At 73.0% G+C, this 56,889-nt stretch carries 51 protein-coding genes and 2 tRNA genes; 34 read left to right on the top strand and 19 right to left on the bottom strand.

Annotation, left to right across the window (positions count from 1 at the left end):
* The first annotated feature begins 9 nt into the window (after nt 1-9).
* The 17 genes from G3T38_RS05305 to G3T38_RS05225 all read left to right on the top strand — a co-directional run bounded on the left by G3T38_RS05305 (nt 10) and on the right by G3T38_RS05225 (nt 18,765).
* The gene (locus G3T38_RS05305) at nt 10-699 is read left to right on the top strand and encodes a demethylmenaquinone methyltransferase (RefSeq protein WP_163771068.1); all 690 of its coding nucleotides are present in this window, start codon (nt 10-12) and stop codon (nt 697-699) included.
* Between the two features lie 778 nt (nt 700-1,477).
* A complete protein-coding gene (locus G3T38_RS05300; protein ID WP_163771067.1) occupies nt 1,478-1,837 on the top strand; it encodes an NADH-quinone oxidoreductase subunit A in 360 nt (119 codons plus the stop codon).
* Between the two features lie 118 nt (nt 1,838-1,955).
* Nucleotides 1,956-2,510, top strand: a complete 555-nt coding sequence (locus G3T38_RS05295) for a NuoB/complex I 20 kDa subunit family protein (RefSeq protein ID WP_163771066.1) — start codon at nt 1,956-1,958, stop codon at nt 2,508-2,510.
* Entirely contained in the window at nt 2,507-3,199 is a 693-nt protein-coding gene (locus G3T38_RS05290) for an NADH-quinone oxidoreductase subunit C (protein WP_163771065.1), read from the top strand. Before G3T38_RS05295 ends, G3T38_RS05290 begins: the two co-directional genes overlap by 4 nt.
* A complete protein-coding gene (locus G3T38_RS05285) occupies nt 3,199-4,572 on the top strand; it encodes an NADH-quinone oxidoreductase subunit D (protein WP_163771064.1) in 1,374 nt (457 codons plus the stop codon). The genes G3T38_RS05290 and G3T38_RS05285 overlap by 1 nt, the downstream gene beginning before the upstream one ends.
* Nucleotides 4,569-5,369 (top strand): NADH-quinone oxidoreductase subunit NuoE, encoded by an 801-nt coding sequence (gene nuoE / locus G3T38_RS05280; protein ID WP_163771063.1) that lies wholly within the window; start codon nt 4,569-4,571, stop codon nt 5,367-5,369. Before G3T38_RS05285 ends, nuoE begins: the two co-directional genes overlap by 4 nt.
* A complete protein-coding gene (nuoF, locus tag G3T38_RS05275) occupies nt 5,366-6,709 on the top strand; it encodes an NADH-quinone oxidoreductase subunit NuoF (RefSeq protein ID WP_174267670.1) in 1,344 nt (447 codons plus the stop codon). The genes nuoE and nuoF overlap by 4 nt, the downstream gene beginning before the upstream one ends.
* Nucleotides 6,706-9,192: an NADH-quinone oxidoreductase subunit G gene (locus G3T38_RS05270; RefSeq protein ID WP_163771062.1), complete on the top strand. Its 2,487-nt coding sequence runs from the start codon at nt 6,706-6,708 to the stop codon at nt 9,190-9,192. Before nuoF ends, G3T38_RS05270 begins: the two co-directional genes overlap by 4 nt.
* A 5-nt stretch (nt 9,193-9,197) precedes the next feature.
* Entirely contained in the window at nt 9,198-10,499 is a 1,302-nt protein-coding gene (gene nuoH, locus G3T38_RS05265; protein WP_174267684.1) for an NADH-quinone oxidoreductase subunit NuoH, read from the top strand.
* Nucleotides 10,496-11,044, top strand: a complete 549-nt coding sequence (gene nuoI, locus G3T38_RS05260) for an NADH-quinone oxidoreductase subunit NuoI (protein WP_163771060.1) — start codon at nt 10,496-10,498, stop codon at nt 11,042-11,044. Before nuoH ends, nuoI begins: the two co-directional genes overlap by 4 nt.
* A complete protein-coding gene (locus tag G3T38_RS05255) occupies nt 11,041-11,853 on the top strand; it encodes an NADH-quinone oxidoreductase subunit J (protein WP_163771059.1) in 813 nt (270 codons plus the stop codon). The genes nuoI and G3T38_RS05255 overlap by 4 nt, the downstream gene beginning before the upstream one ends.
* A complete protein-coding gene (nuoK, locus tag G3T38_RS05250) occupies nt 11,853-12,155 on the top strand; it encodes an NADH-quinone oxidoreductase subunit NuoK (RefSeq protein WP_174267669.1) in 303 nt (100 codons plus the stop codon). Before G3T38_RS05255 ends, nuoK begins: the two co-directional genes overlap by 1 nt.
* A 72-nt stretch (nt 12,156-12,227) precedes the next feature.
* Nucleotides 12,228-14,123, top strand: a complete 1,896-nt coding sequence (gene nuoL, locus G3T38_RS05245; RefSeq protein WP_163771303.1) for an NADH-quinone oxidoreductase subunit L — start codon at nt 12,228-12,230, stop codon at nt 14,121-14,123.
* Complete coding sequence (locus G3T38_RS05240; RefSeq protein WP_163771058.1) at nt 14,123-15,721, top strand: NADH-quinone oxidoreductase subunit M; 1,599 nt, start codon at nt 14,123-14,125, stop codon at nt 15,719-15,721. Before nuoL ends, G3T38_RS05240 begins: the two co-directional genes overlap by 1 nt.
* Nucleotides 15,721-17,364, top strand: a complete 1,644-nt coding sequence (gene nuoN / locus G3T38_RS05235) for an NADH-quinone oxidoreductase subunit NuoN (protein WP_163771057.1) — start codon at nt 15,721-15,723, stop codon at nt 17,362-17,364. The genes G3T38_RS05240 and nuoN overlap by 1 nt, the downstream gene beginning before the upstream one ends.
* The gene (locus G3T38_RS05230) at nt 17,361-18,377 is read left to right on the top strand and encodes a polyprenyl synthetase family protein (protein WP_163771056.1); all 1,017 of its coding nucleotides are present in this window, start codon (nt 17,361-17,363) and stop codon (nt 18,375-18,377) included. Before nuoN ends, G3T38_RS05230 begins: the two co-directional genes overlap by 4 nt.
* A gap of 88 nt (nt 18,378-18,465) precedes the next feature.
* Complete coding sequence (locus tag G3T38_RS05225) at nt 18,466-18,765, top strand: hypothetical protein (RefSeq protein WP_163771055.1); 300 nt, start codon at nt 18,466-18,468, stop codon at nt 18,763-18,765.
* Nucleotides 18,766-18,814: 49 nt separating this feature from the next.
* Here the strand turns inward: G3T38_RS05225 and G3T38_RS05220 are convergent, their stop codons facing one another.
* Both G3T38_RS05220 and rarD read right to left on the bottom strand, forming a co-directional pair.
* A complete protein-coding gene (locus G3T38_RS05220; protein WP_163771054.1) occupies nt 18,815-20,938 on the bottom strand; it encodes a PhoX family protein in 2,124 nt (707 codons plus the stop codon).
* A 122-nt stretch (nt 20,939-21,060) separates the two neighbouring features.
* Nucleotides 21,061-21,978, bottom strand: coding sequence for an EamA family transporter RarD (rarD, locus tag G3T38_RS05215; RefSeq protein WP_338037479.1), 918 nt, complete (start codon nt 21,976-21,978; stop codon nt 21,061-21,063).
* Between the two features lie 129 nt (nt 21,979-22,107).
* Between rarD and G3T38_RS05210 the strand changes: the two genes are divergently transcribed.
* From G3T38_RS05210 to G3T38_RS05195, 4 genes are read left to right on the top strand one after another with little or no spacing between them, the layout of a single operon-like run.
* Complete coding sequence (locus tag G3T38_RS05210) at nt 22,108-23,130, top strand: substrate-binding domain-containing protein (RefSeq protein WP_163771053.1); 1,023 nt, start codon at nt 22,108-22,110, stop codon at nt 23,128-23,130.
* 7 nt (nt 23,131-23,137) lie between these two features.
* On the top strand, nt 23,138-23,980 hold the full coding sequence (gene cysT, locus G3T38_RS05205) for a sulfate ABC transporter permease subunit CysT (RefSeq protein ID WP_163771052.1): 843 nt from the start codon (nt 23,138-23,140) through the stop codon (nt 23,978-23,980).
* The gene (locus G3T38_RS05200) at nt 23,973-24,821 is read left to right on the top strand and encodes a sulfate ABC transporter permease subunit (protein WP_163771051.1); all 849 of its coding nucleotides are present in this window, start codon (nt 23,973-23,975) and stop codon (nt 24,819-24,821) included. Before cysT ends, G3T38_RS05200 begins: the two co-directional genes overlap by 8 nt.
* The gene (locus G3T38_RS05195) at nt 24,818-25,864 is read left to right on the top strand and encodes a sulfate/molybdate ABC transporter ATP-binding protein (RefSeq protein WP_163771050.1); all 1,047 of its coding nucleotides are present in this window, start codon (nt 24,818-24,820) and stop codon (nt 25,862-25,864) included. The genes G3T38_RS05200 and G3T38_RS05195 overlap by 4 nt, the downstream gene beginning before the upstream one ends.
* Nucleotides 25,865-25,982: 118 nt before the next feature.
* On the opposite strand, the gene G3T38_RS05190 is transcribed toward G3T38_RS05195, so the two are convergent.
* The gene (locus G3T38_RS05190; RefSeq protein ID WP_163771049.1) at nt 25,983-26,276 is read right to left on the bottom strand and encodes a DUF202 domain-containing protein; all 294 of its coding nucleotides are present in this window, start codon (nt 26,274-26,276) and stop codon (nt 25,983-25,985) included.
* Nucleotides 26,277-26,283: 7 nt separating this feature from the next.
* A complete protein-coding gene (locus G3T38_RS05185; protein WP_163771048.1) occupies nt 26,284-26,643 on the bottom strand; it encodes a YidH family protein in 360 nt (119 codons plus the stop codon).
* Nucleotides 26,644-26,808: 165 nt separating this feature from the next.
* On the opposite strand from G3T38_RS05185, the gene G3T38_RS05180 reads away from it, so the two are divergent.
* Nucleotides 26,809-26,949: a hypothetical protein gene (locus G3T38_RS05180; RefSeq protein WP_163771047.1), complete on the top strand. Its 141-nt coding sequence runs from the start codon at nt 26,809-26,811 to the stop codon at nt 26,947-26,949.
* 11 nt (nt 26,950-26,960) lie between these two features.
* On the opposite strand, the gene G3T38_RS05175 is transcribed toward G3T38_RS05180, so the two are convergent.
* Nucleotides 26,961-27,620, bottom strand: a complete 660-nt coding sequence (locus G3T38_RS05175; RefSeq protein WP_163771046.1) for a DsbA family protein — start codon at nt 27,618-27,620, stop codon at nt 26,961-26,963.
* 35 nt (nt 27,621-27,655) lie between these two features.
* On the opposite strand from G3T38_RS05175, the gene G3T38_RS05170 reads away from it, so the two are divergent.
* Nucleotides 27,656-28,624 carry a bile acid:sodium symporter gene (locus G3T38_RS05170; RefSeq protein WP_338037478.1) on the top strand — a complete coding sequence of 323 codons (969 nt, stop codon included), beginning with the start codon at nt 27,656-27,658 and terminating at the stop codon, nt 28,622-28,624.
* Here the strand turns inward: G3T38_RS05170 and G3T38_RS21420 are convergent.
* Together G3T38_RS21420 and G3T38_RS22100 are read right to left on the bottom strand one after the other, a co-directional pair.
* A complete protein-coding gene (locus G3T38_RS21420; RefSeq protein WP_163771045.1) occupies nt 28,611-29,507 on the bottom strand; it encodes a peptidoglycan DD-metalloendopeptidase family protein in 897 nt (298 codons plus the stop codon). The genes G3T38_RS05170 and G3T38_RS21420 overlap by 14 nt on opposite strands.
* Nucleotides 29,508-29,566: 59 nt before the next feature.
* Entirely contained in the window at nt 29,567-30,931 is a 1,365-nt protein-coding gene (locus G3T38_RS22100; RefSeq protein WP_163771044.1) for a serine/threonine-protein kinase, read from the bottom strand.
* Between the two features lie 225 nt (nt 30,932-31,156).
* Here G3T38_RS22100 and G3T38_RS05155 point away from each other — a divergent pair, with 225 nt between their 5' ends.
* Complete coding sequence (locus G3T38_RS05155; RefSeq protein WP_163771043.1) at nt 31,157-31,825, top strand: Ltp family lipoprotein; 669 nt, start codon at nt 31,157-31,159, stop codon at nt 31,823-31,825.
* Between the two features lie 75 nt (nt 31,826-31,900).
* Here G3T38_RS05155 and G3T38_RS05150 read toward each other — a convergent pair whose 3' ends face one another.
* Complete coding sequence (locus tag G3T38_RS05150; protein WP_163771042.1) at nt 31,901-32,392, bottom strand: YajQ family cyclic di-GMP-binding protein; 492 nt, start codon at nt 32,390-32,392, stop codon at nt 31,901-31,903.
* A gap of 111 nt (nt 32,393-32,503) precedes the next feature.
* Between G3T38_RS05150 and G3T38_RS05145 the strand changes: the two genes are divergently transcribed.
* The 3 genes from G3T38_RS05145 (at nt 32,504) to G3T38_RS05135 (ending at nt 35,381) form a co-directional block, all read left to right on the top strand.
* A tRNA-Tyr gene (locus G3T38_RS05145) sits at nt 32,504-32,585 on the top strand.
* 453 nt (nt 32,586-33,038) lie between these two features.
* Nucleotides 33,039-33,929: a restriction endonuclease gene (locus tag G3T38_RS05140; RefSeq protein WP_163771041.1), complete on the top strand. Its 891-nt coding sequence runs from the start codon at nt 33,039-33,041 to the stop codon at nt 33,927-33,929.
* Nucleotides 33,930-34,200: 271 nt separating this feature from the next.
* A protein-coding gene (locus G3T38_RS05135; RefSeq protein WP_420846768.1) for an IS3 family transposase occupies nt 34,201-35,381 on the top strand; the annotation gives its coding sequence in 2 pieces (ribosomal slippage) (nt 34,201-34,458 and nt 34,461-35,381; 1,179 coding nt in all).
* A gap of 336 nt (nt 35,382-35,717) precedes the next feature.
* Here the strand turns inward: G3T38_RS05135 and G3T38_RS05130 are convergent.
* Entirely contained in the window at nt 35,718-37,373 is a 1,656-nt protein-coding gene (locus tag G3T38_RS05130) for a DUF6119 family protein (RefSeq protein WP_163771040.1), read from the bottom strand.
* Nucleotides 37,374-37,695: 322 nt separating this feature from the next.
* Complete coding sequence (locus tag G3T38_RS05125) at nt 37,696-38,241, bottom strand: hypothetical protein (protein WP_163771039.1); 546 nt, start codon at nt 38,239-38,241, stop codon at nt 37,696-37,698.
* A 167-nt stretch (nt 38,242-38,408) separates the two neighbouring features.
* Between G3T38_RS05125 and G3T38_RS05120 the strand changes: the two genes are divergently transcribed.
* Nucleotides 38,409-38,483, top strand: a tRNA-Tyr gene (locus G3T38_RS05120).
* Nucleotides 38,484-38,548: 65 nt separating this feature from the next.
* Here the strand turns inward: G3T38_RS05120 and G3T38_RS05115 are convergent.
* Nucleotides 38,549-38,938, bottom strand: a complete 390-nt coding sequence (locus G3T38_RS05115; protein WP_163771038.1) for a hypothetical protein — start codon at nt 38,936-38,938, stop codon at nt 38,549-38,551.
* A 346-nt stretch (nt 38,939-39,284) separates the two neighbouring features.
* On the opposite strand from G3T38_RS05115, the gene G3T38_RS05110 reads away from it, so the two are divergent.
* Complete coding sequence (locus G3T38_RS05110; protein WP_163771037.1) at nt 39,285-42,842, top strand: alpha/beta hydrolase family protein; 3,558 nt, start codon at nt 39,285-39,287, stop codon at nt 42,840-42,842.
* A gap of 75 nt (nt 42,843-42,917) precedes the next feature.
* On the opposite strand, the gene G3T38_RS05105 is transcribed toward G3T38_RS05110, so the two are convergent.
* Entirely contained in the window at nt 42,918-43,853 is a 936-nt protein-coding gene (locus G3T38_RS05105; RefSeq protein ID WP_163771036.1) for a WcbI family polysaccharide biosynthesis putative acetyltransferase, read from the bottom strand.
* 17 nt (nt 43,854-43,870) lie between these two features.
* Between G3T38_RS05105 and G3T38_RS05100 the strand changes: the two genes are divergently transcribed.
* Nucleotides 43,871-45,025 carry a glycosyltransferase family 1 protein gene (locus tag G3T38_RS05100; protein WP_163771035.1) on the top strand — a complete coding sequence of 385 codons (1,155 nt, stop codon included), beginning with the start codon at nt 43,871-43,873 and terminating at the stop codon, nt 45,023-45,025.
* Here G3T38_RS05100 and G3T38_RS05095 read toward each other — a convergent pair.
* The 5 genes from G3T38_RS05095 to G3T38_RS05075 are packed head-to-tail and all read right to left on the bottom strand — an operon-like array spanning nt 45,013 to nt 50,155.
* A complete protein-coding gene (locus tag G3T38_RS05095) occupies nt 45,013-46,284 on the bottom strand; it encodes a glycosyltransferase (protein WP_163771034.1) in 1,272 nt (423 codons plus the stop codon). The two genes, G3T38_RS05100 and G3T38_RS05095, sit on opposite strands and share 13 nt — an antisense overlap.
* Nucleotides 46,281-47,288 (bottom strand): hypothetical protein, encoded by a 1,008-nt coding sequence (locus G3T38_RS05090; RefSeq protein WP_163771033.1) that lies wholly within the window; start codon nt 47,286-47,288, stop codon nt 46,281-46,283. The genes G3T38_RS05095 and G3T38_RS05090 overlap by 4 nt, the downstream gene beginning before the upstream one ends.
* Nucleotides 47,281-48,102, bottom strand: a complete 822-nt coding sequence (locus tag G3T38_RS05085) for a glycosyltransferase family 2 protein (protein WP_163771032.1) — start codon at nt 48,100-48,102, stop codon at nt 47,281-47,283. The genes G3T38_RS05090 and G3T38_RS05085 overlap by 8 nt, the downstream gene beginning before the upstream one ends.
* On the bottom strand, nt 48,099-49,109 hold the full coding sequence (locus G3T38_RS22505) for a glycosyltransferase (RefSeq protein ID WP_163771031.1): 1,011 nt from the start codon (nt 49,107-49,109) through the stop codon (nt 48,099-48,101). Before G3T38_RS22505 ends, G3T38_RS05085 begins: the two co-directional genes overlap by 4 nt.
* Nucleotides 49,106-50,155: a glycosyltransferase gene (locus G3T38_RS05075; protein ID WP_206675789.1), complete on the bottom strand. Its 1,050-nt coding sequence runs from the start codon at nt 50,153-50,155 to the stop codon at nt 49,106-49,108. Before G3T38_RS05075 ends, G3T38_RS22505 begins: the two co-directional genes overlap by 4 nt.
* Before the next feature lie 130 nt (nt 50,156-50,285).
* Between G3T38_RS05075 and G3T38_RS05070 the strand changes: the two genes are divergently transcribed.
* Entirely contained in the window at nt 50,286-50,999 is a 714-nt protein-coding gene (locus G3T38_RS05070) for a transporter substrate-binding domain-containing protein (RefSeq protein WP_163771029.1), read from the top strand.
* Nucleotides 51,000-51,003: 4 nt separating this feature from the next.
* On the opposite strand, the gene G3T38_RS05065 is transcribed toward G3T38_RS05070, so the two are convergent.
* Nucleotides 51,004-51,882 carry a bile acid:sodium symporter family protein gene (locus G3T38_RS05065; protein ID WP_163771028.1) on the bottom strand — a complete coding sequence of 293 codons (879 nt, stop codon included), beginning with the start codon at nt 51,880-51,882 and terminating at the stop codon, nt 51,004-51,006.
* Nucleotides 51,883-52,015: 133 nt separating this feature from the next.
* Between G3T38_RS05065 and G3T38_RS05060 the strand changes: the two genes are divergently transcribed.
* Together G3T38_RS05060 and G3T38_RS05055 are read left to right on the top strand one after the other, a co-directional pair.
* Nucleotides 52,016-53,026 (top strand): ADP-ribosylglycohydrolase family protein, encoded by a 1,011-nt coding sequence (locus G3T38_RS05060; RefSeq protein ID WP_163771027.1) that lies wholly within the window; start codon nt 52,016-52,018, stop codon nt 53,024-53,026.
* A gap of 10 nt (nt 53,027-53,036) precedes the next feature.
* Nucleotides 53,037-53,474, top strand: a complete 438-nt coding sequence (locus G3T38_RS05055; protein WP_163771026.1) for a MarR family transcriptional regulator — start codon at nt 53,037-53,039, stop codon at nt 53,472-53,474.
* A gap of 8 nt (nt 53,475-53,482) precedes the next feature.
* On the opposite strand, the gene G3T38_RS05050 is transcribed toward G3T38_RS05055, so the two are convergent.
* The gene (locus G3T38_RS05050) at nt 53,483-54,934 is read right to left on the bottom strand and encodes an MFS transporter (protein WP_338037477.1); all 1,452 of its coding nucleotides are present in this window, start codon (nt 54,932-54,934) and stop codon (nt 53,483-53,485) included.
* Between the two features lie 178 nt (nt 54,935-55,112).
* Here G3T38_RS05050 and tyrS point away from each other — a divergent pair, with 178 nt between their 5' ends.
* A complete protein-coding gene (gene tyrS / locus G3T38_RS05045) occupies nt 55,113-56,384 on the top strand; it encodes a tyrosine--tRNA ligase (protein WP_241728537.1) in 1,272 nt (423 codons plus the stop codon).
* Nucleotides 56,385-56,889: the final 505 nt, after the last annotated feature.

The following is a 56,889-nucleotide window of genomic DNA, read 5'->3' as shown; positions in this document are numbered from 1 at the left end:
CTGCGTCCCGTGGCCCGCGCTGAGCTCGACAAGCAACCCTCCGACGTGCGGCGCATGTTCGACGCCGTCGCGAAGCGCTACGACGTCACCAACGACGTGCTGTCCCTCGGGCAGGACCGGCGCTGGCGCCGCGACGTGCACCGGGCGATCGACCCGAAGCCCGGCGACCTGGTGCTCGACCTCGCGGCCGGCACCGGCACGTCGAGCGCGCCCTTCGTCTCCGCCGGCGCCGTCGTCGTGCCCTGCGACTTCTCGCTCGGCATGCTGCAGGTCGGCAAGGCCAACCGCCCGCACCTGCCCTTCGTGGCGGGCGACGCGACGAACCTGCCGTTCGCCGACGACTCCTTCGACGCCGTCACCATCTCCTTCGGCCTGCGCAACGTGGTCGACACCGCGGCCGCGCTCGCCGAGATGCACCGGGTGACGCGTCCCGGCGGCACCCTCGTGATCTGCGAGTTCTCCCACCCGACGTGGGCGCCGTTCCGCACGGTGTACGTCGAGTACCTCATGCGCGCGCTCCCGCCCGTCGCCGAGGCGGTGTCGTCCTCGCCCGACGCCTACGTCTACCTCGCGGAGTCCATCCGCGCCTGGCCCGACCAGGCCGGGCTCGCGAAGCTCGTCACCGAGGCCGGCTGGACCGGCGTCGAGTGGCGCAACCTCTCGGGCGGCATCGTGGCGCTGCACCGCGCCACCGCCTGAGTCTGGCCCGCCTCCTCGCTGCGCCCGCGCCCGCGCCTGCCCCGCCCCGTGTAACGCGGTGTCCGGGCTACTTCACACGTAGTCGACCGCCCGGGCAGTAGCAGTAACACCGCGTTACACGAGCCGGGGCCCGCCCCTCCCCGCCGGACGTCATGCGGTCCGGTGGTGCCGGCGACCGCGGCGTACGACGTCGCGCGGCTCGCCCGGGCCGGCTCGCCCGGGCCGGGCTCGACGCTGGGTCGCCCAAAATGTGCGGTTGGTGGGCCTCGCCCGCGGTCGGGCGCGTCGCAGCCGCACAGTTCCGGACCCTCGTCGGGCTGATCCGCCTTGGCGCCGCCCTGATCCGCCGCACCTTCCCGGTCGTGGTGGGAGGCCTCCGGAAAGTGGCGGCGGGGCACCACGACCGCGGGCGGCCCCGCCCCTCCCCGCCGGACGTCATGCGTTCCGGTGGCCCCGGCGACCGCGGCGTACGACGTCCCGCGGCCGGGGTGGGTCCCGCCACGACTGGCCCCGCCCACCCCCGCCGGACGTCATGCACCCCGGCGCCCCGGGCGACCGCAACGCATGACGTCCCGAACGGGCAGGCCCCACCCCCAATTAAGCAAGCTCCTCGTGCCCTAAATCCGCAGGTCAGGGCCTGTGGGGTGGGGGTCGCATCTGTCGGACCCGGGGTCTAGGGTGTGACCCACAGCACTTTGTGATCCGTTTCACAAGTGCACGAGCGACGACCCTGCGCGGGTGCTCCGGCGTCTGCGCGGGCTGGCGGAAGGAGGGCCGCGTGGAGCTCTACACCCCGGTGCTCGCACTGATCGCGCTCGCTGGCGGCTTCGCGGTCTTCTCGGTCGCGGTCAGCACCCTGACGGGCCCGAAGCGCTACAACCGTGCGCGCCTCGACTCCTACGAGTGCGGCATCGAGCCCACCCCGCAGCCGTTCGGCGGCGGCCGGATCCCGGTGAAGTACTACACGGTCGCGATGACCTTCATCATCTTCGACGTCGAGATCATGTTCCTCGTCCCGTGGGCGGTCTACTTCGACCAGCTGTCCTGGTTCGGGCTCATCGCCGTCGTCCTCTTCCTGTTCAACATCACCCTCGCCTACGCCTACGAGTGGCGCCGCGGCGGCCTCGACTGGGACTGAGCGCCGTGATCTCCGCACCCTGCCGGCGTTGTCGGCCCTCGGCGACCAACCCCGGGTCGCCTCGGGCCTCCGCCTGGGCAGGCCACGAATCTCACGACGCTCAGCGAGAGGGAATCTGATGGGTATCGAGGAGAAGCTCCCCAGTGGGGTCCTGCTGACGACGGTGGAGGGCGTCGCGGGTTACATGCGCAAGGCCAGCTTCTGGCCGGCGACGTTCGGCCTCGCCTGCTGCGCCATCGAGATGATGACGACGGGCGGTCCGCGCTACGACCTGGCGCGCTACGGCATGGAGGTCTTCCGCGCGAGCCCGCGGCAAGCCGACCTCATGATCGTCGCCGGCCGCGTGAGCCAGAAGATGGCGCCCGTCCTGCGCCAGATCTACGACCAGATGGCCGAGCCCAAGTGGGTGCTCGCCATGGGTGTCTGCGCCAGCTCGGGCGGCATGTTCAACAACTACGCGATCGTGCAGGGCGTCGACCACGTCGTCCCGGTGGACATGTACCTCCCTGGTTGCCCGCCCCGCCCCGAGATGCTCATCGACGCCATCCTCAAGCTCCACGACCAGGTGCAGCACACCAAGTTCGGCGCCCAGCGCGACGCGCAGATCACCGAGCTCGAGACGGCCGCGCTCAACGCCGTGCCGACGGAGGAGCAGAAGGGCCTCCTGCGATGAGCGACGAGCACCTGCCCGAGCCAGCGGCCGCCGAGGCCGCCGCCCCCGGGGCGGAGGTGCGCGCGCGGCGTACCGGCATGTTCGGGGTCCGCGGCTCCGGCGACACCTCCGGCTTCGGCGGGCTGCGCCGCGACGTCGTCTTCCCGGCGCCGGCGGAGCGCCCCTTCGGGGGCTGGTACGACGCGGTCGTCGACACCCTCGAGGCCGCGGTGCCCGGCGGGGTCGCGCAGGTGGTCGTCCACCGCGGGGAGCTGACCCTCCACGTGCACCGCGAGCACCTCGCGGCCGCGGCCCGCGCCCTGCGCGACGAGCCCGACCTGCGGTTCGAGGTGTGCGCGAGCGTCAGCGGCGTCCACCACCCCGACGAGACCGGTGCCGAGCTGCACGTGGCCTACCACCTGCTCTCGATGACCCACAACCGCCGGGTGCGCGTCGAGGTGACCTGCCCCGACGCCGACCCGCACGTGCCGAGCGTCGTGGCGACCTACCCGACGGCCGACTGGCACGAGCGCGAGACGTGGGACTTCTTCGGGATCGTCTTCGACGGCCACCCGGCGCTGACCCGCATCCTCATGCCGGACGACTGGCCCGGCCACCCGCAGCGCAAGGACTACCCGCTCGGCGGGATCGGCGTGGAGTACAAGGGCGGGACGATCCCGCCGCCCGACCAGCGGAGGTCGTACACCTGATGACCACGACACAGGGCGGGCGGCCGAGCGACCCGTACGCCGCGGGGGCCGCCGGCGACACCGAGGGCGCCGACGCGGGACGCGTCTTCACGGTCACCGGCCAGGACTGGGACGAGGTCGTCTCCGGGGTCGGCGAGGGCCTCGACGCCGAGCGCATCGTCGTCAACATGGGCCCGCAGCACCCGTCGACCCACGGCGTGCTGCGGCTCGTCCTCGAGCTCGAGGGGGAGACGGTCACCGAGGCGCGGTGCGGGATCGGCTACCTGCACACGGGCATCGAGAAGAACATGGAGCACCGGACGTGGACGCAGGGCGTCACGTTCTGCACCCGCATGGACTACCTGTCGCCGTTCTTCAACGAGGCGACCTACGTGCTGGGCGTGGAGCGGCTGCTCGACATCGAGCACGACGTGCCCGAGAAGGCGCAGGTCATGCGGGTGCTGCTCATGGAGCTGAACCGCATCTCGTCCCACCTCGTCGCGATCGCGACGGGTGGCATGGAGCTCGGCGCGCTCACGGTCATGACGATCGGGTTCCGCGAGCGGGAGCAGGTGCTCGACCTGTTCGAGCTCATCACGGGCCTCCGCATGAACCACGCGTTCATCCGCCCCGGCGGTGTCGCGCAGGACCTGCCCGACGGCTCGCTGGCCGCCGTGCGCGACTTCGTCGCCCTCATGCGCAAGCGGCTCCCCGAGATCGCGGCGCTGTGCAACGCCAACCCGATCTTCCGGGGGCGGCTCGAGGGGGTCGGCTACCTCGACCTCGAGGGCTGCCTGGCGCTGGGCCTGACCGGGCCGGTGCTCCGCTCGACGGGCTACGGCTGGGACCTCCGCAAGACCCAGCCCTACTGCGGCTACGAGACCTACGACTTCGACGTGCAGACGTGGGACACGGCCGACTCCTACGGCCGGTTCCGCATCCGCATGAACGAGATGTTCGAGAGCCTGCGGATCGTCGAGCAGTGCGTGGCCCGGCTCGAGGGCCTCGAGGGCGCGCCGGTGATGGTGGCCGACAAGAAGATCGCGTGGCCGAGCCAGCTCTCCATCGGCTCCGACGGCCAGGGCAACAGCCTCGACCACATCCGCCACATCATGGGCGAGTCGATGGAGGCCCTCATCCACCACTTCAAGCTGGTCACGGAGGGCTTCCGCGTGCCGCCCGGCCAGGCCTACGTGCCGGTCGAGTCACCGCGCGGCGAGCTCGGCGCCCACGTCGTCTCCGACGGCGGCACGAAGCCGCACCGCGTGCACTTCCGCGACCCGTCCTTCACGAACCTGCAGGCGACGAGCGTGATGAGCGAGGGCGGCATGGTCGCCGACGTCATCGTGGCCGTCGCCTCCATCGACCCCGTCATGGGAGGGGTGGACCGATGACGCTGTCGGCCGAGACGCTCGACGAGCTGCGCCAGATCACCGCGCGCTACCCGCAGGCCCGCTCGGGCCTGCTCCCGATGCTCCACCTCGTGCAGTCCGCGGAGGGCCGGATCACGCCCGAGGGCATCGAGGCCTGCGCGGAGATCCTCGACATCACCCCGGCCGAGGTCAGCGGGGTCGCGACCTTCTACACGATGTACAAGCGCCGCCTCGTCGGCGACTACCACGTCGGGGTCTGCACCAACACGCTCTGCGCGGTCATGGGCGGCGACGAGATCTTCGCGGCGCTCAAGGAGCACCTGGGGATCGGCAACGACGAGACCACCGACGACGGGGTCGTCAGCCTCGAGCACGTCGAGTGCAACGCGGCCTGCGACTACGCGCCGGTGGTGATGGTGAACTGGGAGTTCGTCGACAACCAGACGCCCGAGAGCGCCCGCCGGCTCGTCGACGACCTGCGCTCCGGTGCCGAGGTGCGGTCCACCCGCGGGCCGGCCATCTGCACGTGGCGCCAGGCCGAGCGCGTGCTCGCCGGCTTCCCCGACGACCGGGCCGACGAGGGCCCCGCCGCCGGACCGGCCTCGCTGGCGGGCCTGCGCGTCGCTCGCGAGCGCGGCTGGGAGGCCCCCGCCGCCGGCGGCACCGACGCCGAGGACGAGTCCCACGGCGCCGCGACCGACACCGATCCCGACGACGCGGCCGCCGTGGCGGCCGACGAGCAGGCCGACACGTCGCGGGCGGAGTCCGAGGCGAAGCTCGACGAGGGCAAGCACGAGGCACAGGAGGACGACGCATGAGCATCCCGCCGCTGACCCCGGTGCTCACCGACAACTGGGACGCCGAGCGCTCCTGGACGCTGGACTCCTACGCCGAGCGGGGCGGGTACGACGCGCTCGACGTCGCCTTCGGCATGGCGCCCGACGAGGTCGTCGCCGCCGTGAAGGACGCCGGTCTGCGCGGCCGGGGCGGCGCGGGCTTCCCCACGGGCATGAAGTGGGGCTTCATCCCGCAGGACCCGAGCGCCCCGGGCGGCGACAAGCCGAAGTACCTCGTCGTCAACGCCGACGAGTCGGAGCCGGGCACCTGCAAGGACATCCCGCTCATGATGGCGAGCCCCCACACGCTCGTGGAGGGCGTCATCCTCGCGTCGTACGCCATCCGCGCCCACCACGCGTTCATCTACGTGCGCGGCGAGGTGCTCCACGTCGTGCGGCGCCTGCAGCGCGCCGTGCAGGAGGCCTACCTGGCGGGCCACCTGGGCCGGGACATCCACGGCTCGGGCTACGACCTCGACCTCGTCGTGCACGCCGGGGCGGGGGCGTACATCTGCGGCGAGGAGACGGCGCTGCTCGACTCGCTCGAGGGCCGCCGCGGCCAGCCCCGGCTGCGGCCCCCGTTCCCCGCGGTCGCAGGTCTCTACGCGAGCCCGACCGTCATCAACAACGTCGAGTCGATCGCGTCGGTGCCCGCGATCATCCGCAACGGCGCCGACTGGTTCGCCTCGCTCGGCACGGAGAAGTCGAAGGGCTTCGTCATCTACTCGCTCTCAGGGCACGTGCGGAACCCCGGGCAGTACGAGGCGCCCCTCGGCATCACGCTGCGCGAGCTCATCGACCTCGCCGGCGGGATCCGGGAGGGCCACCGCCTGAAGTTCTGGACCCCGGGCGGGTCGAGCACGCCGCTGCTCACCGAGGAGCACCTCGACGTGCCGCTCGACTACGAGTCGGTCGGCGGCGCGGGGTCGATGCTCGGCACGCGGGCGCTGCAGATCTTCGACGAGACGGTGTCGGTGGTCCGCTGCGTGCTGCGGTGGACGGAGTTCTACAAGCACGAGTCGTGCGGCAAGTGCACGCCCTGCCGCGAGGGCACGTGGTGGCTGGTGCAGACCCTGGCCCGCCTCGACGCCGGCCAGGGGGAGGAGGGCGACATCGAGAAGCTGCTCGACCTCTGCGACAACATCCTCGGCCGCTCCTTCTGCGCCCTCGGCGACGGCGCGACGAGCCCGATCACCTCGGCGATCCGCTACTTCCGCGACGAGTTCGAGGCGGCCATGCACACGCCGACGAGCGTCTCGTTCCCCCCGGCCGCGTCGACCGCCTGGTCCGACGCCGCCGCCACGGCGGGGGTGGGCGCGTGACGACCACCCCGGAGCGGACCCCCGCCACCCCGGGGGCCGTGGACCTCGTCACCGTCACCATCGACGGCGTCAACGTGGCGGTGCCGAAGGGCACCCTCGTGATCCGCGCCGCCGAGCAGGTCGGCATCGCGATCCCGCGGTTCTGCGACCACCCGCTGCTCGAGCCCGTCGGCGCCTGCCGCCAGTGCCTCGTCGACGTCCCCGACGCCGGCAACGGGCGCGGGCTGCCGAAGCCACAGGCCTCCTGCACCCTCGAGGTCGCCGACGGCATGGTGGTCAACACGCAGGCCACCAGCGGCGTCGCCGACAAGGCGCAGCAGGGCGTCATGGAGCTGCTGCTCATCAACCACCCGCTCGACTGCCCGGTCTGCGACAAGGGCGGCGAGTGCCCCCTGCAGAACCAGGCGATGAGCAACGGCCGCGGCGACTCCCGCTTCGAGGGCGTCAAGCGCACCTTCCCCAAGCCGATCCACCTCTCGCCGCAGGTGCTGCTCGACCGGGAGCGCTGCATCGTCTGCCAGCGCTGCACGCGGTTCGCCGAGCAGATCCCGGGCGACCCGTTCATCGCGCTCGTCGAGCGCGGCGCGCAGCAGCAGATCGGCATCGCCGAGGACGCGCCCTTCCTGTCCTACTTCGCGGGCAACACCATCCAGATCTGCCCCGTCGGCGCGCTCACCAGCGAGGCCTACCGCTTCCGCTCGCGGCCCTTCGACCTCGTCTCGGTGCCGAGCGTGGCCGAGCACGACGCGTGCGGCTCCGCGATCCGGGTCGACCACCGGCGCGGCAAGGTCATGCGTCGCCTCGCGGGCGACGACCCCGAGGTCAACGAGGAGTGGATCACCGACAAGGACCGCTTCGCGTTCACCTACGCCACGGCGCCCGACCGGCTGACCTACCCGCAGGTGCGCGACACGGACGGCTCGCTCCGGCCCGCGTCGTGGCCCGAGGCCCTCGCGGTCGCGGCCCGCGGCCTCGCCGCCGCGCGGGACAGCGCCGAGCGCCCCGGCGTCGGCGTGCTCCCCGGCGGCCGCGTCACGGCGGAGGACGCCTACGCCTACGCCACCTTCGCCCGCGTCGCCCTCGGCACCAACGACGTCGACTTCCGCGCCCGCCCGCTGAGCGCGGAGGAGACCGACTTCCTCGGCTCCCACGTCGTGCTCACCGGGCCCGGCGGGGGCGGCGTCACCCAGGCCGACCTGGAGTCGGCCCGCACCGTCGTGCTCGCGGGCCTCGAGCCCGAGGACGAGGCCGGCGCGATCTTCCTCCGCCTGCGCAAGGCGGTCCGCTCGGCGCGGAGCCGTACGACGGTGCTCACCCTCGCGCCGTACCTCACCCGCGGCTCCGCGAAGCTCCACGCCCGGCTCGTGCCCACCGCCCCCGGCGACGAGGCAGGAGCGCTGGACGGTCTCGCCGACCGCGCCGAGGAGCTCGCCGGCGCGCCCCTGGGGCCGACCGACGTGCTCCTCGTCGGCGAGCGGCTGGCGACCTCGCCCGGCGCGCTCTCCGCCGCCGTGCGGCTCGCCGAGGCGACCGGTGCGCGGCTGGCCTGGGTGCCGCGCCGCGCCGGTGACCGCGGCGCGATCGAGACCGGCTGCCTGCCCACCCTGCTGCCCGGCGGCCGTCCGGTCGCCGACGCGGCGGCGCGGGTCGACGCCGCCGCGGCCTGGGGGGTCACGACCCTGCCGGAGCGGCCCGGCCGCGACGCCGAGCAGATCGTGGCGGCCGTGGCCGCGGGCGAGCTCGCCGGCCTCGTCGTCGGTGGCGTGGACCCGGCCGACCTGCCCGACCCCGCCGCGTTCCGCGCGGCGCTGGAGCGGGCGGAGTTCGTCGTCAGCCTCGAGCTGCGGGCCACCGAGGTGACGGCCCACGCCGACGTCGTGCTGCCCGTCGCCGCGGTCGCGGAGAAGGCGGGCATGTTCGTGACGTGGGAGGGCCGCCCGCGGCCGTTCCCGACGGTCCTCGCCGGCACCAACCGCCTGCCCGACTCCCGCGTCCTCGCCGGGATCGCCGAGGAGCTCGGCCGTCCGCTCGGCTTCCGCACGGTGGCGGAGGTGCGGGACCAGATGGAGGCACTCGGCGCGTGGGACGGCGACCGCGCCGCGGCGCGTCCCGTCCCGGCGCGTCCCGTCCCGGCGGCCGCGAGCGGCGCGGCCGGCGCGGGCGGCGGGAGGTCCACCGACGGCCACCGCCTCGCCACCTGGAAGCAGCTGCTCGACCTCGGGTCCCTGCAGGACGGCGACCCCGCGCTCCGCGCCTCGATGCGCCCCGCGGTCGTGCGGGTGGGCACGGCGACGTACGAGGCCCTCGGCCGCCCCGCGCAGGTGCGGGTCACGGGGAGCCGGGGTGCGGTGGAGCTGCCGTGCGTGCACGAGCCGACGTTGGTCGACGGCACGGTCTGGGTGCCGACCCGCTCCGCGGGTCGCGGGGTGCTCGCGGACCTCGCGGCCCCGGGTGAGCGCGTGCACGTGGAGGTGGCCCCGTGAACGGTCTGGACGCCTTCGGCGGCGACACGATCTGGGTGGTGCTGCTCAAGGCAGTGCTCATCTTCGTCGTGCTCGTGCTGCTGACGCTCTTCAACATCTGGTTCGAGCGCCGCGTGGTGGCGCGGATGCAGCACCGGATCGGGCCCAACAAGAACGGTCCGTTCGGCCTGTTGCAGAGCCTCGCCGACGGCGTGAAGCTGGCGCTGAAGGAGGACATCGTCCCGAAGGCCGCCGACAAGGTGGTCTTCGTGATCGCGCCGGTCATCTGCGTCGTGCCGGCGTTCGTGACGTTCGCGGTGATCCCGTTCGGGCCGGAGGTGACGATCCCGTTCACCGACACGGTGACGCCGCTGCAGCTCACCGACATGCCCGTCGCGGTGCTGTTCGTGATGGCGATCGCCTCGATCGGCATCTACGGCATCGTGCTCGGCGGGTGGTCGAGCGGCTCGACGTACTCGCTGCTCGGCGGCCTCCGCTCGAGCGCGCAGATGATCTCCTACGAGGTCGCGATGGGCCTGGCGCTCGTCAGCGTGTTCCTCTACGCGGGCTCGGCCTCGACGTCGGAGATCGTGGAGGCCCAGGCGGACGGCTGGTGGTACGCGTTCACCATGGCGCCCGCGTTCGTCGTCTACGTGATCGCCATGGTCGGCGAGACCAACCGGGCGCCCTTCGACCTCCCCGAGGCGGAGGGCGAGCTGGTGGGCGGCTTCCACACCGAGTACAGCTCGCTGAAGTTCGCCCTGTTCTTCCTCGCGGAGTACATCAACATGGTCACCGTCTCCGCGCTCGCCACGACGCTGTTCCTCGGCGGCTGGCTCGCCCCCTTCGGCCTCGGCCACGTCTGGGAGGGCGCGAACGAGGGCTACTGGCCGGCGCTGTGGTTCTTCGGCAAGGTCTTCCTCTTCATGTTCCTGTTCGTCTGGCTGCGCGGCACGCTGCCGCGGATGCGCTACGACCAGTTCATGGACTTCGGCTGGAAGCGCCTCATCCCGGTGGCGCTCGGCTGGGTCGTGCTCGCCGCGATCGTGCGGCTCGCCATCAACGACCGGGTGGTCGACCAGGGCCCGCTGCAGATCGGTGCGGTCGCCCTGGCGGTCGGGATCATCGCGTACGTCGTGGTGGTCGTGGTCTCGACCGAGCCCGCGGAGCCCGACCCCGACGTGCCCGCCCCGCACGCCGGCACCGGCAGCTACCCGGTGCCCCCGATGCCCGCGGGCGGTGCCGTGCGCGGCGCGGCCGCCCCGCTGACGTTCACCTCCGCGCCCGGCCCCGTGCAGGCCGGCGTGGTCGAGGAGGAGGCACGATGACGCTCAAGGAGCAGCTCTGGGACCCGGTCGCCGGGTTCGGGGTCACCTTCCGCACGATGTTCCGGAAGGTGGTGACCGAGGACTACCCGACGGAGAAGAAGCCCACCGCTCCCCGCTTCCACGGCCGCCACCAGCTCAACCGGTGGCCCGACGGGCTCGAGAAGTGCGTGGGGTGCGAGCTCTGCGCGTGGGCGTGCCCCGCCGACGCGATCTACGTCGAGGGTGCCTCCAACACCGAGGACGAGCGCTACTCGCCGGGGGAGCGCTACGGCCGCGTCTACCAGATCAACTACCTGCGCTGCATCCTCTGCGGGCTCTGCATCGAGGCGTGCCCGACGCGGGCGCTGACGATGACGAACGAGTACGAGCTCGCCGACACCTCCCGCGAGGCGCTCATCTACGAGAAGTCGGACCTCCTGGCCCCGCTGCTGCCCGGCATGGAGCAGCCGCCGCACCCGATGCGGCTCGGCGAGGACGAGGGCGACTACTACCGCGGCTCCTTCAGCGAGCGGTACGCCGCGCCCGAGCCCGGGGCGGCCCGATGATCGCGTTCTGGGTGCTCGCCCCGATCATGGTCGCGGCGGCGCTCGGGGTGCTGTTCGTGCGCAAGGCGGTGCACGCGGCCCTGCTCCTCGCGGTCGTGATGATCAGCCTGGCCGTGCTCTACGCCGTGCTCGAGGCCCCGTTCCTCTTCGCGGTGCAGATCATCGTCTACACGGGCGCGATCATGATGCTGTTCCTCTTCGTGCTCATGCTGGTCGGCGTCGACGCCTCCGACTCGGTCGTGGAGACCATCCGGGGCCAGCGCGTCCTGGCCGTGGTCGTCGGCGGCACCTTCGCGCTGCTGCTCGGGCTGCTGCTGGGCCAGGCGAGCCTCGGCGCCGCCTCCGGGCTCGGCGACGCCAACGCCGGCGGCAACATCGAGGGCCTCGCCCAGGTGCTGTTCTCCCGCTACGTGCTGGCCTTCGAGGCCACCGCCGCGCTCCTCATCACCGCTGCCCTCGGCGCGATGGTGCTCGCCCACCGGGAGCGCCTGACCCCGCGGGAGAGCCAGGCCGACCGGGCCCGCGCCCGCGTGCGGGCGTACGGCGCGGAGGGCGCCCACCTCGGACCCGAGCCCGCCCCGGGCGTCTACGCCCGGCACAACGCCGTCGACACCCCGGCCCTGCTGCCCGACGGCACGCCGGCCGCGAGCTCCGTGCCCGGGATCATCGTGGCGCGGGGCACCGGGCGGCGCGCCCCGGCGTACCGCGACGTCGAGGACGTCGTCGGCACCCTCGCGGGGCCGCGGGCGGACGCGACCGAGGAGACCCACGCCGAGGACACGCCCCCGGCCGACGGGCGGGGCGCGTGATGGACGACCTGACCCCGTTCCTCGTCCTCTCGGCGATCCTCTTCAGCATCGGCTGCGTCGGCGTGCTCGTGCGGCGCAACGCGATCGTCGTGTTCATGTGCGTCGAGCTCATGCTCAACGCCTCCAACCTGGCGTTCGTCGTGTTCGCGAAGCAGCACGGCAACCTCGACGGCCAGGTCGCCGCCTTCTTCGTGATGGTGGTCGCCGCCGCCGAGGTGGTCGTCGGGCTCGCGATCATCATGACCATCTTCCGCTCGCGCCGGTCGGCCTCGGTCGACGACGCCAGCCTGCTGAAGCTCTAGGGGAAGGGCGACGTGAACCTCTCGTCACAGACGCTCCTGCTGGCCGCGGCCGAGGGGCACCACGAGGTGCCGGTGGTCGACCCGTCCGCCGCCGACGGCGTCTTCACGCTCCTCGGCCTCGTGATCGGCCTGCCCCTGCTGGGCGCCGTCGTGCTCCTCGTCGGCGGTCGGCGCACCGACCGCTGGGGCCACCTCCTCGGCACCGCCACCGTGGCCGGCTCGTTCGTGCTCGCGGTGCTGCTCTTCGTGGCGCTCCTCGGTCGGGGGGAGGGCGAGCGGCAGGTCACGCAGCACCTGTGGACCTGGGTGGACGTCGGGTCCTACCAGGTGGGCATGGACCTGCTCTACGACCCGCTCTCCGCGCTGTTCCTCCTGCTCATCACCGGCGTGAGCACGCTGATCCACGTCTACTCGATCGGCTACATGGCCCACGACGAGCGGCGGCGCCGGTTCTTCGGCTACCTCAACCTCTTCGTCGCGGCCATGCTCATGCTGGTGCTGGCGGCCGACTACCTGGGCGTCTTCCTCGGCTGGGAGGGCGTGGGGCTCGCGTCGTACCTGCTCATCGGGTTCTGGCAGCACAAGCCGTCCGCGGCGGCCGCCGCGAAGAAGGCGTTCGTCATCAACCGCGTCGGCGACATCGGCATGAGCCTCGCGATCATGCTGATGTTCGTCACCTTCGGCACGACGGCGTTCGTCGGCGTGAGCCAGGCGGCGGGCGAGGCCGGCGAGCAGACGATGACCTGGATCGGCCTGCTGCTCCTGCTCGGCGCCTGCGGCAAGTCGGCCCAGGTGCCGCTGCAGGCCTGGCTGCTCGACGCGATGGAGGGTCCGACGCCCGTGTCGGCGCTCATCCACGCGGCGACCATGGTGACGGCGGGCGTCTACCTGGTGACGCGGTCGAGCTTCGTGTTCGAGAACGCCCCGGTCGCGCAGACCGCGGTCGTCGTCGTCGCCTGCGTGACGCTGCTCTGGGGTGCGGTGATCGGGTGCGCGAAGGACGACATCAAGAAGGTGCTGGCCGGCTCCACGATGAGCCAGATCGGCTACATGATGCTGGCCGCGGGCCTCGGTCCGGCGGGCTACGCCTTCGCGATCTTCCACCTCATCACCCACGGCTTCTTCAAGGCCACCATGTTCCTGGGCGCCGGCTCGGTGATGCACGGGACGAACGACGACGTGGACATGCGGCACTACGGCGCGCTGCGGACGGCCATGCCGGTCACGTTCGTGACCTTCGCGATGGGCTACCTCGCGATCATCGGCTTCCCCGGGTTCTCCGGCTTCTGGAGCAAGGACAAGATCATCGAGGCGGCGATCGCCGAGAACTACGTCGTGGGCGCGGCAGCGCTCGTCGGCGCCGGCGTGACGGCGTTCTACATGACGCGCCTGATGCTGATGACGTTCTTCGGCGAGAAGCGCTGGGAGCCCGACGTGCACCCGCACGAGTCGCCGAAGGTGATGACGGTGCCGCTCGTCGTGCTGGCCGCGCTGAGCGTGCTCGGTGGCGTGCTGCTGCTCGGCGACTGGATCACCGACTGGCTGACGCCGGTCGTCGGCCCGGTGGAGCACCACGAGCTGGCCGTGCCGGTCATCGTCGTCACGCTGCTCGTCACCGCCGTGGTCGCCGTCGGCGTGGGGGTCGCGGTGCTCCTCGTCGGACGCCGGGAGATCCCGCGCGAGGCGCCGACCGACGTCTCGTTCGTGACCCGCGCGGCGCGGGCGGACCTCTACGGCGACGCCATCAACGACGGGCTGGTGGTCGCGCCGGGCGCGGCCCTGGTGCGCGGGCTGGTCGTCGTCGACGACCGCGCCGTCGACGGAGCCGTCGAGGGCGGCTCGGGCGGGATCGCGGCGCTCGCCTCGGTGCTGCGCCGGGCGCAGAACGGATACGTCCGCACGTACGCGCTCTCGGTGCTCCTCGGCGCCGTGATCGTCGTCCTGGCCATGGTGGCGGTGACCTGGTGATGCTGACCTCGCTCGTCGTCGTCCCCTTCGTGGGGGCGCTCCTCGTGATCGCCGCCGGGCGGCTCGCCCCGGGTGCGGGGAGCACCGCCCGCTGGGTCGCGCTCGGCGGTTCCCTCGTGACCCTCGCCGTCGCGCTGGGCGTGCTCGCGTCGTACGACCTCGACGGGTCGGGGATGCAGCTCACCGAGTCCTCCGCGTGGATCGAGCCGCTGGGCGTGCACTGGGCGCTCGGCGTCGACGGGCTCGCGCTCGTCCTCGTGCTGCTCACCGCCGTGCTCGTGCCGGTGGTGCTGGTGGCCGAGTGGCGCACGGGGGAGCCGGGCGACGGCATCCCGGCGCCCGGGGACCCCGACGGCACCGACCACCGCGACCGGCGCGCCACCTTCGGCGCCTGGGTGCTCCTGCTCGAGGCGGCGGCGCTCGCGGTCTTCCTCGCCACGGACGTCTTCCTCTTCTACGTCGTGTTCGAGGCGACGCTCATCCCGGCGTACTTCCTCATCGGCGGCTTCGGCGGCACGGAGCGGGGCCGGGCGGCGACGAAGTTCCTCGTCTACCAGCTGGCGGGCGGCCTCGTCATGCTGATGAGCGTCGTGGGGCTCTACGTGGTCGCGACCCAGCAGGGCCCCGCGTCCTACCTGGTCTCCGACCTCGCCGCCCTCGACCTCGGGGTGGTGGAGGGCCGCTGGCTGTTCCTCGGCTTCTTCGTGGCCTTCGCGGTGAAGGCGCCGCTGTTCCCGGTGCACACCTGGCTGGCCGACACGACGCAGACGGCGACGACGGGCACGAGCGTGCTGCTCATCTGCGTGCTCGACAAGATCGGCACCTACGCGATGATCCGCTTCTGCCTGGGGCTCTTCCCCGAGGCGTCGACGTGGGCGACGCCCGTCGTGGTGACGCTGGCGTTGATCTCGATCGTGTACGGCGCGCTCATCGCCATCGGTCAGGACGACCTGCTCCGGCTGGTCGGCCTCACGTCGCTGTCCCACTTCGGGTTCATCGTGCTGGGCATCTTCGTCCTCACCGACCAGGGCCACACCGGCGCGATCCTCTACATGGTCAACCACGGCCTGGCGACGGCGGCGCTGTTCCTCGTCGCCGGCTTCGCGGTGCGGCGCGCGGGCACGGCGTCGATCAGCGCGATGGGCGGCATGGAGAAGGCCGCGCCGGTGCTCGCCGGGTTGTTCCTCGTGGCCGGCATGGCGACGCTCGGGCTGCCGGGCCTCGCCCCGTTCGTCTCCGAGTTCCTGGTGACGCTCGCTGCCTTCGACTACGCCTGGTGGGTCGGCGCGATCGCCGTCACCGGCATCGTGTGGGCGGCGATCTACGTGCTGTGGGCCTACCAGCGCTCGATGACCGGGCCGCCGCGGCCGGTGCCGGGGGTCGAGGGCGAGAGCCTCGACCACGCCGGGGCCGGGGGCGATCCGCGCGTCATCGGCGACCTCACGACCCGCGAGGTCGGCGTGCTGGTGCCGCTCGTCGTGGCGCTCGTCGGGTTCGGCTTCTTCCCGAGCCTGCTCACCGACGTCATCGAGCCGACGACCACGCAGGTGCTGGAGCAGGTCGCCAGCGCCCTGCCCGCTGCCGAGGGAGGCAACTGATGGAGTTCACCGCCCCCGAGATCGACTGGCTGCTCGTCTCGCCGCTGCTGGCGGTGTTCGCGGCCGCGCTCGTCGGCATCCTCGTCGAGGCCTTCACGCCCCGCGCGCTGCGGCGGCCGGTCCAGGCCGGGATCGCCGGGACCGGCCTGCTGGCGGCGCTCGTGCTCACCGTGGTCGTGGCGCTCGAGCTGCCGTCGCAGGGCGGCGGCGCGGCGCACGGGGAGGTCACGGTCACCGGTGCGGTGGTCGTCGACGGCCCCGCGGTCTTCCTCTGGGGGCTCCTCGCGCTCGTGGCGGTCGGCGGTCTCGCGCTCTTCACGGAGCGCCGGGTCGACGCGGGCCTCCCGGTGTTCGCCGGGCAGGCGTCGGTGCCGCCGGGCGCCGACCTGGGGAGCGGTCCGGGGATCGGCACCGGGGGCGCCGGGGAGACGCCGGGCGACGGGGGCGCACCCGCGTCGTACGACCGCTGGGAGCACACCGAGGTCTACCCCCTGCTGACGTTCGCGGTCGCCGGGATGATGCTCTTCGCCGCGGCGGGGGACCTGCTCACGATGTTCGTGGCGCTGGAGATCCTGTCGCTGCCGCTCTACCTGCTGTGCGGCCTCGGCCGCCGTCGTCGCCTGCTGAGCCAGGAGGCGGCGATGAAGTACTTCCTCCTCGGCGCCTTCTCCTCCGGGTTCTTCGTCTACGGCGCGGCGCTGCTCTACGGCTACTCCGGCACGCTGAGCCTCGCCGGCATCGCGGCCGCCGTCGGCGCGGGCGGCGGTCCGACGGTGCTGCTGCTCGCGGGCGTGGCGCTCGTGATGGTCGCCCTGCTCTTCAAGGTCGGCGCCGTGCCCTTCCACGCGTGGACCCCGGACGTCTACCAGGGCGCCCCGACGCCGGTCACCGCGTTCATGGCGGCGGCGACCAAGATCGCGGCCTTCGGCGCGGTCCTGCGGTTCCTGTACGTCGCGGTCGGCGACGCCCGCTGGGACTGGGCGCCGCTCGTGTGGGTCGTCGCGATCCTCACGATGCTCGGCGGTGTCGTGCTGGCGGTCGGCCAGAGCGACATCAAGCGGCTGCTGGCCTACTCGTCCATCGCCCACACCGGCTTCCTGCTGACCGGCGTGCTCGGCCTCCAGGGCGCGGACGAGCTGGGCGTCGACCAGGTGTCCTCGTTGCAGGCGGTGCTGTTCTACCTGGCGACGTACGGCGTCGCGACCGTCGGCATCTTCGCGGTCACGACGCTCGTGCGGGACGCGGGCGGCGAGGCGAGCGGTGTCGACCGCTGGTCGGGTCTCGGGCGCACGTCCCCGCTGGTCGCGGGCGCGTTCGCCGTGTTCCTGCTCAGCCTGGCCGGGATCCCGCTCACCTCCGGCTTCGTCGCCAAGTGGTCGGTGTTCGCGTCGGCGGCCGGCGCGGGGGCGTGGCCGGTGGTGGCCGTGGCCATCACGTCGAGCATCGTGGCGGTCTACTTCTACGTGCGGCACATCGTCACGATGTTCTTCGCCGACCCGCCCGCGGACCCGCCGGCCGTCGTCGTCCCGTCGCCCGCGACGAGCGTCACGATCGGCGTCGCGCTGCTCGCGACGGTGGCGCTCGGCGTGGTGCCGGGCCCCTTGCTCGAGCTCGCGGGGGATGCGGGATCATTCCTCAGGTGAGCTCGAACACCGGCGGCCTGGCCCTTCCCGTCACCGACCCCGCGCTGGCGCAGCGGCTCAACGCGCGCCTCGCGGACGTGGAGACGGCGCTGGCCGCGCACGTGCGGGGGAGCGCCCCCTTCGTGTCCGAGGCGGCGGCGCACCTCATGGCGGCCGGGGGCAAGCGGTTCCGTCCCCTGCTGGTGCTGCTGGCCGCCGAGGTGGGCAAGGACCCGGGGGCGCCCGAGGTCGAGCGGGCCGCCTGCGTGGTGGAGCTGACCCACCTGGCCTCGCTCTACCACGACGACGTCATGGACGAGGCGCTCCTGCGCCGCGGGGCCGACTCCGCCAACGCGCGGTGGGACAACCTCGTCGCGATCCTCACCGGCGACTTCCTCTTCGCGCGCTCCTCCGAGCTCACGGCGGACCTCGGTCCCGAGGCGGTCCGCATCCAGGCGCAGACCTTCGCGCGGCTCGTCGAGGGCCAGATCCTCGAGACGGTGCCGCCGGGCGACGGCGTCGACCCGGTCGAGCACCACCTGGCCGTCGTGGCCGGCAAGACCGGCTCGCTCATCGCGACCTCGGCCCGCTACGGCGCGATGTTCGCCGGCGCGCCGGTCGAGGTGGTGGACGCGCTGACGGCGTACGGCGAGATCGTCGGCGCCGCCTTCCAGCTGTCCGACGACATCCTCGACATCGCCTCCGACTCGACCGAGTCCGGCAAGACGCCCGGCACCGACCTCAAGGAGGGCGTGCCGACGCTGCCCGTGCTGCTCGTGGCGCGGTCGACGGACCCGGCCGACGCCCGGCTGCAGGAGCTGCTCGACCCGCGTCGTACGGACCTCGCCGCCGACGACGCGCTCCACGCGGAGGCGCTCGGCCTCCTGCGGGCGCACCCGGCGCTCACCGAGGCGCGGGCGTACGTCGTCGCGCGCGCCACCGAGGCCAAGGAGCGTCTCGCGGTGCTGCCGGCCGGCCCCGTGCGCGACGCCCTGGAGGCGTTCGCCGACGTGGTGGCGACGCGCACGGCCTGATCGGGTCCGCTCGTTTCGGTTGACCCCCACCCAGCGGACCCCGCTAGGCTCGACACCGCTGTGGAAGCCAGCTCGGGAGGGAATCCACGTGGGTGTCGTCTTCTGGCCGGTCTGGGCCGCCATCGTCGTCGTCGGGATCGTCTGCCTGCTGCTGGTCGGGCTCACGCTGCTCGGCGGGTCTCGCTCGGCCGGCCTGACCGCGGCGCGGCTCCCGCTGCTGGGGGCCGCCGCGACCGGTCTCGGCGCCGCGATCCCGCTGGCCGTCGCCCGCAGCGGCGCGGAGGGCGGAGCCGGTCTCCTCATCGCCTGCGTCACCACCGCCGCCGTCGTCGCGGCGTTCGTCGGCCTGGCCGTGGCGCAGGCGAACCGCGCGCCCGGCGGGGCCTGACCCTTCGCGATGCCACGGCCTGATCGGGTCCGCCGAGCGGGGGTGGGACTCAGGCCTTCCAGACCACCGCGACGCCGGGCCGCGGGTAGCGGTGGGTGTGCGGCCACAGGCCGATGGGCTCGGCGAACGTGCCGCCCTCGCCCGGGTGCTGCACGGCCACCCACACGGTGCGGTCGCCGTGCGTGATGAGCGGGCCGCAGGCCTCCGCGCCGATCGGGGTCGTCAGGAACGACTCGACCTTGCCGCGGTGGGGGCCGTCGACGGGCACGCGGAAGATGCCGTCGTTGGAGCCGATCACGTTGCCGTCGGTGGAGACCCAGAGGTTGCCCCTGGAGTCGAAGGCGACGTTGTCGGGGCAGCTGATCGGGCTGACCTTGTCCTTCGGGTAGCCCGCGAAGTAGGTCTCCGGCGCGGCCGGGTCGCCGCAGACCAGCAGCAGGCGCCACACGAACGTGCCGCCGGTGTGGCCGCCGACCGGCTGCATCTCGAGCACGTAGCCGTTGCGGTTGCCCGAGGCGGCCGTCAGCTCGGCGCCCGGCGCGGAGCGCACCATCGAGCGCGTGACGGGGTTGGCCTCGTCGGCCGGGTAGCTGCTGCCGCGGTTGGAGTTGTTGGTGAGGGCGGCGTACACGCGGCCGTTCACCGGGTTGGGCTCGACGTCCTCGGGACGGTCCATGCGGGTCGGGCCCATCTTGTCCGCCGCGAGACGGGTGTCGATGAGCACGTCGGCGACGCTCATGCCGGGCACGTTGCTGACCGTGTCGGTGCACAGCAGGATCCACTGCCCGGTGCCGTCCCAGACGCCGTCCTCGAGCCCGTCGCCGGTCAGCCTCGCGACGTAGAGCGCGCCCTTGCTCAGCAGCTGCTTGTTGTGGCGCCGCGACGCGGCGTCGGTGCCCGAGCGGTAGGTGTCCGTGGAGATGAACCGGTAGAGGTAGTCGCCCCGCTCGTCGTCGCCCATGTAGGCCACGACCTTCTTGTTGGGCGCGATCGCGATGTTGGCGCCCTCGTGCTTGAAGCGGCCCAGCATCGTGTGCTTCACCGGCGGCTCGTCGGGCGCCAGCGGGTCGACCTCGACGATCCAGCCGAAGCGGTTCGGCTCGTTCGGTTCCTTGGCGAGGTCGAAGCGGTCCCAGGTCTGGTACCAGCCCCGCTCGCTGCTGGCGGAGATGCCGTAGCGGCGGTACGACGCGGCGTGGGTCGCGGGGATCGCGCCGGCGGTGCCGAAGTACTGGTTGAAGTTCTCCTCGCCGGAGAGCACCGTGCCCCACGGCGTGGTGCCGCCGGCGCAGTTGTTGAGGGTGCCGAGGACGCGCTTGCCCGTCGGGTCGGCGGACGTCTTCAGCCGGTCGTGCCCGGCGGCGGGGCCGTCGACGACGAACGGCGTCTCGCCCGTGATGCGGCGGTTGTAGCGGACGTTGCTGCTCGCGCTGCGCACCCAGTGACCGGCGGTCGCGGTCGGGCGCTCGACGGCGAGCACGCTCATGCCGTGCGACATGAGCGCGATCCGACGGATCTCCTCGGCGGTGTACTCGCCGGCCGGGAACATGACCTCCTCGTTGGTGTACTCGTGGTTGCACACGAGGAGGGCCTTCGTCGTCGACAGGCTGATGACGCCGACGTAGTCGTTGTTGTAGCCGAACTGCTGCGCAGCGGCCTCGGGCGTCTGGCGGTAGACGTCGAAGGCCGGCGCCCCGGGGACGACCGGGTCGCCCCACGCGGCGACCACGTTGAGCCGGTAGCCGGCCGGCACCGTGAGGGCGTCACGGCGGTTCGGGGCCACGGGCGTGAAGGGGTCGGTGGAGACCTGCTTGCCGGGCACCGCGCCCGCGGGGGATGCTCCCGCGTCGTACCCGCCGGCGGCGGCCGCCGAGGTGGTCGCGAAGCCGCCGAGCACCATCGCACCGGCACCGGCGGCGGCGCCGCCGAGCACGGTACGGCGCGCGATCGCGGCGCGGATGACGTCCTGGACGTGCTCGTTGCCCGACGTGTTGGGCTCCGGGTGGTCGCAGGCGTTGCCGCAGCGGTAGAGGCAGGTGGCCCAGCTGCGGTTGCCGTGCGGTCCGCCCTGCGTCCGGAGCAGGGGCAGGAGGCGTCGGGGTGCGGTCGGGGCGGTCGGCTCGCCGTCGGTCACGGCGGAAGAGGGCGGGGTGGTCCCGTCGAGGTGCGTCATGGGGGCGTCGCTCCTTGCTGGCACGCGCGCCACGGAGGTCGTGACGGCTCCGCGGCAACGTAGGAGGAGTGCCTCCGTGGTGGACGAACCCGGGTCGACGCCCGGGTGAACGGCCGCCGTCGCTAGGACGCGGTGGTGGCCCGCGCCGTCAGCCGAGCCTGGCGGCGCCCCTGGGTCACCATCTCGCCGGTGAACACGGCGAGCGCGCACCACACGAGCACGAACCCGATCCACCGCGTCGCCGGCATGTCCTCGCCGAACCACACGAGCGCGAGCACGAACTGGAAGGTCGGCGCCAGGTACTGCAGCAGCCCCAGCACGACCATCGGCACCCGTGTCGCCGCACCCCCGAAGAGCAGCAGGGGGAGGGCGGTGATGATCCCGAGCCCGGCGAACAGCGCGACCTGTCCCGGGCCCTCGGTGGCGAAGACCGCGGCGCCGGTCGCGCCCAGCCACACGACGTACGCCCCCGCGAAGGGGACGAGCAGCACCGTCTCGACGGCGAGGCTCTCGACGGCGCCGACGTCGGCCGTCTTCTTGACGAGGCCGTAGGTGCCGAAGCTGAGGGCCAGCAGGACGGCCACGAACGGGAGCCGTCCGTAGTCCACGGTCAGCACCACGACGGCCACCCCCGCGAGCGCCAGCGCGGCCCACTGGGCCCTCCGGAGGCGCTCGCCCAGCACGAGCACGCCCATGAGCACCGTGACGAGGGGGTTCACGAAGTAGCCGAGCGACGTCTCCAGGACGTGTCCCGAGTTCACGCCGTAGATGAAGGTCGCCCAGTTGACGCTGATGGTGAGGGACGCGACCACGAGCAGGGCGAGGGTACGGCGCGACGCCAGCACCGCGCGCACGGCGGCGGTCCGGCGCAGCACGACCACGAGACCGACCATCACGACCGTCGACCACAGCACGCGGTGGGCCAGGATCTCGAACGGGCCGGCGGGCTCCAGCAGCGGGAAGTAGAGGGGGAAGACGCCCCAGAGCGCGTAGGCGCCCGCGCCCATCGCGAACCCGGCGCGCGCGTCGCGGCTGGTCACCGCTCGATCCTAGACCGCGAGACCCATGTCCATCAGGTGGACAAAGCAGAGCGATAGAGCCAAGTTGCCTAGTCTTCTCGACATTGTTCAGCGACCGCCCCGAACCGGTCCGCCCGAAAGGTCCCCGAGATGCCCCTGCCCTCCGTCCGCCGCCGCACGTTCCTGGCCGGCTCCGTCGCCACGACCCTCGCCGTGACGCTCGCGGGCTGCGCCAGCGCCGGCGGCGGCGGGGGTGACGACGACAACCGGTTCTTCATCGTGGGCTTCGCGGTCCCCGAGGCCGCCAACGACGCCATCTTCGAGAAGTTCCAGGAGACGCCCGAGGGCGAGGGCCTCGAGCTGTCGGGCTCCTACGGCGCGTCGGGCGACCAGAGCCGCGCCGTCGTCAACGGCGCCCAGGCCGACTACGTGCACTTCTCCCTCGAGGGCGACGTCACCCGGCTCGTCGACGCCGACCTCGTGGCCGACGACTGGAACTCAGGCCCGACGCAGGGCATCGTCTCCAGCTCGGTCGCCGTCCTCGTCGTCGAGGAGGGCAACCCGCTCGGCATCACGGGCTGGGACGACCTGACCCGCGACGACGTGCAGGTGGTCACCGCCGACCCGGCCTCGTCGGGCGCGGCGCGCTGGAACATCCTCGCGGCGTACGGCGCGCAGATCGCCGCCGGCAAGTCCGAGGCCGAGGCGGAGGACTACATGGTCGAGCTCTTCGACCACGTCTCCACCTGGGCCGGCAGCGGCCGCGAGGCGACCGAGGCCTTCGAGAACGGTCTCGGCAACGTGCTCATCAGCTACGAGAACGAGGCGATCCTGACGCGCCAGCAGGGCCGAAGCTACGACTACATCGTCCCGGACAGCACGCTGCTCATCGAGAACCCGGGCGCGATCCTGAAGGACGCCAACCCGGCCGCGCAGGACTGGCTCGACTTCGTGCTCTCGGAGGAGGGCCAGACGGAGTTCGTGCGCAAGGGCTTCCGCCCGGTCGGCGACGTCGACATCGACGTGGAGGTCGAGGGCGCCAACGACCCGTCCGACCCGTTCCCGACGCCGACGAACCTCCTGACGATCGCCGACGACTTCGGCGGCTGGTCCGCCACGAACGAGAAGTGGTTCGACGAGGGCGCGCTCTACGAGCAGCTCCGGGCCCGGTGACGCACGCGTGAGCGCGACCTCCACGGCTCGGCGAGCACGACCGCCGCGCCAGCTGCGTGCCTCCGACCGGCTCGGTCCGGGCTCGGGGCTGGGCCTCGGCCTGTTGATGCTGTGGTTCAGCGTCCTGGTGCTCCTGCCCCTCGCCGCCGTCGTGGTCACCGCGACGGAGGGGGGCTGGAGCACGTTCGTGTCCGTCGTCTCCGAGCCCGACACGCGCTCGGCGCTCCTGCTGACCGTGGGCGAGGCCCTCGGAGTCGCGCTCGTCAACGCGGTCGTCGGCACGGTCATCGCGTGGGTGCTGGTGCGCGACGACTTCCGGGGCAAGCGCCTGCTCGAGGTCGTCATCGACGTGCCCTTCGCGCTGCCGACGATCGTGGCCGGCCTCGTGCTGCTGAGCCTCTACGGCCCGCGCAGCCCGATCGGCGTCAACGTGGTCGGCACCCGCACGGGCATCTTCCTCGCCCTGCTCTTCGTCACGCTGCCGTTCGTCGTGCGCACGGTGCAGCCGGTGCTCGCCGAGCTCGACGCGGAGGTCGAGGAGGCGGCGGCGTCGCTGGGGGCCAACCAGGCCACGATCCTGCGCCGCATCATCCTGCCGAGCCTGGTGCCCGCCATCACGGCCGGCACGTCGCTCGCGTTCGCCCGCGCGATCTCCGAGTTCGGCTCGCTCGTGCTCATCGCCGGCAACAAGGCGGGGGAGACCGAGGTGGCCTCGTTGCGGATCCTCAAGTACATCGAGGGCGACTACTACGAGAAGGCGGCGGTCGTGGCCTTCATCCTGCTGCTCGTCTCGGCGTTGGTGATCGTCGCGCTCGACGTCGTCTCGCGGAGGGTGGCGGTCCGTGGCTGACTCCCGGCTCATCCGCTCCCGGCGCGGCCCGGTCACCTACGTGCTCCGGGTGCTCGTCGTGCTCTACCTGTTCCTGCTCGTCGCGTGGCCGGTCTCGCTGGTCGCGGACCGGGCGTTCCGGGCGACGGGCACCCACGAGGGCGGCGTGGGTCCGTTCCTCGAGCGGCTCACCGACCCGGCGACGGTCTACGCCTTCAACCTGACGATCACGGTGGCCATCTGGGCGGTCATCGCCAACACGGTCTTCGGCGTCGGCATCTCGCTGCTGCTGGTGCGCTACCGGTTCGTCGGCCGGCGGGTGCTCTCCGTGCTCGTCGACCTGCCGCTCAGCGTGTCGCCCGTCGTCGTCGGTCTCGCGCTCGTCCTGGCCTACAGCTCCACGCAGGGCTGGTTCGGCGGCACCCTGGAGACCATCGGCATCCAGGTCATCTTCTCGACACCGGGCCTCATCCTCGCCACGGCGTTCGTGAGCCTCCCGCTCGTGGTGCGGGAGGTGGTGCCGGTGCTGGAGGAGATCGGCACCGACGCCGAGCAGGCCGCGCGGTCGCTCGGAGCGAACGGTCGCCAGGTCTTCCGGCGCATCACGCTGCCGTCGATCAAGTGGGCGGTCGTGTACGGCGTCGTCCTCACCTCTGCCCGCTCCCTCGGCGAGTTCGGGGCGGTGAAGATCGTCAGCTCGGGCGCGGAGTTCCGCGGCGAGACGGCGACCCTGTTCGTCCACAACCACTACCAGGCGTTCGACGAGCCCGCGGCGTACGCCGCCGCCCTCGTGCTCGTCCTGATCTCGATCATCGCGCTCGTGGTGGTCACCTACCTGCGTCCGAAGGAGGAGCGCGCATGAGCATCGAGGTGCGTGGCGTCACCAAGAAGTACGGCGACTTCGTCGCCCTCGACGACGTGAGCGTGTCGATCCCGACGGGTCAGCTGACGGCGCTCCTGGGGCCCTCCGGCGGCGGCAAGTCCACGCTGCTGCGGATCATCGCCGGGCTCGAGGTCGCCGACGGCGGCACCGTCGAGATCGAGGGCACGGACGCGACGGCGCTGCCCCCGCAGCGGCGCAACGTCGGCTTCGTGTTCCAGCACTACGCGGCCTTCAAGCACATGACGGTGGCGAAGAACGTCGCCTTCGGCCTCGAGATCCGCAAGCGGCCCAAGGCCGAGGTCAAGGCGAAGGTGCACGAGCTGCTCGAGCTCGTCCACCTCGAGCAGTTCGCCGACCGGTTGCCCTCGCAGCTCTCGGGCGGCCAGCGCCAGCGCATGGCGCTCGCCCGGGCGCTCGCGGTCGAGCCGTCGGTGCTCCTGCTCGACGAGCCCTTCGGCGCGCTCGACGCGAAGGTCCGCAAGGAGCTGCGCGACTGGCTGCGCCGGCTGCACGACGAGGTGCACGTGACGACCGTGTTCGTGACGCACGACCAGGAGGAGGCCCTCGAGGTCGCCGACGAGATCGTCGTCATCAACGGCGGTCGGATCGAGCAGGTCGGCAGCCCCGACGACCTCTACGACGCCCCCGCCAACGACTTCGTCATGGGCTTCCTGGGCGAGGTCACCGTGCTCGACGGTCACCTCATCCGCCCCCACGACGTCGTCGTCCACACCCTCCCGGCCGCGGCCGGCGCGGGCGCGGTGCGGGGCGAGGTCGTCCGGATCACCCGGGTGGGCTTCGAGGTGCGCGTCGCGGTCCGGCCGGAGGCCGCGCCGGAGGCGGACGAGGTCGTCGTGACGCTCACGCGCACCTTTGCGCGGTCGCTCGGCCTCGAGGTGGGCTCGACGGTGTGGCTGGAGCCGGAGGACGGGGCCCGCGTGGTGCCCGTGCCCCGCGCCGTACCCGTCGGCACCCTCGGTGCCGCCGACCCGACCGAGCCGAGCGAGGTCCCCGTCGCCTGACCCGTTGCGTCGAGTTGTTGGGGGGGGCCGCGGGCCGCCCGCCGGGGGGGGGCCCCAGGCGGCGAGTTTTGGCCCCGTAGCCCGGGCCCGCCGCGGGGCCGGGTACAACTCGACGCGCTCAGCCCACCACCGCCGCCACGACCTCCACGGCGCCGAGGGTGAGGACGGCGAGGGCGAGGAGCAGGGGTACGGCGCCGCCCCGGCGCTCCACCGGACGATCGAGCACCCGCCGGGCGAGGAGCACGGTCGCGGCGAAGAGCGCCGCCAACGCGGCACCGACGACCGCGACGGGACCGAGGGAGCCCACGGCGAGCCGGCCGATCACGACGGCGGCGACCGCCAACGACAGCGCGGTGCGCTGCCAGGCCAGCGAGGTCCGCTCCGGTGCCGCGCTGTCGGCCGTGTAGCTCACCGGGGGCTCACAGCGACGCCAGCACGACCACGCTCGCGGCCACGAGGCCGAGTGCGACGAGCACCCCCAGCGGCGAGCCCGGCAGCGGTGCGCTCAGGCGCAGCGCGCGCTCGGTGCGTGCCCAGCGCCCCCACGACGCGACGGCGCAGACGACCCCGAGCACCACGAGGAGCACCGCCAGCGGCGTACGCACCCCGTCGTCGAGACCCAGGTCGACCGCGTCCACGGCGACGCCGCCCGCGACGAAGGCCAGCGACGTGCGGATCCACGCGAGGAACGTGCGCTCGTTGGCGAGGCTGAACCGGGGGTCCGGCTCGTCGCCGACCCCGTAGACCCACCCGGGCCAGCGGGAGCGCGACGTGGACATGGCCCCACGCTAGGTCGCGGCCGCGCGCGCCGGCATCCGGGGCGGACCGACTAGTCAACTACGCCCGGTGCAGAAACGGCGGGCACCTGCGTTCGTGCCCGATCGGCTGGGTTCGTGTGGGAGACTTCTTTTGATCGATCAAACACGGCAGAGGAGTACGGCGAGATGCGCTACGTGGCAGCCGGCACGGCCCCGTTCCGGAAGACCCTCGTCGGGGTCGGCCTCGCCGGGGCGTTCGCCCTCTTCGCGCTGGTGGCGTTCGTCGCGGCGATCCTGTCCGCGACCCTCGACCTCGCCCGGCGCTGATCCCGGCGCGCTCAGCGCGCCAGCGCGTCCTCGACCGCGTCGTACAGGTCGCCCACGGTCTCCGGCTGCACCAGCCGCCCGTCGACGTAGAACGTCGGCGTGCCCTGCACGTCGAGGCTGAGCCCGTCGTCGACGTCGCGCTGCACCCGTGCGGCCACGTCCGCGGAGGCGACGTCCGCGTCGTACTGCGCCATGTCGAGCCCCAGGTCCGCCGCGTAGGACCGGAACAGCTCGTCCTTCGGGTCGTCCTGCTCGCCCCACGCGGGCTGCGTCTCGTAGAGGCGGTCGACCATCGCTTCGAGCTGGCCCTGCCGGGCCGCGGCCTCGGCTGCGAGCGCGGCGGGCTCGGCGTTGGCGTGGCCGGACAGGGGGAAGTAGCGCAGCACGAAGGTGACCTCGCCGGCGTGGTCCTCGCGGAGCTGCTCGACGACGGGGTACGCCGCGCGGCAGGCCTCGCACTCGAAGTCGAGGAACTCCACGAACGTCACCCCGCTCGAGCCCTCCTCCCCGAGCACGTGGCTGTCCTCGCGCACCAGGGCCGAGGGGCGGGAGGTGTCGACCTGCTCGGTGGGCGTCGTGCGGTCCTGCAGCGTCGTCGCGAGCACGAGCGCCCCCACGAGGAGCACGAGGACGGCTCCGACGACGAGGGCGATGCGGGTCGGGGCGGTCATGCCTCCAGTCTGCGGGGCGGGCTACCGTCCGACCCGTGAGGGGTGTCGTGGCGGGCCTGGAGCGCCACCAGGTCGCGATCTACCTCCTCGCGATCGTGGTGGCGGGCCTCGGCGGGCTGCTGCTCCCCGGCGCTGCGGTGCTCGACGTCGCGATCGAGCCCGTGCTGGGTCTGCTGCTGTTCGCGACGTTCCTCGGCGTACCGTTCGGGACCCTCGGGCCGGCCCTCCGCGACGGCCGCTTCCTGCTCGCCCTGCTGCTGCTCAACTTCGTGCTGGTGCCGGTGGTGGTGGGCGTGCTCAGCCGGTTCGTCGCCGCCGACCGGGCCGTGCTGGTGGGCGTGCTGCTCGTGCTGCTGGCGCCGTGCATCGACTACGTCATCGTGTTCGCGGGCCTCGCCGGCGCGGCCGCCGAACGTCTGCTGGCCGCCGCGCCGCTGCTGATGCTGGCGCAGGCGGCGCTGCTGCCGGCGTACCTCTGGCTGTTCGTCGGCCCCGACGTCGCCGACGTGGTGGCGGCCGGGCCGTTCCTGCACGCGCTGCTGGTGCTCGTCGTGCTGCCGCTCGTCGCGGCCGTGCTGGTGCAGCTCGCGGCGCGCCGGGGGCGCGCGGGTCGGATGGTCATGGAGGTCGCCGCGGCTGCCATGGTCCCGCTGATGGCGGCGACGCTCGCGGTCGTGGTGGCCTCCCAGGTCGCCGGCATCGCGGGCGGGCGCCTGGCGACGCTCCTCGCCGTGGTTCCCGTGTACGTCGCGTTCCTCGTCGTCATGGCACCGCTCGGCGCCGTCGTGGCCCGGGTGGCCGGGCTCGACGCCCCCGCCGCGCGGGCGCTGGTGTTCAGCGGCGCGACGCGGAACTCGCTCGTCGTGCTGCCGCTGGCCCTGGCGCTGCCGGAGGCCTACGCCGTCGCGGCGCTCGTCGTCGTCACGCAGATGCTGGTGGAGCTCGTGGGGATGGTGGCCTACGTGCGGCTCGTGCCGCGGCTGGTGCCGCTCACGCGGCGGTGAACACCTCGCCGTTGCGGGGCATGCCGGGCAGGGCGCTCGCGTGCGGTTCCTTCGCGTAGCTCGCGAACGGCGCGTCGATCTCCCCGGTGCAGGTGACGGCGGGCCACGCGAGCGGCAAGCCCGCGGCGGCGTCGACGTGCGCGCGGTCCATGAGGTGGACGTGCAGGTGGGGCATCGAGGTGTTGCCGGTGTTGCCGACCCGGCCGAGCTCGGTCCCGATTGCGACGCGCTCGCCGACCCGCACCGTCGCCGACCCCTGCCGCAGGTGCGCGTACGCCGCGACCGTGCCGTCGTCGTGCTGCACGAGCACGTGGTTGCCGAGCACCCCCCGGGTGCCGACGACCTCGCGCAGCACCCCCTCGAGGGTGAGCATGAAGAGGAGGCCCTGCCAGGTGTCGCGGGCGCGGTGGTCGCGCTGGCGGTCGGTGGCGGCGACGACGACGCCCGCCGCCATGGCGAGCACCGGGGCGTCGAACCCGGGGTACCGCTCGGGCCGCGTGCCGCGCAGCCCGAACCGGACGAGGGGCGGGGTGTCCGGCGTCGAGCGCCCGCAGAGGTCGACCGCGCACAGCTGCCCGCGGGTGCGGGTGCCGTGGCTCGGGACCCGCTGGCCGGGACTGTTCACGGCCGTCCACGCGCCGCGGACCGGGGGCGCCAGCTCCACCGGCGGGCGGGGTGCGGCGGTGGGCGCGACGTTCATGAGGAACGAGAGCGCCACGATCGCCACGATGACGGCGGCCACCGTGGCGAACCCGCCGGGCAGCACGCCGTCCCCGGGCACGACGTCCAGCACCGCGCTCAGCACGTCCACCACCATCAGCACGAACAGGACGGCCAGCAGCCGCGCCCACACGACCCTCGCCCCCGCGATCCCTCGCACCACCGTCGGGCCCCCTCCCTCGACGTACGTCCCGCCAGCCAAGCAGGGCGCACCAACCGGCGTCAGCGTCCGCCGCCCCGGCCGTTCCCGCCGCCGTTCCCGCCGCCGTTCCCGCCGCTGCCGCGGCCGTTGCTGCCGCCGTTCCCGTTCCCGCTGTTGTTGCCGGGCCCCGCGTTGGGGTTGCCGCTGTTGGCCGCGCCGTTGCTCCCGGGGGTCGGCGCGGGCGTCTGCGCCACGGTGGGCGCCGAGGTCGCCGGCGCCGCGGGGGGCGTCGCTACGGGCTCGGAGGTCGGCGACGGGGCGGTCGTCGTCACCTGCTCCGCGGTGGCCTCGGGCGTGGGGCTCTCCGGGGTCTCGTCGGCGACCTCGTCCTGGGGCGCCGTGGGAGTCGGCGCGGGTGCGGGATCGGCGTCGGAGTCGTCGAGGGTGACGACGAGCGCGACCACGGTCGCCGCGGCCGCGACGAGCAGGCCGGCGGCGGTCCGCACGCGCCGGGGTGACGCCGTACGCCGCGCAGCCGCGCTGCCCGGCTCCTCCGTCCGCGCGGGAGCAGCCCACGCCTGGGTCGCCTCGGCGACGACCACCGGTCCGGCCAGCGGGCCGAGCGACCGGGCGGCCTCCCGGGCGGCGAGGCTGCGGAGACGCTCGGCGACCTCGGCGGCGGCGGGTCGGTCGGTCGGGCGGCCGGCGGTCATCGCCCGCAGCAGCTCCACCCACGCGAGCTCGAGGCCGGCGGGCAGCTCGGGTGCCCGGGTGAGGCGGGCGAGGGCGGCCTCGGTGGCGGGGCCGGGGTAGCAGGCCTGGCCGGTCAGGGACTCGATGAGCCCCAGGCCCAGGGCGTAGACGTCGACGGCGCCGGTCAGGTCGCGCTCACCGCGCACCTGCTCGGGGGCGAGGTAGGCCGGCGAGCCCACGGTGGTGCCGGTGCGGGTGTGGTGGGCGGTCTCGCCGATGAGCCGGGCGATCCCGAAGTCGGTCAGCCAGACGCGACCGTCGGCGCGGACGAGGATGTTGCCCGGCTTCACGTCGCGGTGGACGATCCCGGCGGCGTGCACGTGGGCGAGCGCCGCAGCCACCTGGGCGCCCAGCCCGGCGACACGGGCGGGTGGGAGGGCCCCCGCCCGGCTCTCGGTGCGCAGGGTGTGGGCGTCGACGAGCTCCATGACCAGGTAGGGGCGCCCGTCGGCGACGCCGGAGCCGAGCACCGTCACGAGGTTCGGGTGGTCGAGCCCGGTCATGATCCGCGCCTCGTCCATGAACCGCGCGCGGTCCGCGTCGTCGAGACCGGCCTCGTGGAGCAGCTTGACGGCGACCTGTCCGCCGGTCGTCGTGTCGGTGGCGCGGTGCACCTCCGCCATGCCGCCGCGGCCGACGACCTCGTGGAGGGCGTAGCGCCCGTCGAGGAGCGGGCCGGCGGTGTCGGGCATGGAGGTCTCCTCGGCGGTGCGCCGGTGCCGTGCGCCGGTGTGGACAGGGGTGTTCGCGCAGGTGTCGCTAGTGGCCGCCCGGGGGCCTAGAGGTCGGTACCCCGTCGGCACCGGATCCATGCGTCACGAAAGGACAGCTCGATCTACTGCAATGGCGACCGTATGAATCTGCAAGATGAGCACAATTGGCGGACCGTTGTAGCCAGTGAATTCTAAGTTCAGGGGATGTCACAGATCCCGGGGGACGGTCCCGAGCACCAGGCCCCCCAGCGCTCGCCCTACGCCCCTCCCACCCCGCAGACCTACGCCGCTGGCACGTTCTTCCCGCCCGGTTCAGTGCCCCCCGCGAAGAAGCCGTGGTTCAAGCGCAAGCTCGTCTGGGGCATCGCCGCCGTTGTCCTGGTGGGAGGCGCAGCGGCGGGAGGCAGCGGCACGGGGAACTCCGGTAAGGACGACGACGAGAAGCCGGTAGCGGCTGAGGCGTCCTCGCCCAGCCCGGACGCGTCGCCCGTCGATGTCGAGACCCCGGCAGCCAGCGAGTCGCCGGCGCAGGCGGCTGCGCCCGAGCCGGCGCCCGAGCCCGAGCCCGAGCCCGAGCCCGAGCTCACCGTCGGGCAGGAGAACGCCGTCCGCTCGGCCGAGAGCTACCTCGACTTCGCCCCGTTCTCGCGATCCGGTCTCATCGACCAGCTCGAGTTCGAGGGGTACGAGACGGCCGAGGCGGAGTACGCCGTGGACAACATCGACGTCGACTGGAACGACGAGGCGGCCGAGGCCGCTGAGGGCTACCTGGACATGATGGGCTTCTCGCGGTCCGGCCTCATCGAGCAGCTCCAGTTCGAGGGATACACCGCCGAGCAGGCGGCCTTCGGTGTCGCCGAGGCCGGACTCTGACCGCACGGCCACCGACGCCGCGGCCCCCGATCCCTGCGAGGGATCGGGGGCCGTCGTGCGCGTCGCGCTCGGGGCTCAACGGTAGTTCGTGAACTGCACCGCGAAGTCGTAGTCCTGCTCCTTCACCAGCGCCTGCACGGCCTGGAGGTCGTCGCGCTTCTTCGACGAGACGCGCAGCTCGTCGCCCTGGATCTGCGCCTTCACGCCCTTGGGGCCCTCGTCGCGGATGAGCTTCGAGATCTTCTTGGCGTCCTCGGTCGAGATGCCCTCCTTGAGGGCGATGCCGATCTTCGACGTCTGGCCCGACGGGCGCGGCTCGGAGGCGTCGAGCACCTTGAGCGAGACGCCCCGCTTGATCAACTTGCCCTGGAAGACGTCGAGCACCGCGGTGGCGCGGTCGTCGGCCGACGCGGTGATCTCGATGGCCTCCTCGCCCTTCCACTCGATGGTGGCGCCGGTGCCCTTGAAGTCGTACCGCGTCGCGATCTCCTTCGCGGTCTGCCCCAGGGCGTTGTCCACCTCCTGGCGGTCGAACTTGCTCACGATGTCGAACGACGAGTCGGCCATGGGTGCTCCTGCAGATCGGGTACGGCGGGTGGTCGCGGCGGTTTCCTCGGTCGCGACCGCGTGCGCTATTGTTTCGTGCTGTTGTCACCCGGCCAAGTCGGGCGTCGACATGGCGGGTTGCCCGAGCGGCCAATGGGAGCGGACTGTAAATCCGTCGGCGTAGCCTTCGAAGGTTCGAATCCTTCACCCGCCACACGCTACAAGAACGGCCCCTGAACTGCGGAAAAGCGGCTCGGGGGCCGTTTTGTTGTTGGTCCGAGTGTGGTCGGTTGGTGACCATTCTCGACGGCTCTAGGCGGGTGACTGTGTCCTATCGTGTCCGAACGTTCCAGTGATCGAGCAGCTCCTTGGTGCCGGTGGGCCCGCAATGATCGGGATGCAAGTGGAGGCACGGCGCGCTGGCCGAACTTGGTCGAGAGGTGCTGGTGGAGATCACTCGGATTGAGTGTGTCCAGATTCATCGGATTCGGCCACAACTGGGTCAGACCGATGCGGCGGTCGAGTGGCGGCGCCGGGTGCGACGCCGCCGATGGGCGCAGGTAGCCGGCATGTGGGCGCGACGTTAAGCCGCAAGCCGACGCTCAAGTGGGGGGCGGAATACTGCATTCGCGGCCTCGTTGTCGGCGGGTTGCGCCACACTACCGACATGGCAGACGCCCATGGTGCGAGAGCGGTCGTCTCCTGGCGTGACGCGGAGAAGAACGCTGCGCACTGGATGCGCATGTGGGGTTTCAAGGACGCACACGTGACGGGCCCGGGCAGCGACGGTGGCGTCGATGTGCGGGCTACCGGTGCGCTCGCCCAGGTGAAGATGGAAGCACAGCCGACTGGCCGGCCCGTCGTTCAAAGGCTGGTTGGAGCACGGGGCCGAGACATCAGCATGCGGCTCTTCTTCTTCACCGCGGCGGGCTACTCGCGCTCCGCGGTCACTTACGCCAACGAGCTGCGGGTCGCCCTGTTCCGCTACGACACGCTCGGCCACGTGGTCGCCGTGAACGGTGCGGCGCAACGGATCTTGGACGCGGCCCGCCTCCCAACGCCGGGTCCCCCACACCACGAACCCGGCATGACGGTCATCGAGGCGTCGGATCCCGAAGACCTCGACGAGTTCTTCTTCCGCGCCTCACTCGCCGACGTCGCCCGAGCGCTGCACCAAATGAACCGCATGGATGGTGGCGAGCACCGGCTCGCGAGCGAGCACGCTGGCGGGTCGGTGCGGATGACGATTGCACCGGGATGGGTGCGCGAATACGCTGGCCTGGTCTCGTTCACCGCCGAGGTGCGCTACGTCGAACGTGGCAGCTGTCCGCTGGTGCGACTGCGATGGTCCTCGTACAGCGCGCAGACCACGGAAGGCCGAAGGAGCCTTGATCGGGTCATCGACGACGCAGCCGTGGGCATAGAACGTGCCCACGACCTCCTGACTCAGTTGCTCGGCGAACCAGACGTCCGGCCAAGACCACGGCATACCCCGCCACGTCCCGATCCGTCGCGGCCCAGCCGGAGACGGTGGTTCGGGGCCTGGTCGCGGCCCTAGCGGTGGCCGGCGCCTCACTCGCCCGCGAACCGACGCCCGGGGGGGCAGCGTCGCGCGCCCGGGATAGGTGTAGCCGGGCTCGGACCGAGCATCTCTGAGACCGGCGGCCGTCGGGATGTGGACTGCGACGATGACGCGTTGACCTCTGTGCGGGGAAGTGCTCGCCGTCAACGCTTGCCGTTTGGATCTCGGATCCACATAAGGGACTGCTGAAGGTTCGGTTGTCACCTGACCTGCGGCGGCATGTGTCGCCGCTGGAAGGATGTCGACCATGCCTGCTCCCCATCCCAAGGAGTTCCGCGACGACGTCGTCGCGGTCGCCCGACGCGGTGACGCACCCGTGGCTCAGATCGCGAGGGACTTCGGGATCAGCGAGTCCTTCCTGCGCAACTGGCTCGCGAAAGCCGACGTCGAGGACGGCGTCCGGCCTGGCGTCACCAGCGCCGAGAACGCCGAGCTGCGTGAGGCTAGGAAGAAGATTCGGCTCCTCGAGCAGGAGAACGAGGTCCTACGCCGCGCAGCTGCCTATCTCTCGCAGGCGAATCTGAAGCTCGGCCAGTCCCCAAAATGACTTTCCCGCTGGTCCGTGACCTTGCCGCCGACAAGACCTTCCCGGTCCCTGTCGCGGTGGCCTGCCGGGTGCTGGGCTTCTCCCGTCAAGCCTTCTACGCCTGGGACCGCAACCCGGTCAGCGACCGCGACCTGGCCGATGCCTACCTGACCAACGCCGCCCTCGACGTGCACGCCGACGACCCCGAGTTCGGCTACCGGTTCGTCGCCGACGAGCTCGCCGCGGCCGGCCACGTGGCGTCCGAGCGGCGGGTGTGGAGGCTGTGCTCGCAGGCCCGGATCTTCTCCGCACACAGCCGCCGGCGGGGCACCGCGAAGCGTCCCGGGCCGCCGGTCCACGACGACCTGGTCCAACGCGACTTCACCGCGGATGCGCCGAACCAGCTGTGGCTCACCGACATCACCGAGCACCACACCGACGAGGGCAAGCTCTACCTCTGCGCGATCAAGGACGTCTTCTCGGCACGGATCGTGGGCTACTCCATCGACTCACGGATGAAGACCCGCATCGCCGTCGCGGCCCTATCGAGCGCGGTCGCCCGCCGTGGTGGACCGGCCGCAGCGGCCGGGTGCACGGTCCACTCAGATAGGGGTAGTCAGTTCCGGTCGAGGAGGTTCGTCGAGGAGTTGAAGCACCAGGGCCTAGCCGGGTCGATGGGCCGCGTCGGTGCGGCCGGGGACAACGCGGCGATGGAGTCGTTCTTCGCGCTGCTGCAGAAGAACGTCCTGAACCGGCAATGCTGGCGCACCCGCGAACAGCTCCGGCTGGCGATCGTGACCTGGATCGAAAGGACCTACCACCGCAGGCGTCGCCAACGAGCACTCGGGAAGCTGACTCCGATCGAGTTTGAGACCATCTACGCGGCCGCTGACGCGGCCTGAAACCACTCACCACGAGTGACAACCAGACCTTCAGCAGTCCCTCTCTTGGCAGAGAACGTGTCGGTGGCGACCGTCGCGCGGATCTCTGGGTTGAATGTAGGCAAGCTACGACGCCTGCGATCTGGCTGGTCCAGCGATTGAGCGGTCGGGATGGGGAGGCCGCCGGAGGAGCCCGGGGAACCGCCGGAGAACTCGGGGGTAGGGCTCCGTCGGCGGCACTGAACCTGATTGGAGGACCATGGCCAAGGATCGACGATCGAGGCTTGCGGCCTGAGGCGTAGTCCCTAGCCCGACGCATCAGTGCGACGCCGTAGTCGAATCGGGCGATGGGCTGACCTATGGCGAGGGGGAAGTCGCCTTCCTCGCTGCGGTCCTCTTGGCAGGCTTGTTCTGCTTCTTCCTCGGCGGCGCCGTGTAGGCGTCCTTCACAAGCATCACTTTCGCCTCGGTCCTCATGGAGGTCAGGGTGCGGGCGGCTCGGCGGAGGCTGATTCGAGAGAAGAGAGGGAGGGCGCCCGAAGCCAGGGCCACATCGTTCTTCGTGACGATCACGTACTCGACCTTGAACCTCTGATCGCTCAGACCGCTCAGGTCGAAGGTGGAGTCCCGGCCCTTGATGAGCGCGTCAAGCTTGTCCCGCGCTTCCGGCACTCCGTACAGAAGGTCGAGTGAGGTGGTGCCCTGGTTGAACAGGTGGCTCAGATCCGACGCGTGGACCCCGAGCTTCACGTGGGTCAGGATTAGTGTCTTGTTCTCGGAGCGTGCGACATCGCAGGGCTCCACCTGCCGCTGGCCTTTCGGGCTGATGTTCGTCGTGTCCAGGAGGACGGACCCGCTCCAGTGCGGGACGAGCTGGTCCTTGTTGTACTCGGACTCGTAGTGCACGGTCCTCGTGGGCAGGTTGCCGTCATTGAAGAGGGGATCAATCTCCGCGGCCAGGGCCTTGAGGTAGTCGGCTTCGACCTTGTACCAAGTGCCTTCGCTGAGGTGGTAGGCCTCGGTGGCCTGGCCGTCGAGGGTGGTCTCGAAGACGAGCGACTTGTAGATCGAGTAGTCGCCCTTCCTGGCGCCGTCGTCCGTGGTCACGCAGAGGCGGTCGTGCTGAAGGCGCTCGGCGGTGAGGACGCTGAGGTCCACGCTGTGGGTGTCCAGGTAGGTGTAGTAGTCATCGAGCGAGGCTTCCGGGTACAGCTGGCTCTTCCCCGCGCCGCTGTAGGAGACCTCGAAGTCTTCCTGGAAGTCCACCAACTCCGGGATGGTGAGCGTCAGGCCGTCGCTCTTGGTCTGGACTGCCGCCTCCAGCTTCTTGTCCAGGCGAGCGAGCTCAGCCGGGTCTCTCACCGGCTGGATGTTGATCGCGTCGGGGAACGCGGTGCGGTAGGTGTCCTTCTGGTAGACCTTGAAGATCTCCTTCAGGAGGTCAGGAAGGTCCCCCCGCAGCTTCTTGCTGCTCACGCGGAGGTTGCTCGCTCCGGTGGCGTGCGAGAACAGCGCCTTGTACTCGGGGCGGATGGCGCCAGTGAGCGAGCGAAGGACCGCGCTGTCACCGTCGAAGTCGAAGTAGTTGATGTCGGAACGCTCGGCCAATTGAGTGCGGCGTCGCCGAGAGGTGGCCGGATCCAGCTCGTCCGTGTTGCGGATCTCTTTCGGGTCTACGGCATTGAGGGTGGTGCGGAGTCCGAAGTCGTACTCGTAGGCTTCGTCGCGCAGGTGGTGGCGCGTGTGGCCGAAGGTCAGGGCGAAGGTTCGATTGCTCGCCGTCACGAAAACGATGGCTCCGGCGAAGCCCTGGGCGACCGGGGTGCTGATCCCGAAGTAGTCGCGCCACCACGGCGAGGCGCCCGGCTTCGAGGCGAGGTAGGTCGGCCAGGTCTTGCCCACGGCGCCGTCGTGGAGCGCCTTCGAGAGGCCGTGATCGGCCTTCAGTGCCTTCGTCGGCGTGTCGTAGTCCTCCTTCAGAAGGAAGATCGAGAAAGACCGCGCCTTCGCCATGTGTCTACCCCCGTATGCGAACCTGCTCTCATCGTTCCACGAGGTGTGCCGTAGGAGGCCGCTATTCAGCGGGTGTCGAGCGCCGATCGCGGTGCCGTGAGAGGCCAGTAGCCGCCGCCAGAGCGAGTGCCCGCACGCACCCGGGCGGATGCCGCCCGAGATGGAGACCGGCTCCTGCGCTAACCGTCCACGCCGGAGTGGTGGTCCGCGTGTCGGATGTCCAGCCGGCCAATGTAGGTGGAGCAACCGAGGACGCCGATACGGGCCGGATCGAGGTGAAGATCTACGCGTTGCGGGCGCGGCACTGCCACAGGAAGCGGTGCTAGCGATTGCGCACGTGCTTAACAAACTCGCCGCGTCGCCGGGCAAGAGCCTCTGTCGCCGACGCAACATCGGCTTGATTCACGGGCCTCTGACCCCGGAAAAGCAGGTGCAGGACGCGACGGAGCCTGCTGGAGTTGGGAGCGCCGAAGGCTTTCAGCACCTCCATGCCCGCCTCGACGACGGCCTCCGCGCGTGCGACCGTTGCATGATCGCTCGAGAGGCGGACGCGAGCAACGGCCCGTTCAAGTTCGATTGTCTCTGCGTGAACTGGCTCGAGAAGGTGTCGGTAGTCGACCGGAGCCATGACGCCGATGAGTCGCGCGAACAGCCCGTCGATCGAAGCGATCGCCGGGGAGATCACCGCGACTTCGTGGGAGCGTAGGACGACGGCGCTTGATCTCACCAACACCTCCTCGATGGCTCTCTGCTCGTCGCGGCGATCGGCGTCCCGGCGTTGGAGCACGGATTGAACAACCATCGCCCCGATAGCCGCAAACGCGCCGATCGCCGCGCCTGTTAGCGAGGCCCAGAGTTCCGACGTCATGCGCGCAACGTAGACATCGCCACTGACAGCGGGGATCCGACGCCAGTACAACTCCCGCGTGTCCCCGATGCCTGACGCAAGCCTCAGCGGCCCGGGCAGCACACCTCACCGATTGGGACCGCGTGTCCTATTCGTGTACTGGTGCACGGCGAGGCGCTTGTTTGCCCAGGTCAGAGGCTTGAGTCCGGAGGACGGTAAATCCGTCGGCGTAGCCTTCGAAGGTTCGAATCCTTCACCCGCCACACGCAACAGAACGGCCTCGGTCCAGCGGACCGGGGCCGTTCTGCGTCGGGCTCCGTGGTGCCGCTCAGCGACACTCCATCTGCGCGTCGAAGAGCGCCTCGCGTGCCGCGGCGACGTCGTCGGGCTCGGGGGCGAACTCCTCCGGGTCCTTGTCCTCCAGGTAGGCCACCCAGGTCTCCTGCTCCGCCTCGAGACCGTCGGGCGCACCGGCGGTCTTGAGGAAGTCGAGGATGCCGTCGACGTCGACGTTCTGGCCGGGCAGCACCGGGTTGTAGGCGACGGCAGCGGACGCGTTGTCCGCCTCGACGGCGTCGCAGAACGCGGTGTTCCCCCCGTTCCCCTTGCCCTGCTGGTCCGTCGTGGTGCCAGATCCGTCCTCGTCGTCACCGCCGCAGGCCGTCAGGGTGACGGCGGCGGTGAGCGAGAGCAGGAGCGCGGCGGCGGTGCGGTGCATGGGGTGTCCCCGTTTCGTCGTGGTCGGTGGGTACGCCGCAGGTCCCTGCCCCGCGCGCACCGTGCTCATGCGTCAGGGGCCGACCCGGTTGGACGCGGCGCCCCCGAGACGGGGGTGACTCGGGGGGCCGCGCTCGGTCGGTACCCGGACACGCACCGTCCATGCGCACCGTCCATGCGCACCGTCCGCCCGGCCCCCGCGAGTGGCCCCCCAGGTGGCCCCGGACACAGTTCCGGACTGACGCACTCCGGAAACGCCTGCGAAATAAGGCGCTCTTAGGTTCCTCAGGTCCCTCACAGGCTCGGGCCGTGCAGCGGATCTCCACCACCCCCACGAGAGGTCTGCCTTGTCTTCTTCACGTGCTGTCCTGCGGCCGTCGGGAGGTTCCCCGACGGGCCGCGCCCGAGCCGGCTCCCGCTTCCTCGTCGCCCTGGCCCTCGGCGCCGCGGCGCTCCCGGCCGTCGCGGGGCTCGCCCCCGCGTCCGCCGCACCCGGCGGCGACGACTGGACCGTCGAGCCCGTGGCCGGCGGCTACGAGGTGACGGTCGAGCTCGACGAGCCCCTGCCGATCGTGTCCGACGCCCCCACCATCGTGGTCGACGGCGAGTCGCTCGGCGTGGCCACGGAGTCCGCCGACGGTCGCAGCCTCAACGTCTTCACGACCGACGCGTCGGTGCTGCGGGCACGCACCGCCGAGGCGGGCTGGTCGGCGACGGACCCGGCCGGCGCTCCGTCCGGCACGCCCGAGGCCCTCGACGTACCGGCCGAGGAGGCGGAGGCGCTCGCCGCCCTCGCCGACGACCCGGCCGCGCTCGGCGACCAGGAGTGGGACGAGGCGGTCTACAAGTTCGGCGACCAGGCCATCGACCTCGCCGGCATCGGCGGCATCCGCGGCGAGCTGGAGGGCAAGGTCTACCTGCCCGAGGGCGGCGGCGCCCGACCCACGGTCCTGCTCCTGCACGGCCGGCACAGCTACTGCTACGGCACCGGTGACGCGAACCCCGCGCGGTGGCCCTGCTCAGCCACCCAGCTCTCCATCCCGAGCTACCTCGGGTACGACGGCACGGCCCGCGCGCTCGCGAGCCACGGCTACGCGGTGGTCTCGATCTCCGCCAACGCGATCAACGCCAACGACAACCAGCTGGCGGCCGACCAGGGCGCCCGGGCGCGCGGCCAGCTCGTGCTCGACACCCTCGACATGCTGCAGGACGCCTCGGCGGGCGCCCCGGTCTCCTACCGCGACGCCGCCACCGGCGCCGACGTCTCGCTCGACGAGGCCTTCGAGCTCGGCGAGGCCGCGGTCGCGCAGCGGGCCGAGGGCTTCGTCGACGGCTACGACGGGCTCGACCCGATGACGGCCGCCGACCTGGCCGGCCGCTTCGACCTCACCAACGTCGGCCTCATGGGCCACTCCCGCGGCGGCGAGGGCGTCACGTCCGCCGCCGTCCTCAACGGGGCCCGCGAGACGCCCTTCGGCTTCACCTCCGTGCTGCCCCTCGCTCCGGTGGACTTCGGCCGGATGACGGTGCCCGGCCTGGCCATGAACGTGCTGCTGCCCTACTGCGACGGTGACGTCAGCAACCAGCAGGGCCAGCACATGCTCGACGACAGCCGCTACGCCTTCGGCGACGACGCACTGCGCGCCGGCACCTGGGTGATGGGCGCGAACCACAACTTCTACAACACGGTGTGGACCCCCGGCGTGTACCGCTACAGCGTCAGCGACGACTGGAGCGGCACCAACCCCGCCAGCGCCCGCGCGACGGAGCCGATCTGCGGCACCGCGCCGAGCACCGCCGCGACGTCCATCCGCATGACGGCGCAGGAGCAGTACGACCAGGGCACCTCCTACATGACGGCCTGGTTCCGCCTGACCCTCGGCGGCGAGGAGCAGTTCCTCCCGATGTTCGACGGCTCGGGTGCCGTCCCGGCCGCCCTCGGCGACGAGGACGTCCGCACCCAGGCCACCGCGCCGAGCTCGGCGCGCTCGACGATCGCCTCGTTCGAGCGGACGAGCTCGCTCATCCGCACGACCTCCGGTGCGACGGCGACCGTGTGTGCCTCCCTGGCGGGTCGCACGGTGACGCAGACCCTCCCGGCCTGCGCCACCCTCTCCGCCTCGGCCCAGGTGCCCCACTGGACGCCGGCCTCCAACGGCACGAACGTGCCCGCCAGCCCGATGACGCGCCTCGCGTGGACCGCGCCCGGCGCCGGGGTCCGGGTGACCCTGCCGGCCGCCCAGCGCGACGCCTCGTCGTACGAGCGCCTCTCGCTGAAGCTGGCCGCGGACGAGGCGGTGGTCGGTGCGACCGACCTGACGCTCGGCCTCGTCGACGGCCAGGGCCAGCAGTGGAGCCAGCCGGTGTCCGCGCTCAACCCGCAGGCGCTGCGCCGGCTCCCGGCGTCCGCCACGCCCACGAGCGCCACGACGCTCGGCAAGATCGTGCTCCAGCAGCTCGTCCTGCCGCTCGACGTGGTCGCCGAGGCCGGTCTCGACACCACGGACCTCCGCGAGATCAGCCTCACCGGCGTGGCCGGCGAGGACGGCACCGCTGCCGGCGGCGCCTACCTCTCCGACCTGGCGTTCGAGTCGCCGGCCGTCGGGGACCTGGCCGTCGAGGACCTGCCGACCGTCAGCGTCTTCGCCCCGGCCACGGAGGAGGGGAGCGCGCCCGGCACGACCGACATCGCGGTCTACCTCGACGCGGCCGCCGACGCGCCGGTGGTCGGCTACGTCTCGCTCCTCGGCTCGACGACCTCCCGCGCGGGAGCCGCCATGGAGCGCGTCGTGTTCGCCCCGGGCGAGACCTGCCGGGTCGTGACCGCCTCGGTCAACGGTGACCGGACCCCCAGCACCTCGGCCTCCACGTCGGTCAAGGCGTCGGTCATCAACACCGCGGGCGGTGTCATGGGCGCGGACGCCATCGTCTTCGCCACCATCCGCGAGGACGACGGCGTCGTGCCGGCGCAGAACGGCTCGGTCGCCACCGAGCTGCCGCCCGTGGGCGTCAGCGGCGACCCGTGCGACGAGCTCGCCGACCTGCGCGGCGGCACCCTCCAGGTCGCGGCCGACGCCGTGCCCGGAGCGCCCCTCACGGTGACGGCCCCCGGCTTCCGTGCCGGCGAGTCGGTCACGGTGAGCGGCGCGGGGCTCGCCCCGGTGACCGCGGTCGCCGACGGCGACGGCACCGCCACGGTCGCGCTGGCCGTGCCGGCGGACGTGGCCCGGGGCGCCATCGTCCTGACCGCGACCGGTGCGGGCACCACCCGCACCACGACGGGCACGACCTCCGTCCGTGACGCGACGACGCTGACGTCGCCGGCGACGGCCGCGGGTCGGTACGCCCGGTCCGCCGTCGTTGCGGTGGACGTCGCCACCGGCGAGGGCGCGGCCGCACCCACCGGCGTCGTCGAGGCCCGCTGGGGCACCGCCAACGGCGGCGTCGTGGCCACCGGCGAGATCGTCGACGGGACGGCCACCCTGCGCCTGCCCGCCAGCTGGAAGCCGGGCACCTACCGGGTCGGGCTCCGCTACGCGGGCAGCGACACGACGATGCCCGCCCAGGGCGGCGTGGTCGTGACGGTCTCCAAGGGCACCGTGTCGCTCGGCAACTCGCTGCCGACGCTGCCGACCCCGACGCGGGGCAGCAGCTTCCTCGTCGGCGCGGCGTTCGTCGGTGACGGGGCCGGCCAGGTCGCACGACCCGCGGGCCCGATGGTGGTGCGTCTCTACACCTCCGCCGGTCGCGGTGTCTGGTGGTCGGGCGTGCAGCGCCTGAGCAACGGCACGGTCCGGGTGAACCTCCCGGCCCTGCCGCGGGGTTCCTACCGGGCCGAGATCTCCTACGGCGGCGACGCCCTGTCCCTCGGCGCGACCCAGGTCCGCACCTTCACCGTCCGCTGACGTCCGGCGCCCGGTGACGACCGGCCCCCGTTCCCTGCCAGGCGGCAGGGGACGGGGGCCGGTCCGCGTCGTGCCTCACCCCAGCCCCAGCACCTCGATCAGCTCGGCGAACCTCCGCCGCAGCAGCGTGGCGACGGCCGGACGGCGCCGGTAGAACGCCGCGTGCTCGACCGCGACGTACGCCGCGGGGACCCGTTCGCCCCGCACCCGCCAGTCGGGCTCCGGGTCGCCGTCGAGCCCCCACGCCGCCACGACCGGGGCCTCCACGGGCGCGTGCACCGCGTCGAGCACGGGTCGCCGGAGCCCGGGCGGCGCGGGGTCGAGGCCGAGGGCCTCCCGCAGCCGTGCGGCGACCGGCTCGAGGACGCTGTTCCCCGGGTGGTTGACCGTCCGCATCATGTCCCGCCGCGGGGTCGCGAACAGGTCCGAGACGATCACGGACGAGTGGAGGGCCTCGCGCCGCTCCAGCTCCGCGACCGAGCGCCGACCGACCTCCTCCACGGCGCCCGGCGGGGGCGCGGCCCGCGGTCCCCGGCGGCCCGTCAGCACCCGCAGGTCGTGGTAGGCCGCGACCGGCGGGTCGGGGTCCTCGAGGCCGGGCGGGTGCGCCACGACGTGCCACGGGTGGAGGCCGTGGTAGCGGATCGGGGTCACCAGCGCCGTACGCGCGTCGGCGGGCAGGTGCTCTGCCAGCTGGTCGGTGCCGATCGGCAGGCCGCGGTAGCCGTCCCCGATCGGCTGGCTCACGAAGAGGTCGGTCCGGGCGAGCAGGCGCTGCAACCGCGGCACGTCGTCGGCGGTGAGCTCGTGGGCCGGGGGGATGCGGACGGTGCGCACGTCCGTCCCGCGGAGCAGGAGACGCAGCGACTCCGCCTGGCAGTTGCCCATCACGACGAGCTGGGGGAGCGCCGGGTCGGTGGGCTCGGGGCCGTCGGTGGGCGCGTCGTCCACCCGCACCGCGAGCTCGTGGAACGCGGCGTAGTGCCGCTGCTCGGCCTCGCTGCGGCTCATCGGGTACACCTGGGAGCGTGACGCCCGAGCCGACGCCCGACCCCGACCGCGCGGTGGTCGTCGCCTCCGTGCCCGCCGACCACGCCTACGTCCGTCATCTCGCTCCCCTCGACCGGCCCGGGCCGGTGCGCCTCGACGACCCGCCCGGTGTGGACGAGCACGGTGTGCCGACGGGCCACTGGTGGCCGCCGGTGCTGCTCGACGCGGCCCGCACCGTGCGGGTCACGGCCGACGTCCTGCACGTCCACTTCGGGTTCGAGGGCCGCACCCCGGCCCAGCTCGAGGAGCTGGTGACGTCGCTGCGGCACGCCGGCCGCGCGCTCGTGCTCACGGTCCACGACCTGCACAACCCGCACCTGACCGACCGCACGGCCCACCTCGCGCAGCTCGACGTGCTCGTCCCGGCCGCGGACGGGCTCGTCACCCTCACCCCGGGCGCCGCCGCCGAGGTCGCGCGCCGCTGGGGCCGCACGCCGGTCGTCGTGCCGCACCCCCACGTCGTACCGCTCGAGGAGATGCCCGCCTGGCAGGCCCGCCGGCGCCCTCGGGGTGCCGGGGAGCCCGTCCGCGTGGGCGTCAGCCTCAAGAGCCTGCGCCCCAACGTCGCGGCGGTCCCCGTGCTCGAGGGCCTGCTCGCGGCCGTGCCCGCGGTGCCGGGCACGACGCTGGAGGTCGCCGTCCACCGCGAGGTGCTCGACGCCGACCACCCGCGGCACGACCCGGCCGTGCTCGCGCTCCTCGACCGGGCGGGGGGCGTGCCCGGCGTCGCCGTGCACGTCCACGACTACCTCGACGACACGGCCCTCCACGCGCAGCTCGTCGACCTCGACGTGTCCGTGCTGCCCTACCGCTTCGGCACGCACTCCGGCTGGCTCGAGATGTGCCGCGACCTCGGCACCGACGTGCTCGCCCCCGACCTCGGCCACTACGCCGACCAAGGCCCCGTCGACGTCTACCGCACCGCCGCCGACGGCTCCGTCGACGTCGACTCCCTCGTCGCCGCGCTGCGGACGGTCCGCGACCGGGGTCCGCGTCCACCGGTCACGGTCGAGGAGCGGCGGCGGCAGCGCCAGGACGTCGCAGCCGCGCACGACGAGGTCTACGCGCGGGCGATCCACGGCGCCACGGAGCGGGCCACGGTGCGGACCACGGAGCGCGCTCACCGCCACTGACCCAGGTGCGCGTCGAGCCGGGCACCGTCCGGCAGCCGTCGCAGTCCCGCCACCTCGACGTGCCCCCGACCGACCAGGTCCGGACGGTCCCACCGCGCGGCGCGCCGGTGCAGGCGCAGGTCCCGCACCTCGGCGATGCCGTCGTTCACCACCCACGTCGCCGACGAGCCGTCGACGGCACCCAGCAGGGCCTCGTACGCCGCGGCGTCGCCCACCACGCCCGCGTGGAGCCGGACGTGGAGCCGTGCCGTGGCGAGCAGGTCGGCGGCCTCGGCGCTCGCGAGCACCCGCGGGTCGGGTCCGACCACCCGGTGCTGCGCGTCGTCGAGCACCACGCGTGCGCGGGGCAGCGCCGCCAGCAGGGCGTCGACGGCGACGAGCAGCGCGGCGGGGGAAAGGGCGGCGGGCACGTCGACCACGACGTCCGCCGGTCCGCGGAGCAGCCCCCGCCAGGCCACGCCCGGCACGCCCACGCGGTCGGCGACCCCGGTCGCCTCCGCCGTGCCGGCGTCGGCCGTGCGCGGGGCGGCACCGGCGTCGGGCCCGTCGTGCCAGGCCACCGCGTCGCGCACGTGCGCCACGAGACCCCCGGCGAGCCAGGAGCGGTGCGCCAGCTCCCAGTCCTCCCCGCCGTAGCCGACGAACGTGGCGTCGAAGCCGCCCAGCTCCTCGAACCACCACCGCGAGCAGGCGAGCACCGCCGAGATCACGAACCGGAAGCTCGTCGCGTCGGCGTCGAGCAGGTCACGGCTGCCGGCGTGGGCGTCCGCGAGCCACGCCGGCTCGTCCAGGTGCCGCTCCCGGGGCGGCGGGAGGTGCGCGTCGGCGGGCAGGCCGGCCAGCCGCGCGTGGCGGCGACGGCCCACGGCGACCAGCTCGGGGAGGTGCGCCGGCAGACGGGTGAGCCGCTCGAGGAAGGCCGGTTCCGGGGTGGTGTCCGCGTCGATGAAGACGAGCAGGTCGCCGCCGGCGGCCGCGGCCGCCAGGTTCCGTGCGGCCGCCGCGCGGAAGCCCCGGTCCTCCTGGCGCAGGAGCCGCACGCCGGGCGGCACGACGGGCGGCACGGCCGAGCCGTCGTCCGCGACCAGCACCTCGTCGGGCCGCACCGTCTGGGCGTCCAGCGCCCGCAGCGTCCGCGCCAGCTGCTCGGGCTGCTCGAAGTGGGGCACCACGACGCTGACCGTCCGCCGAGGAGCCGGGGCCGCCACCAGGTCCCACCGGTTGCCCGGGACGGTCGTGCCCCAGGGCGGCCGGCTCACGCGGCCTCCTCCGCGAGCCGGCGCCACCAGCCGCGGTACGCCGCAGCCACCTCCGCCGGCCCCGGTCCGACCGACGTCCCGGCGGACAGCCAGGTCGACGACGGGTCGGCCAGCGCCCCCGCGACGGCACCCGCGAGCCCCGCGTCGGTGAACAGCGACGTCGTCCCGGGGCGCAGCGCCGCCATCTCGCGCGCGTAGACCCCGTCCCGCACGAGCGGCCGGCGTCCGGCGGCGATCCAGGAGTTCTGGCTACCCGAGGCCGACACGTTCCGGTGCGCGACCACCGGCACGGTGACGTCCCGCAGCGCGCCCGCCACCGCGTGCTCGGGCACGCGGCCCGTCACGCGGACGGGTACGCCGAGGGCCTGCCCGCGCCGTACCAGCGCCTCCAGGTCGGCCGCGTGCCCGGCCGCGGCGGCGCCGAGCACGCGCAGCTCGACCGGTCCGGACGCCGTGGCACGGGGGAGCGCCGCGATCGCGGCGAGCGCCTCGGCGTGGCCCTTGCCCGGGTAGACGAAGCCGAAGACGCCCACCGACAGCGGGCCGCCCGCCGCACCGTCCAGCGGCACCCCGGAGAGCGGAACCCCGGAGAGCGGCACCACCGGCAGCGGCACCACGTGCCCCGACGTGCGCGGGTGGCACCAGCGCGCGACGAGCGCCCGCTCGTGGTGGGAGCTGACCACCCAGCCCGTGGCCGCGCCGAGCACGGCGCGGTAGCACTCCACCCGGCGCAGGAACGCGTCCCCGTCCGTGGGTTGCGGCACGTCGTGGAGCGTCACCGTCAGGTCGTGGCCCGCCCCGAGCTCCCGCACCGCGAGGACGGCGGCCTCGGGGGAGCGGCCCAGCACGCGATCGGTCACGTGGAGGTGCACCCGGCTGCCGGGCCGGAGGTCGACGGACCGCCGCGCCACCGGTGCTCCCGTCCAACGGGCCACCTCCAGCGCGAAGCGGGTGACCCCGTGCGCCTCGTCGCCCAGCGCCAGCGTCACCGGCAGGTCACCCACGAGCATCTCCGTCCACCAGCTCCCATCCCTCGTCCGGCCCGCCGTCCCGGCGCCGCACGACGCCCAGCTCCGCCATCTGCTCCAGCCACCCGGCCATCGGCCACCAGCCCCACCGCTCCGCGAAGAGCCGGCCGTTGCGCACGATGTCGGCGGCGTGCTCCACCGGCGGCCGGGACACCGGGTGGTGCTGGTGGTAGGCCCGCGCCGAGCCGTCCCAGCGCAGGTCGAGCCCGGCGCGGGCGCACCGCTGGCCGAAGTCGGTGTCCTCGGCGCCGTAGCCGGCGTACGCCTCGTCGAACCCGCCGGTCGCCGCCCACGCGTCGCGGTGCAGGGCGAAGGACAGCGACCAGAACAGCTCCCAGCGCTCCTCGACGACCCGGTCGCCGGGGGGCGGCGCGGGGCGGGCCGCGTGCGGGGCGTCGAGACGCGGGAGGTCCTCGAGCCGGTAGGGCCGCGCCTCGGCGGGCAGGTAGGTGACCGGGCCCGACCAGACGGTCCCGGGGTGCGCGGCCGCAGCCGCGGCGTACGCCGCGACCGTCCCCGCCCCGACCATGCAGTCCACGTCGAGGAAGACGAGCACGTCCGCGCCCCGCTCGAGCGCCGCGCGGGCGGCCAGGTTGCGCCCCGCCGCCAGCGGGAGGGCGGCGGGGTCCGCGGGCAGGTGCACGACGTCGGGTCCGGTGAGGTCGGGGTCGCCGAGCGCCACGACCACCCGTACGTCGGGGGCCTGCGTCCCCGCCGCCAGGGACCGCTCCTGCGCGGCGAGGTGGTCGGAGCGGCCGTGCACGACGGTGAGCACCGCGGTGCGGGTCATCGTCGGTTCCCGACGGTGCGCACCACGTCGGCGAACCGGGCGGCGGCGTCGCCGTCGCACCAGGCGCTCCAGCGCCGACCGTCGAGGGCGGCGACCTCGTCGAGGAGGCCGGGCCAGTCGTCGTGCGCGAGGGTGGGGAGCACCCGGACGGGCCAGTCGCCCGCGGCCAGGGCCCGGGCGGTGGCGTGCTGCTCGTGGTGGGGGCGCTCGGCGGGAACGACGACCGCCGGGACCCGTGCGGCCGCCACCTCGGCCAGTGCGTTCTGCCCCGCGTGCACGACGACGACCGCGGCGGCGGCGAGCGCGGTCGCCGGGTCGGGATCCCACCCCGCCGCACCGCCGAGCTCGCGCACCGGACGGCCGGCGTCCCGGCGCAGCAGGTCGAGCTGCTCGGGCGTCCACGCGTCGCCGCCCGACCCCCCGAGCACCAGCACGCCCCCGCCGCGGGGGACAGGAGCGGCGCCGGACGCGACGGGGAACCGGGAGAGCCCGCCGACGGTCACGACACGCGCCGCGACCTCCGGGGGCAACCCGGAGACGAGCATCCCGGCGGCAGCGGGCCAGCACGCGACGAGCACGTCCGCGGCGCGGAGGCCGGTCAGGTGGGGCGCGTCGGAGCGGTCGCCGGGCTGCACGACCGCGACGACCGGCACGCCGTGGAGCCGGCAGAGGAGCGCGACCTCCTGCGAGACGTCGCAGACCACGACGTCGGGCCGCGTCGCCGCGATCCACGCGGAGATCGCGTGCATCCGCGCGCGCAGCCCCTCGTGGTGACGCGGCGCCCAATGGAGGGTGCCGTTGGCGGTGACCGCCCGGGGCTCGCCCCCGTCGTCGCGCGGCAGCTCGACCCAGGACGCGACCGACGGGTGCGGCTCGGCCGGGCGGGAGCCGAGCACGGTCACCTCGACGCCGTCGGCCGCCAGCACGCCCGCGACCGCCAGCGCGCGGTGGAGGTGTCCGTGCCCGTGGTGGTGGACGTACCAGCCGACCCGCAGCCCCGCGCTCACGCGGCGTCCGGGAGGGCGGTGACGGCCTCCGCGTACACCCGCTCGTAGGCGTCCACCATCGCCGACAGCGAGAACGCCTCCTCCACGCGGCGCCGCACCTGGCGGCGGTCGAGGCGGGCCGCCGCGTGCATCGCGTCGGCGAGCGCGTCGACGTCGTCGGCGGCGGCGAGCCGTCCCGAGGTGGTGTCGACGATCTCCGCGAGCGCGCCGCGGGCGAAGGCGGCGACGGGGGTGCCGGCGGCCATGGCCTCGACCGCGACGAGCCCGAACGGCTCGTCCCAGGCGGGCGTCACGACCGCCACCGCGGCCCGGCCGAGCACGACGTCGAGGTCGCGGTGGGCGAGGTGGCCGACGTGTCGCACCTGCTCGCCTAGGTACGGCGCGACCTCCCGCGCGACGTACGCCTGGTCCCCGATCGGTCCGACCAGGTCGAGGCCCATCCCGGCCCGGCGGGCGGCGGCGATCGCCAGGTGGGGTGCCTTCTCGGGGACGAGCCGGCCGACCCAGACGGCCCGCGGCCCACCGGGACCGACGCGCCAGCGCGAGGGGTCGATCCCGTTGGGCACGACGACGGAGTCGACGGTCGGCGCCCAGCCGGCGGCCATGGCGGCGCTCACCGCGATGAAGCGGGAGCGGGAGGACGCGAACTGCACCGCCGACTCCAGCCAGGGCAGCGGCGGGGTGTGCAGCGTCGTGACGACGGGTGCCGCGACGAGCGGCGAGAGCGCGATCGGGAGGTGGTGGAGGCTGTTGTTGTGGATGACGTCGACCTCCGCGTCACGCAGGCTCAGCATGAGGTCGAGGTAGGCGTGGTGCTCCTCCATCCAGCGCTCCGGGGGCGCGGCCACGTCGGCCCGCGCCTCGGGGGTCGCGACGAACGGCTGGACGGGCAGGACGGTGGCCCCGAGCGCCGTGTCCGAGCCGGGTGCGGCGAACACGACCACCTCGTGCCCGCGTCGCCGCAGCTCCAGCACCAGCTGGTGGCTGTGGGCCTCGAGCCCGCCGGCGAACGGTTCCGCCAGCGGGAACCGGCTCGATGCGACCACGCAGATCCTCACGTCGCGCCACCACGTCCTCTCGTCGTCTGCCAGGGGGTCCCAGAGGCAGTACCCGCGGGCGTCCCGTCCAGCCGCGTGACCGGCGTCTCGTTGGCGTGGCCCGCCTAGGCTGAGGGCCGTGAGCCCTTCCCCCGCCGCCCGCGAGCTGGCCCCCTCGGGCGTGCTCCCCGTCATCCTCAACCTGGGCAACCCGGTGCTGGTGCAGGGCACCTCCGACGCTCCCACCGGCGTCACCGTCGACATCGCGCACGAGGTGGCGCGCCGTCTCGGGGTCGAGGTCGAGCTGCTGCCCGTCGCCGCGGCCCGCGAGGCCTACGCGGCGCTCGTCGAGGGCCGCGCCGCGCTCGGCTTCCTCGCCGTCGAGCCGGCCCGCGAGGAGGGCGTGCGGTTCACGGTCCCCTACGTGCAGATCGAGGGCGTCCACGCGGTCCGGCCCGACGCGCCGCTCACGAGCAGCGCCGAGGTCGACGTGGCCGGCACGACCATCGGCGTACGCCGTGGCTCGGCCTACGACCTCTACCTCACGCGCACGCTCACCGCCGCCACGATCGTGCGCGGCGACGAGGCCCACGAGGTCTTCGAGGAGCAGGGCCTCGACGTGCTGGCGGGGGTGCGGCAGCCCGTCGAGGCGTACGCCGCGGAGCACGGCCTCCGCGTCCTCGAGCCGGCCTTCCAGCAGATCAGCCAGGCCGTCGCCCTGCCGCGGGCGGTCTCGGACGCGACCGCGGCCGAGGTCGACGCCGTCGTGGCCGAGCTGAAGGCGAGCGGGTTCGTGGCCGAGAGCCTGGAGCGGGCCGGGCAGGTCGCCACGGTGCCCGACGCTCGCGGCTGAGCGCTCAGGCCGTCGCCGGCTCCGGTTCCCGCGCGACCCGTCGGCGCAGCACCGTCCCGGCCACGACGGCGAGCGGGAACATCAGCACGCCGTAGACGGCGGCCGGCACCGCCAGCGTCTCGTTGTCCAGCACGCTGAGGGCGATGGTGATGGCCAGCGTGCTGTTGTGCAGCCCGACCTCGAAGCACGACGAGAGCGACTGGCGTGCGTCGATGCCCGCCGCCCGCGGGATGAGGTAGCCCAGCACGAGGCTGGTCGCGCAGAAGAGCGCCGTGACGACGCCGACCTGCGCCAGGTAGTCGCCCACGTTCTCGTCGGCGAGGAGCGCGCCCACGATGACGGCGATCAGCACGACCGCCGACGCGATGCGCACGGGGCGGTCGGCGCGGTCGGCGAACGCCGGGGCGCGGTGGCGCACCGCCATGCCGACGAGCACCGGCACGAGCACGATCGCGAACACCTGCATCGTCTTGCCGAACTGCAGCCCGAGCGTGTCGGGCCCCCCGGGCTCGAAGTAGCCCAGCGCGAGGTTGACCACCAGGGGGAGCGTCACGATGGCGATGACCGAGTTGACGGCCGTCAGGGTGATGTTGAGGGCGACGTCGCCGCGGAAGAGGTGGGCGAACAGGCTGGCCGTGGTGCCGCCCGGCGAGGCCGCCAGCAGCATCATCCCCACCGCCAGCAACGGCTCGAGGTCGAAGGCGAGCACCAGCCCGAAGCAGATCGCGGGCAGGAGGAGCAGCTGCGCCCCGAGGGAGAGCACCACCGGCTTCGGGTCCCGGCCGATCCGCAGGAAGTCACCGATCGTCAGGGTGAGGCCGAGTCCGAACATGATCACGGCGAGCGCGATCGGCAGGCCGATGGTCAGGAGCGAGTCGTTCATCCGGGGTCCTCCTCGGGTGCGCGGTGCGTGCACTGTGGCACGGGTCACACGCGGCTGTCTCCGCCCGCTTTTAATGTCGTCATGACAATTAGTGCTACGGTGGGCGAGCCGCCCGACGCCCCAGGAGGACCCGATGCACCTGACGTCCGACCAGATCGACCGCGCCGCCGGCGTGCTGCTCGCGAGCGCGGCGGGCGACGCGCTCGGTGCGGGCTACGAGTTCGACTCCGCGCCCCTGCCCCCGCCCGGTGAGGCGCCGCGGATGATCGGCGGCGGGCTCGGTGGCTTCGCGCCCGGCGAGTGGACCGACGACACCGCCCAGGCCGTCGCGATCGCCGAGGTCGCCGCCACGGGGGCGGACCTGCGGGAGGAGGTGGCCCTCGACCGGATCGCCCAGCGCTTCGCCGACTGGTACGCCGCGGGCCCGCCCGACGTCGGCATCCAGACGCGCGCCGTGCTCGAGGCCGCAGGTCGCCGCCCGTCGGCGGCGACGATGCGCGCCGCCGCCGACGCCGTCCACGCGCGCACCGGGCGGTCGGCCGGCAACGGCTCGCTGATGCGCACCGCGCCCGTGGCCCTCGCGCACCTCGACGACCCGGCGGCGCTCGTCACGGCGGCGTACGCGGTCAGTGCGCTCACCCACCACGACCCGCTCGCCGGCGAGGCGGCGGCCGCGTGGTGCCTCCTCGTGCGGCACGCCGTGCTGGAGGGCACCCTCGACGGCGCCCGGGGCGAGCTGCGACACCTCCCGGTCGACGCACGCCACCGCTGGCTGGCGATGCTCGACGACGCGGAGGCGCAGGACCCGCGCGCCTTCACCAGCAACTCGTGGGCCGGCGGAGCCCTGCAGGCCGCCTGGTCGTCCGTGGTGCGCACGCCCGTCCCGGTCGACCGGCCCGCCGACCACCTGCAGCACGCGCTCGCCACCGCGATCGGGATCGGGGGCGACACCGACACCGTGGCCGCGATCGCCGGTGCGCTCCTCGGCGGTCGGTGGGGTGCGGGGGCCGTGCCCGACGGGTGGACCCGCCTCCTGCACGGGTGGCCCGGTGACGGCCCGACGGCGGGCGTCGACGCCCGCCACCTCGTCGACCTCGCGCGCCGTACGGTCCGCCGCGGGGCCCCGGGGCCCGAGGCCCGCTAGGGTCGCGGAGGTGGGACGCACCGAGGACGAGCTGCTGCGCCGCCTCGGCGCGGAGGTCATGCGGCTCGCCGCGCGCCGCACCGCGACGTACGACGGGGCGGTGCTCGACTACTCGGCGTTCCGCATCCTCTGGCGCCTGGTCGAGCAGGGCCCGCTGAGCCTGTCCGCGCTCGCGGAGGAGCTGCAGCTCGAGCGGTCGACGGTGAGCCGGCAGGTCAGCGCCGCGGTCGAGAGGGGCCTGGTCGAGCGGGGCGCCGACGCCGACCTGCGCAACCGGCACGTGCGCCCGACGGAGGCCGGGCTCGCGGCGTACCGGAACGACGTCACGGCCCGTGCCCGGGTGTGGGGTGCCGCCGTGGAGGAGGTCGGGGCCGAGCGCGCCGCCGGTCTCGCGGAGGAGCTCCGGAGGTTCAACGACGCGCTCGACCGCGCCCACGGCGACGCCTGAGGCGCCGGTCAGCCAGCGTGCTCGGGCGCGGGGACGGGCGGCGCGGGCTCGATCGTCGCCGTGTCCGCCCGGGCCGGGATGAACGCGGCCAGCGCGACACCCAGGGCCGCGGCCACGGCTCCGGCCGCGAAGCACCACTGGAAGGCGCTCAGCGTGGGGAGCTCGATGCCGGGCCCGGACGACGTGGTGCTGCTGGTGAGGATCGTGCCCATGACGGCCGCGGCGAGGGTCGTGCCGAACGAGCGCATGAGGGAGTTGAGCCCGACCGCGGCGGCCGCCTCCCGCGGGGGCGCGGCGTCGAGGATGAGGGTGGGCATGGCGGCGTAGCCGATGCCGACGCCCGCCGACGAGATGCACGACGCGATGAGCAGCTGCCACGGGGCGTCCATGAGGAAGAGCGCCGCGACGTAGCCCAGGCCCAGCACGACCGCGCCCGCCATGAGCGTCTTCTTGGCGCCGACGCTCCCCAGCAGTCGGCCCGAGAGGGGGGCGAAGACCATCATCATCAGGCCGGCCGGCGCCATCCACAGGCCGGCGGCCAGGATGCTCTGGCCGAGCCCGTATCCCGTGAAGGCGGGCAGCTGGAGCAGCTGGGGCACGACGATGGACTGCGCCATCATCCCGAAGCCGATCGCGACGGCCGCCACGTTCGTCATGAGCACCGGCAGGCGGGCGCTGGTACGGAGGTCGACGAGGGGGTCGTCCCGGCGCAGCTCGAAGGCACCCCAGGCGACGAGCACGAGCAGGCCCGCGGCGATGGACCCGAGCGTGCGGGCGTCGGTCCAGCCCCACGTGGTCGCCTTCGAGATGCCGACCAGCAGGGCGACGAGGCCGATCGCGAGGCCCACCGCGCCCGGTACGTCGAGGCGACCGCCCCGAGCGTCGTGCACGTGGGGGACCAGGACCCAGGTGAGGACCAGGACCACCACGGAGATCGCGCTCGCGACCCAGAAGAGGGTGTGCCAGTCCCCGGTCTGCACGATCCAGGCCGACAGGGGCAGCCCGATGGCGCCCCCGACGCCGAGCGTGGCGCTCATGGCGGCGGTGGCCGTCGCCGTCAGGTGCGGCGGCGTGATCTCCCGCATGAGGGAGATGCCGACGGGGATGAAGCCCATCGCGACGCCCTGCAGGGCCCGGCCGGCGAGCACCGGGACGAGGGAGTCGGACAGCGCGCAGACCAGGGACCCGACGACGAGCACCGCCGCCGAGGCGACGAGCACGCGTTGCTTGCCGACCAGGTCGGCGATCCGCCCCGAGACCGGCATGGCGACGGCGCCGGCGAGCAGCGTGATGGTGACGACCCACGCGGCGTTCGCGGCGCTGGTGTCGAGGAGCCCGGGCAGCTCGGACTGGATGGGGATGACCAGCGTCTGCGTGAGGGCGGCAGCGAGGCCGCCGAAGCAGAGCACGACGACGGCGGTCAGGGGACCTCGCTCGGTCGCGCGGTGGGGGTCGGACACGTTCACTCCTCGGGGGACGGACAGCGAGTTGCACCCTACACATGATTGCTAGACGCAACTATCCGTGTCCGCGCGACGCTGGTCATGCCCCCCGTCGTGGGCGATGGGGCAGACTTGCCCGTGGCCGAGGGACGGCCACCCGCCCGGCAGCGACCGGGCGCGAGAGAGAGGCAGCCGGTTGTCCACGCACGCGAACGTCCTCGACGACCTGGAGTGGCGCGGTCTCGTCGCCGACTCCACGGATCGTGACGCCCTCCACGAGCACTTGGGCACGGGCAGCGTCCGCTACTACGTGGGCTTCGACCCGACCGCCCCCAGCCTGCACCTGGGCAACCTGGTGCAGATCCTCACCGCACGGCGGCTCCAGGAGGCGGGGCACACGCCGTACCTGCTGGTGGGTGGCGCGACCGGCCTCATCGGCGACCCGCGGGACTCGGGGGAGCGCACGCTCAACAGCGCCGACACCGTGAAGGAGTGGGTGGAGCGGCTCCGGGCACAGCTGGAGCGGTTCCTCGACTTCGACGGGCCGAACGCGGCGACGATGGTGAACAACCACGACTGGACGGCGTCGCTGTCGACGATCGACTTCCTCCGCGACATCGGCAAGCACTTCCCGGTGAACCGGATGCTGGCGCGCGAGACCGTCAAGCGGCGCCTGGAGTCGGGCATCAGCTTCACGGAGTTCAGCTACGTGCTGCTGCAGTCCATGGACTACCTGAACCTCTACCGCGACCACGGCATCACGCTGCAGTTCGGCGGGTCCGACCAGTGGGGCAACCTCACCGGCGGGGTCGACCTGGTGCGCCGCGCCGACGGCGGCCACGTCCACGCCTTCTCGACGCCGCTCATCACGAAGGCCGACGGCACCAAGTACGGCAAGTCGGAGGGCGGCGCCCTCTGGCTCGACCCCGAGATGCTGTCGCCCTACGCCTTCTACCAGTTCTGGCTCAACGTCGAGGACGCCAAGGTCGGTGAGCTCCTGCGGGTCTTCACCTTCCTCGAGCACGACGAGATCGAGGCCCTCGAGGCGGAGAGCGCGGAGAAGCCGTACCTGCGCCTCGGGCAGAAGGCGTTGGCCGCGCACGTGACGACGCTCGTGCACGGAGCCGAGGAGACCGCCCGCATCGAGGCGGCCTCCGCCGCCCTCTTCGGGGGCGGCGACCTCACCGCACTCCCGGGTACGACGCTGGCCGCCGCCCTCCGGGAGGCGGGCGCCGTCACGGCGCCGGCCGGCGAGGACCGGTGGGGGATCGTCGACCTGTTCGTCGCCGCCGGGTTGGCGAAGAGCAAGGGGGAGGCGCGACGCACCGTGGGGGAGGGCGGCGCCTACCTCAACAACGAGCGGGTCACCGACCCCGACCTCGTGCCCGGACCGGAGCACGCCCTCGACGGGGGATGGCTCGTGCTGCGGCGCGGCAAGAAGAACCTGGCCGGCGTGGAGCTGGTCTGACCGACGTACGTCGCCCGCGTGGGCCCGCCAGACGGCGGGCCCACGCTGCATTTGCCGGCCCGACCGAGGGGCCCGGGGAGCGGGTGGCCCACGTCACGTCGCCCCGAGTTGACCGTCCTGTCGTCCGGACGTAATGTTCTTCCTCGTTGCCCCGAACGCGACGGGGAGCAAGGCCGAGAGGCCGGGCTCCCGGCAGGGGTAACCACCAACTACTGAGCAAGCCTCGGAAGAGGCCGGGTTCGCCGCGTGCGAAACCAGCCGATAAAGAGGCTTACCAAGTATGCGGTGAATCGGAGAAAACGCCCGAGTTTGCATCTGGGAAATTCTCCGGTAATGTTCCACCTCGTTAGCCCCGAGGGGCTGAGGGAAACCTCAGCAAAGCGGTGCGCGTGTGATTCTTGAGAACTCAACAGTGTGTCATATAAGTCGACGAATTAGTTTGTTTGTTTTTGCCTCGTCGGCTCTGCTCGGTGGCCAGCTTTGGTTGTTTGGGTGGGGTTGATGT

This window comes from Nocardioides zeae, assembly GCF_010686755.1.
In the GTDB taxonomy this organism is placed as follows: Bacteria; Actinomycetota; Actinomycetes; order Propionibacteriales; family Nocardioidaceae; genus Nocardioides; species Nocardioides zeae.
Note: the sequence above shows the minus strand (reverse complement) of the source record. Positions and strands in the feature narration are given on the sequence as shown.

Bases quoted from the DNA above. Each gene is read 5' to 3' on its own strand.
- nuoI (WP_163771060.1), top strand. From the start codon at position 10,496: ATGACGCTCAAGGAGCAGCTCTGGGACCCGGTCGCCGGGTTCGGGGTC.
- G3T38_RS05060 (WP_163771027.1), top strand. From the start codon at position 52,016: ATGCACCTGACGTCCGACCAGATCGACCGCGCCGCCGGCGTGCTGCTC.
- G3T38_RS05175 (WP_163771046.1), bottom strand. From the start codon at position 27,620: ATGACCGCCCCGACCCGCATCGCCCTCGTCGTCGGAGCCGTCCTCGTG.
- nuoE (WP_163771063.1), top strand. From the start codon at position 4,569: ATGACGCTGTCGGCCGAGACGCTCGACGAGCTGCGCCAGATCACCGCG.
- G3T38_RS05085 (WP_163771032.1), bottom strand. From the start codon at position 48,102: ATGACCCGCACCGCGGTGCTCACCGTCGTGCACGGCCGCTCCGACCAC.
- G3T38_RS05240 (WP_163771058.1), top strand. From the start codon at position 14,123: ATGCTGACCTCGCTCGTCGTCGTCCCCTTCGTGGGGGCGCTCCTCGTG.
- G3T38_RS05220 (WP_163771054.1), bottom strand. From the start codon at position 20,938: ATGACGCACCTCGACGGGACCACCCCGCCCTCTTCCGCCGTGACCGAC.
- G3T38_RS05130 (WP_163771040.1), bottom strand. From the start codon at position 37,373: ATGGCGAAGGCGCGGTCTTTCTCGATCTTCCTTCTGAAGGAGGACTAC.
- G3T38_RS05105 (WP_163771036.1), bottom strand. From the start codon at position 43,853: ATGAGCCGCAGCGAGGCCGAGCAGCGGCACTACGCCGCGTTCCACGAG.
- nuoK (WP_174267669.1), top strand. From the start codon at position 11,853: ATGGACGACCTGACCCCGTTCCTCGTCCTCTCGGCGATCCTCTTCAGC.
- G3T38_RS05125 (WP_163771039.1), bottom strand. From the start codon at position 38,241: ATGACGTCGGAACTCTGGGCCTCGCTAACAGGCGCGGCGATCGGCGCG.
- nuoF (WP_174267670.1), top strand. From the start codon at position 5,366: ATGAGCATCCCGCCGCTGACCCCGGTGCTCACCGACAACTGGGACGCC.
- G3T38_RS05185 (WP_163771048.1), bottom strand. From the start codon at position 26,643: ATGTCCACGTCGCGCTCCCGCTGGCCCGGGTGGGTCTACGGGGTCGGC.
- G3T38_RS05140 (WP_163771041.1), top strand. From the start codon at position 33,039: ATGGCAGACGCCCATGGTGCGAGAGCGGTCGTCTCCTGGCGTGACGCG.
- G3T38_RS05255 (WP_163771059.1), top strand. From the start codon at position 11,041: ATGATCGCGTTCTGGGTGCTCGCCCCGATCATGGTCGCGGCGGCGCTC.
- G3T38_RS05210 (WP_163771053.1), top strand. From the start codon at position 22,108: ATGCCCCTGCCCTCCGTCCGCCGCCGCACGTTCCTGGCCGGCTCCGTC.
- G3T38_RS05155 (WP_163771043.1), top strand. From the start codon at position 31,157: ATGTCACAGATCCCGGGGGACGGTCCCGAGCACCAGGCCCCCCAGCGC.
- G3T38_RS05295 (WP_163771066.1), top strand. From the start codon at position 1,956: ATGGGTATCGAGGAGAAGCTCCCCAGTGGGGTCCTGCTGACGACGGTG.
- G3T38_RS05115 (WP_163771038.1), bottom strand. From the start codon at position 38,938: ATGCACCGCACCGCCGCCGCGCTCCTGCTCTCGCTCACCGCCGCCGTC.
- G3T38_RS05180 (WP_163771047.1), top strand. From the start codon at position 26,809: ATGCGCTACGTGGCAGCCGGCACGGCCCCGTTCCGGAAGACCCTCGTC.
- G3T38_RS22100 (WP_163771044.1), bottom strand. From the start codon at position 30,931: ATGCCCGACACCGCCGGCCCGCTCCTCGACGGGCGCTACGCCCTCCAC.
- G3T38_RS05195 (WP_163771050.1), top strand. From the start codon at position 24,818: ATGAGCATCGAGGTGCGTGGCGTCACCAAGAAGTACGGCGACTTCGTC.
- G3T38_RS05290 (WP_163771065.1), top strand. From the start codon at position 2,507: ATGAGCGACGAGCACCTGCCCGAGCCAGCGGCCGCCGAGGCCGCCGCC.
- G3T38_RS05285 (WP_163771064.1), top strand. From the start codon at position 3,199: ATGACCACGACACAGGGCGGGCGGCCGAGCGACCCGTACGCCGCGGGG.
- G3T38_RS05150 (WP_163771042.1), bottom strand. From the start codon at position 32,392: ATGGCCGACTCGTCGTTCGACATCGTGAGCAAGTTCGACCGCCAGGAG.
- G3T38_RS05065 (WP_163771028.1), bottom strand. From the start codon at position 51,882: ATGAACGACTCGCTCCTGACCATCGGCCTGCCGATCGCGCTCGCCGTG.
- nuoN (WP_163771057.1), top strand. From the start codon at position 15,721: ATGGAGTTCACCGCCCCCGAGATCGACTGGCTGCTCGTCTCGCCGCTG.